This window comes from Flagellimonas baculiformis (genome assembly GCF_033441575.1).
Lineage (GTDB): Bacteria > Bacteroidota > Bacteroidia > Flavobacteriales > Flavobacteriaceae > Flagellimonas > Flagellimonas baculiformis.
Window position 1 is genome coordinate 57,672 of record NZ_JAUZVW010000007.1, and the last position, 57,671, is coordinate 115,342.

The 57,671-nt window shown below is 45.9% G+C and carries 58 protein-coding genes and 2 pseudogenes (2 of these 60 cut by a window edge); 36 read left to right on the forward strand and 24 right to left on the reverse strand.

Annotated elements, in window-relative coordinates; genetic code table 11:
• Positions 1-338 carry the start of a 30S ribosomal protein S1 gene (gene rpsA, locus SD450_RS11245; protein WP_318344547.1) on the reverse strand. It extends 1,495 nt beyond the left edge of the window, so the window shows 338 of its 1,833 coding nt (coding positions 1-338); it begins with the start codon at positions 336-338; the stop codon falls past the left edge of the window.
• A gap of 259 nt (positions 339-597) precedes the next feature.
• On the opposite strand from rpsA, the gene SD450_RS11250 reads away from it, so the two are divergent.
• Both SD450_RS11250 and SD450_RS11255 read left to right on the forward strand, forming a co-directional pair.
• Positions 598-978: a LysM peptidoglycan-binding domain-containing protein gene (locus SD450_RS11250; protein WP_318344548.1), complete on the forward strand. Its 381-nt coding sequence runs from the start codon at positions 598-600 to the stop codon at positions 976-978.
• Positions 979-1,192: 214 nt separating this feature from the next.
• Positions 1,193-1,465: a hypothetical protein gene (locus SD450_RS11255; protein ID WP_318344705.1), complete on the forward strand. Its 273-nt coding sequence runs from the start codon at positions 1,193-1,195 to the stop codon at positions 1,463-1,465.
• Positions 1,466-1,478: 13 nt separating this feature from the next.
• Here SD450_RS11255 and cmk (SD450_RS11260) read toward each other — a convergent pair.
• Positions 1,479-1,911 (reverse strand): annotated as a pseudogene (cmk, locus tag SD450_RS11260) ((d)CMP kinase); the annotation flags it as partial.
• Positions 1,912-2,040: 129 nt separating this feature from the next.
• Between cmk (SD450_RS11260) and SD450_RS11265 the strand changes: the two are divergent.
• The 12 genes from SD450_RS11265 to SD450_RS11320 all read left to right on the forward strand — a co-directional run bounded on the left by SD450_RS11265 (position 2,041) and on the right by SD450_RS11320 (position 10,723).
• Positions 2,041-2,169, forward strand: coding sequence for a hypothetical protein (locus SD450_RS11265; protein ID WP_318344549.1), 129 nt, complete (start codon positions 2,041-2,043; stop codon positions 2,167-2,169).
• Positions 2,170-2,338: 169 nt separating this feature from the next.
• Positions 2,339-2,797 (forward strand): SRPBCC domain-containing protein, encoded by a 459-nt coding sequence (locus tag SD450_RS11270; protein ID WP_318344550.1) that lies wholly within the window; start codon positions 2,339-2,341, stop codon positions 2,795-2,797.
• 47 nt (positions 2,798-2,844) lie between these two features.
• Positions 2,845-3,417: a sugar O-acetyltransferase gene (locus SD450_RS11275; RefSeq protein WP_318344551.1), complete on the forward strand. Its 573-nt coding sequence runs from the start codon at positions 2,845-2,847 to the stop codon at positions 3,415-3,417.
• 345 nt (positions 3,418-3,762) lie between these two features.
• On the forward strand, positions 3,763-4,101 hold the full coding sequence (locus SD450_RS11280) for an MmcQ/YjbR family DNA-binding protein (RefSeq protein ID WP_318344552.1): 339 nt from the start codon (positions 3,763-3,765) through the stop codon (positions 4,099-4,101).
• Between the two features lie 78 nt (positions 4,102-4,179).
• Positions 4,180-5,616, forward strand: a complete 1,437-nt coding sequence (locus SD450_RS11285) for a serine hydrolase domain-containing protein (RefSeq protein ID WP_318344553.1) — start codon at positions 4,180-4,182, stop codon at positions 5,614-5,616.
• 224 nt (positions 5,617-5,840) lie between these two features.
• A complete protein-coding gene (locus SD450_RS11290; protein ID WP_318344554.1) occupies positions 5,841-6,272 on the forward strand; it encodes an EthD family reductase in 432 nt (143 codons plus the stop codon).
• A 214-nt stretch (positions 6,273-6,486) separates the two neighbouring features.
• On the forward strand, positions 6,487-8,205 hold the full coding sequence (locus SD450_RS11295) for a tetratricopeptide repeat protein (RefSeq protein WP_318344555.1): 1,719 nt from the start codon (positions 6,487-6,489) through the stop codon (positions 8,203-8,205).
• A 79-nt stretch (positions 8,206-8,284) separates the two neighbouring features.
• Positions 8,285-8,611 (forward strand): DMT family transporter, encoded by a 327-nt coding sequence (locus SD450_RS11300; protein ID WP_318344556.1) that lies wholly within the window; start codon positions 8,285-8,287, stop codon positions 8,609-8,611.
• 18 nt (positions 8,612-8,629) lie between these two features.
• Positions 8,630-9,025: a DUF1801 domain-containing protein gene (locus tag SD450_RS11305; RefSeq protein ID WP_318344557.1), complete on the forward strand. Its 396-nt coding sequence runs from the start codon at positions 8,630-8,632 to the stop codon at positions 9,023-9,025.
• 24 nt (positions 9,026-9,049) lie between these two features.
• Positions 9,050-9,415 (forward strand): DUF2200 domain-containing protein, encoded by a 366-nt coding sequence (locus SD450_RS11310; RefSeq protein ID WP_318344558.1) that lies wholly within the window; start codon positions 9,050-9,052, stop codon positions 9,413-9,415.
• 105 nt (positions 9,416-9,520) lie between these two features.
• Complete coding sequence (locus SD450_RS11315) at positions 9,521-10,102, forward strand: PepSY domain-containing protein (protein ID WP_318344559.1); 582 nt, start codon at positions 9,521-9,523, stop codon at positions 10,100-10,102.
• A 42-nt stretch (positions 10,103-10,144) separates the two neighbouring features.
• Positions 10,145-10,723 carry a TMEM175 family protein gene (locus SD450_RS11320; RefSeq protein WP_318344560.1) on the forward strand — a complete coding sequence of 193 codons (579 nt, stop codon included), beginning with the start codon at positions 10,145-10,147 and terminating at the stop codon, positions 10,721-10,723.
• Positions 10,724-10,734: 11 nt separating this feature from the next.
• On the opposite strand, the gene SD450_RS11325 is transcribed toward SD450_RS11320, so the two are convergent.
• Together SD450_RS11325 and SD450_RS11330 are read right to left on the reverse strand one after the other, a co-directional pair.
• The gene (locus SD450_RS11325) at positions 10,735-12,132 is read right to left on the reverse strand and encodes a M20/M25/M40 family metallo-hydrolase (RefSeq protein WP_318344561.1); all 1,398 of its coding nucleotides are present in this window, start codon (positions 12,130-12,132) and stop codon (positions 10,735-10,737) included.
• Positions 12,129-13,013, reverse strand: a complete 885-nt coding sequence (locus SD450_RS11330; protein ID WP_318344562.1) for a PPK2 family polyphosphate kinase — start codon at positions 13,011-13,013, stop codon at positions 12,129-12,131. Before SD450_RS11330 ends, SD450_RS11325 begins: the two co-directional genes overlap by 4 nt.
• 176 nt (positions 13,014-13,189) lie before the next feature.
• Between SD450_RS11330 and SD450_RS11335 the strand changes: the two genes are divergently transcribed.
• Positions 13,190-13,897, forward strand: coding sequence for a hypothetical protein (locus tag SD450_RS11335; RefSeq protein ID WP_318344563.1), 708 nt, complete (start codon positions 13,190-13,192; stop codon positions 13,895-13,897).
• A gap of 4 nt (positions 13,898-13,901) precedes the next feature.
• On the opposite strand, the gene SD450_RS11340 is transcribed toward SD450_RS11335, so the two are convergent.
• From SD450_RS11340 to SD450_RS11385, 10 genes are all read right to left on the reverse strand, one after another.
• Complete coding sequence (locus tag SD450_RS11340; RefSeq protein ID WP_318344564.1) at positions 13,902-15,065, reverse strand: sigma-54-dependent transcriptional regulator; 1,164 nt, start codon at positions 15,063-15,065, stop codon at positions 13,902-13,904.
• A gap of 12 nt (positions 15,066-15,077) precedes the next feature.
• Entirely contained in the window at positions 15,078-15,950 is an 873-nt protein-coding gene (locus SD450_RS11345) for a DUF6268 family outer membrane beta-barrel protein (protein WP_318344565.1), read from the reverse strand.
• 20 nt (positions 15,951-15,970) lie between these two features.
• Positions 15,971-16,867 (reverse strand): mechanosensitive ion channel family protein, encoded by an 897-nt coding sequence (locus tag SD450_RS11350; RefSeq protein WP_318344566.1) that lies wholly within the window; start codon positions 16,865-16,867, stop codon positions 15,971-15,973.
• 6 nt (positions 16,868-16,873) lie between these two features.
• Positions 16,874-18,214: an ABC transporter permease gene (locus SD450_RS11355; protein ID WP_318344567.1), complete on the reverse strand. Its 1,341-nt coding sequence runs from the start codon at positions 18,212-18,214 to the stop codon at positions 16,874-16,876.
• A complete protein-coding gene (locus tag SD450_RS11360) occupies positions 18,204-19,142 on the reverse strand; it encodes an ABC transporter ATP-binding protein (RefSeq protein WP_318344568.1) in 939 nt (312 codons plus the stop codon). The genes SD450_RS11355 and SD450_RS11360 overlap by 11 nt, the downstream gene beginning before the upstream one ends.
• Before the next feature lie 182 nt (positions 19,143-19,324).
• Positions 19,325-20,443, reverse strand: coding sequence for a molecular chaperone DnaJ (gene dnaJ / locus SD450_RS11365; RefSeq protein ID WP_318344569.1), 1,119 nt, complete (start codon positions 20,441-20,443; stop codon positions 19,325-19,327).
• Positions 20,444-20,449: 6 nt separating this feature from the next.
• Positions 20,450-21,025, reverse strand: coding sequence for a nucleotide exchange factor GrpE (locus tag SD450_RS11370; protein ID WP_318344570.1), 576 nt, complete (start codon positions 21,023-21,025; stop codon positions 20,450-20,452).
• A 133-nt stretch (positions 21,026-21,158) separates the two neighbouring features.
• Entirely contained in the window at positions 21,159-22,121 is a 963-nt protein-coding gene (locus tag SD450_RS11375; RefSeq protein WP_318344571.1) for a TIGR01777 family oxidoreductase, read from the reverse strand.
• A 136-nt stretch (positions 22,122-22,257) separates the two neighbouring features.
• Positions 22,258-22,920, reverse strand: coding sequence for a tRNA (5-methylaminomethyl-2-thiouridine)(34)-methyltransferase MnmD (gene mnmD, locus SD450_RS11380; protein ID WP_318344572.1), 663 nt, complete (start codon positions 22,918-22,920; stop codon positions 22,258-22,260).
• Positions 22,921-22,925: 5 nt separating this feature from the next.
• Complete coding sequence (locus tag SD450_RS11385; RefSeq protein WP_318344573.1) at positions 22,926-23,396, reverse strand: DUF4920 domain-containing protein; 471 nt, start codon at positions 23,394-23,396, stop codon at positions 22,926-22,928.
• Between the two features lie 106 nt (positions 23,397-23,502).
• On the opposite strand from SD450_RS11385, the gene SD450_RS11390 reads away from it, so the two are divergent.
• Positions 23,503-24,570: a branched-chain amino acid aminotransferase gene (locus tag SD450_RS11390; protein ID WP_318344574.1), complete on the forward strand. Its 1,068-nt coding sequence runs from the start codon at positions 23,503-23,505 to the stop codon at positions 24,568-24,570.
• 166 nt (positions 24,571-24,736) lie between these two features.
• On the opposite strand, the gene SD450_RS11395 is transcribed toward SD450_RS11390, so the two are convergent.
• Positions 24,737-25,123 (reverse strand): nucleoside triphosphate pyrophosphohydrolase family protein, encoded by a 387-nt coding sequence (locus SD450_RS11395; protein ID WP_318344575.1) that lies wholly within the window; start codon positions 25,121-25,123, stop codon positions 24,737-24,739.
• Positions 25,124-25,662: 539 nt separating this feature from the next.
• On the opposite strand from SD450_RS11395, the gene crcB reads away from it, so the two are divergent.
• The 4 genes from crcB (at position 25,663) to SD450_RS11420 (ending at position 29,154) form a co-directional block, all read left to right on the forward strand.
• Positions 25,663-26,037, forward strand: a complete 375-nt coding sequence (gene crcB / locus SD450_RS11405; RefSeq protein ID WP_318344577.1) for a fluoride efflux transporter CrcB — start codon at positions 25,663-25,665, stop codon at positions 26,035-26,037.
• A 268-nt stretch (positions 26,038-26,305) separates the two neighbouring features.
• A complete protein-coding gene (locus SD450_RS11410) occupies positions 26,306-26,644 on the forward strand; it encodes a P-II family nitrogen regulator (protein ID WP_072877242.1) in 339 nt (112 codons plus the stop codon).
• A gap of 32 nt (positions 26,645-26,676) precedes the next feature.
• A complete protein-coding gene (locus tag SD450_RS11415; protein ID WP_318344578.1) occupies positions 26,677-27,960 on the forward strand; it encodes an ammonium transporter in 1,284 nt (427 codons plus the stop codon).
• Between the two features lie 123 nt (positions 27,961-28,083).
• Positions 28,084-29,154, forward strand: coding sequence for an outer membrane beta-barrel protein (locus SD450_RS11420; protein ID WP_318344579.1), 1,071 nt, complete (start codon positions 28,084-28,086; stop codon positions 29,152-29,154).
• 61 nt (positions 29,155-29,215) lie between these two features.
• Here SD450_RS11420 and SD450_RS11425 read toward each other — a convergent pair whose 3' ends face one another.
• The 3 genes from SD450_RS11425 to SD450_RS11435 form a co-directional block, all read right to left on the reverse strand.
• On the reverse strand, positions 29,216-29,854 hold the full coding sequence (locus SD450_RS11425) for a DUF1684 domain-containing protein (protein WP_318344580.1): 639 nt from the start codon (positions 29,852-29,854) through the stop codon (positions 29,216-29,218).
• A 24-nt stretch (positions 29,855-29,878) separates the two neighbouring features.
• Positions 29,879-31,297 (reverse strand): alpha/beta hydrolase, encoded by a 1,419-nt coding sequence (locus SD450_RS11430; protein WP_318344581.1) that lies wholly within the window; start codon positions 31,295-31,297, stop codon positions 29,879-29,881.
• Positions 31,298-31,358: 61 nt separating this feature from the next.
• The gene (locus SD450_RS11435) at positions 31,359-31,811 is read right to left on the reverse strand and encodes an Lrp/AsnC family transcriptional regulator (protein ID WP_151890597.1); all 453 of its coding nucleotides are present in this window, start codon (positions 31,809-31,811) and stop codon (positions 31,359-31,361) included.
• A gap of 121 nt (positions 31,812-31,932) precedes the next feature.
• On the opposite strand from SD450_RS11435, the gene SD450_RS11440 reads away from it, so the two are divergent.
• Positions 31,933-32,334: a hypothetical protein gene (locus SD450_RS11440; protein WP_108423382.1), complete on the forward strand. Its 402-nt coding sequence runs from the start codon at positions 31,933-31,935 to the stop codon at positions 32,332-32,334.
• Between the two features lie 7 nt (positions 32,335-32,341).
• On the opposite strand, the gene SD450_RS11445 is transcribed toward SD450_RS11440, so the two are convergent.
• Positions 32,342-35,800, reverse strand: coding sequence for a methylmalonyl-CoA mutase family protein (locus SD450_RS11445; RefSeq protein WP_318344702.1), 3,459 nt, complete (start codon positions 35,798-35,800; stop codon positions 32,342-32,344).
• A 142-nt stretch (positions 35,801-35,942) separates the two neighbouring features.
• Between SD450_RS11445 and purU the strand changes: the two genes are divergently transcribed.
• The 6 genes from purU (at position 35,943) to SD450_RS11475 (ending at position 40,803) form a co-directional block, all read left to right on the forward strand.
• The gene (purU, locus tag SD450_RS11450; RefSeq protein WP_318344582.1) at positions 35,943-36,791 is read left to right on the forward strand and encodes a formyltetrahydrofolate deformylase; all 849 of its coding nucleotides are present in this window, start codon (positions 35,943-35,945) and stop codon (positions 36,789-36,791) included.
• Between the two features lie 106 nt (positions 36,792-36,897).
• Positions 36,898-37,596: a response regulator transcription factor gene (locus SD450_RS11455; protein ID WP_318344583.1), complete on the forward strand. Its 699-nt coding sequence runs from the start codon at positions 36,898-36,900 to the stop codon at positions 37,594-37,596.
• Positions 37,593-38,966, forward strand: a complete 1,374-nt coding sequence (locus tag SD450_RS11460) for a sensor histidine kinase (protein WP_318344584.1) — start codon at positions 37,593-37,595, stop codon at positions 38,964-38,966. The genes SD450_RS11455 and SD450_RS11460 overlap by 4 nt, the downstream gene beginning before the upstream one ends.
• A 97-nt stretch (positions 38,967-39,063) precedes the next feature.
• Positions 39,064-39,564: a hypothetical protein gene (locus SD450_RS11465; RefSeq protein ID WP_318344585.1), complete on the forward strand. Its 501-nt coding sequence runs from the start codon at positions 39,064-39,066 to the stop codon at positions 39,562-39,564.
• Positions 39,565-39,572: 8 nt separating this feature from the next.
• Positions 39,573-40,049 carry a lipocalin family protein gene (locus SD450_RS11470; RefSeq protein ID WP_318344586.1) on the forward strand — a complete coding sequence of 159 codons (477 nt, stop codon included), beginning with the start codon at positions 39,573-39,575 and terminating at the stop codon, positions 40,047-40,049.
• Positions 40,033-40,803 (forward strand): YoaK family protein, encoded by a 771-nt coding sequence (locus SD450_RS11475; RefSeq protein ID WP_318344587.1) that lies wholly within the window; start codon positions 40,033-40,035, stop codon positions 40,801-40,803. Before SD450_RS11470 ends, SD450_RS11475 begins: the two co-directional genes overlap by 17 nt.
• A 10-nt stretch (positions 40,804-40,813) precedes the next feature.
• Here the strand turns inward: SD450_RS11475 and SD450_RS11480 are convergent, their stop codons facing one another.
• From SD450_RS11480 to SD450_RS11490, 3 genes are all read right to left on the reverse strand, one after another.
• Positions 40,814-42,877, reverse strand: a complete 2,064-nt coding sequence (locus SD450_RS11480; protein WP_318344588.1) for a TonB-dependent receptor family protein — start codon at positions 42,875-42,877, stop codon at positions 40,814-40,816.
• Between the two features lie 104 nt (positions 42,878-42,981).
• Complete coding sequence (locus SD450_RS11485) at positions 42,982-45,531, reverse strand: ABC transporter permease (protein ID WP_318344589.1); 2,550 nt, start codon at positions 45,529-45,531, stop codon at positions 42,982-42,984.
• A complete protein-coding gene (locus SD450_RS11490; protein ID WP_318344590.1) occupies positions 45,528-46,208 on the reverse strand; it encodes an ABC transporter ATP-binding protein in 681 nt (226 codons plus the stop codon). The genes SD450_RS11485 and SD450_RS11490 overlap by 4 nt, the downstream gene beginning before the upstream one ends.
• A gap of 42 nt (positions 46,209-46,250) precedes the next feature.
• On the opposite strand from SD450_RS11490, the gene SD450_RS11495 reads away from it, so the two are divergent.
• The 6 genes from SD450_RS11495 to SD450_RS11520 all read left to right on the forward strand — a co-directional run bounded on the left by SD450_RS11495 (position 46,251) and on the right by SD450_RS11520 (position 51,990).
• Positions 46,251-46,946, forward strand: a complete 696-nt coding sequence (locus SD450_RS11495) for an arylesterase (RefSeq protein WP_318344591.1) — start codon at positions 46,251-46,253, stop codon at positions 46,944-46,946.
• A gap of 146 nt (positions 46,947-47,092) precedes the next feature.
• Positions 47,093-47,887, forward strand: a complete 795-nt coding sequence (locus SD450_RS11500) for a hypothetical protein (RefSeq protein ID WP_318344592.1) — start codon at positions 47,093-47,095, stop codon at positions 47,885-47,887.
• A 129-nt stretch (positions 47,888-48,016) separates the two neighbouring features.
• Positions 48,017-49,507: an amidohydrolase family protein gene (locus SD450_RS11505; RefSeq protein WP_318344593.1), complete on the forward strand. Its 1,491-nt coding sequence runs from the start codon at positions 48,017-48,019 to the stop codon at positions 49,505-49,507.
• Between the two features lie 465 nt (positions 49,508-49,972).
• Positions 49,973-50,707, forward strand: coding sequence for a helix-turn-helix transcriptional regulator (locus SD450_RS11510; protein ID WP_318344594.1), 735 nt, complete (start codon positions 49,973-49,975; stop codon positions 50,705-50,707).
• A gap of 72 nt (positions 50,708-50,779) precedes the next feature.
• Positions 50,780-51,313 (forward strand): dihydrofolate reductase family protein, encoded by a 534-nt coding sequence (locus SD450_RS11515; protein WP_318344595.1) that lies wholly within the window; start codon positions 50,780-50,782, stop codon positions 51,311-51,313.
• Positions 51,314-51,453: 140 nt separating this feature from the next.
• Positions 51,454-51,990: a DinB family protein gene (locus SD450_RS11520; protein WP_318344596.1), complete on the forward strand. Its 537-nt coding sequence runs from the start codon at positions 51,454-51,456 to the stop codon at positions 51,988-51,990.
• A 138-nt stretch (positions 51,991-52,128) separates the two neighbouring features.
• Here the strand turns inward: SD450_RS11520 and cmk (SD450_RS11525) are convergent.
• Together cmk (SD450_RS11525) and lon are read right to left on the reverse strand one after the other, a co-directional pair.
• A pseudogene (cmk, locus tag SD450_RS11525) lies at positions 52,129-52,828 on the reverse strand ((d)CMP kinase).
• 81 nt (positions 52,829-52,909) lie between these two features.
• Positions 52,910-55,360 (reverse strand): endopeptidase La, encoded by a 2,451-nt coding sequence (gene lon, locus SD450_RS11530; RefSeq protein WP_318344597.1) that lies wholly within the window; start codon positions 55,358-55,360, stop codon positions 52,910-52,912.
• Between the two features lie 217 nt (positions 55,361-55,577).
• Between lon and SD450_RS11535 the strand changes: the two genes are divergently transcribed.
• The 3 genes in view from SD450_RS11535 to SD450_RS11545 are tightly spaced (at most 3 nt apart) and all read left to right on the forward strand, a layout consistent with a single transcriptional unit that may run on beyond the window.
• On the forward strand, positions 55,578-56,135 hold the full coding sequence (locus SD450_RS11535; RefSeq protein ID WP_318344598.1) for an RNA polymerase sigma factor: 558 nt from the start codon (positions 55,578-55,580) through the stop codon (positions 56,133-56,135).
• Positions 56,136-56,138: 3 nt separating this feature from the next.
• Positions 56,139-56,699, forward strand: coding sequence for a hypothetical protein (locus SD450_RS11540; RefSeq protein ID WP_318344599.1), 561 nt, complete (start codon positions 56,139-56,141; stop codon positions 56,697-56,699).
• Positions 56,680-57,671, forward strand: the 5' portion of a protein-coding gene (locus tag SD450_RS11545) for a DUF4097 family beta strand repeat-containing protein (protein WP_404828244.1). It continues 106 nt past the right edge of the window; only the first 992 of its 1,098 coding nucleotides appear in the window; its start codon is at positions 56,680-56,682; its stop codon lies off the right edge, out of view. The genes SD450_RS11540 and SD450_RS11545 overlap by 20 nt, the downstream gene beginning before the upstream one ends.

The window sequence follows — 57,671 nt, forward strand, 5'->3', positions numbered from 1 at the left end:
ACCTTGTCACCAACCTTTAGGTTGGGGTTGTAACGGAACTCGTTCAAGGAGATCACCCCTTCGGATTTGGCATTGATGTCGATGATGGCCTCACGGTCGGTCATGTGCACCACTGTTCCTTCGACTACTTCCTCATCGGCGGTGTCCACGAAGTTTTCCTCCACAAGGTTCTCGAATTCCTTGAGCTTCTTGTCATCCACGCGCTCAATTCCTTCTTCATACTTGTCCCAATCAAAATTGGCCAGGAATTCCTGTGGATCTTGTTGGGGCTTTGTTTCTTTTACTTCTGGGGTTGCGGCAGTTTCTGTTGCCTCAACGGTTGCTTTTTCTTCAGCCATGTGCTGATTCAAATTTGTATTCCGCGCTTTACAAGAGTTGGACAATCACCGCGAAAGTGGTTTTTAAAAATGTTCCAGTTCCCTTTTCCTCTTGCTTCCTTGCCAAAAAGGTGTGCAAAAATACAATTAATTTATTGATTCACAAAGCCTATGGCGCCAAAGGTTGATGTAAAGAAAGTATTACCATAATATAATGGTAAAATAAGGGCATAATGGCTATATTGAGGGTTCTAATTGTTAACTATAAAACAAGAAAAACATGAGCGCAAAAGCAAAGTATCAGCCCGTTCTGGACCTAGGTCTCAAACTGAACATAAAGGATGGTGATGTTACCGAGGACAATGGTGTCCTAAAGATCAAGGGAGTGGCGGCCACCCCCTATGAAAAGAACATGCTGTGGGACAAGATAAAGGAGATCGGGGGCGAGAAACCTTCGGACATCAAGGCCAACATCACGGTGGCGGACGAGTCCGTCTATCACAGGCATACCGTGAAAAGCGGGGAATCGTTGAGCAAAATCGCGAAGCACTATTATGGGGATGCCATGAAATACAACAAGATCTTTGAGGCGAACACGAACATCCTTAAAAACCCGGATGTGATCCATCCCGATCAGGTGTTAGTGATTCCAAATATATAGGGATTGTCGCATCATAAAAAAGAAAGACGCCCTTGGGCGTCTTTTGTTTTTAGTCCTACCGATGTTCTTTGCCTAAAATCAAGTATTTTCAACTCCCTGTAGTCCATTTTTAAAATGAATCGACCGGGAAACCTTGACATCAAGATAACACCAAACTTTTCGATGGGGCTCTTGACCAAAGGCAATTTGCGGCAAAAAACTATCTTTGAACCGGATGAAGCATGATATGGACCTAAAATCTGTAAAATATGAATTACAAACTATCATTTCAGGAAAGAGCGGCAATAGCCATGATGCACTTATCCAAACAATTGCCCACTACCTTAGAACAAGCCAAAGAACAGGCCCAATGGCTGAGGAAAAACACCAAAACAAAGCAGAAGAAACAGAGAGGCTCCTAACCTTTGCTGCGGAAAACAACTTGTTCTATACCGATGTAGTGGAGGACAATTACATTTCCGAAGGTGCGGAACAGAAAATAAACTGACCCCCCGCCTCGCAATCACGCGTTGGGAAAAGTCGTAAATGCGTTCAAACTGCTCTTCCAAACCCATGTCGCCATTGTCAAACTCAATGGCATCCTTGGCCTTCTTTAAGGGAGAAATGGTGCGGGTAGAGTCAATCCGGTCACGCTCCTGCACATTTTTGAGCACTTCTTCATAGGTGACCTCCTCCCCTTTGTCCAAACAGTTCCTTATAACGCCGTGTTGCCCGGGTCTCGGGGGATGCCGTCATGAACAATTTGAGCTCCGCATCTGGGAAAACAACGGTACCAATGTCCCTTCCGTCCATCACAATGCCTTTGTCCTTGCCCATCTCTTGTTGGATCCCGACGAGCATTTCCCTCACTTCCTTGATGGCGGCCACCTTACTGACATATCCGGAGACTTTCATAGGTCGGATTTCCCTTTCCACATTTCCGCCGTTCAGGTGTTCTAACTGACATTTGGAGAAAAGAAAGACATCTTGGGACTTCTTTCCTATGTCATGGGACTTTATATCATTTGCCCAGAATCGTACAACTTTGTTCGTCGATGATTTTTATTGACAAAACGAAGTGTTGTGAAGGAAGTTCATGCAAAAAATCCAAATTCAAGATCGGATACACACAGATTTTTTGAAGACCCTGCTGGTTTCTTTGAAGACAGAAAAGAAAATATGATGGAGTATAACAATTATGGCAAGTGCTAAATTCAGTACCAAACTGAAAAACATTAACTTTAATCCCATGACCAGAATTAAACAACATCATTGAGAAAATGCTCCGACCATTCTGCATGTACCACAAACGATACCATCCTAAGCAGATCGTGCCAAAAGCGGTGGCAACTTATTTATCATATAGTTTAATGGACTTAAGATGGAGAACATAATCAAAAAGCTGAAGATCGGAATCCCTTCGGACATGGCTTTTCAAAAGTTCGTGAACGAATTGAATGAATGGTGGCCCAAAGCGTACACATGGTCGCAGGACAAGCTGCAAAAAATAGAAATTGACGGCAGGAAGAACGGACTGTGCACCGAGATTGGCCCCAACGGCTTCCGCTGTGATTGGGGGACGGTCACTGAATTTACAAAGAATGAAAAAATATCTTTGAAATGGCAAATAGGTCCCAATCGTGAGCCCATCCCAAACCTCGACAAAGCAAGCGACCTAAGCGTTAGTTTTGGTGAAAATGGTGATTCCACGACCATGGATTTTGAACATTTCAACTTTGAAAACCACGGAGAGGATTCAGCTGATTATAGAAAAATGATGGACTCTGAACAAGGGTGGGATTATATCTTGGACGCCTTTCAAACATATTGTGAAAAATAAAAAAGAACAACAAGGGTTACCCCTTCAAAAACACCAATAGAAATCCTGTGACCGAAAAAGAGAAAATGTTGGATGGCGACTTTTATGATTCCAGAGACCCGGAATTGATAAAAATGTACCACAAAGCAAGAAGATTATTAAAGGAATACAACAACCTCGATTCCGAGTTGACCCATGAACGGGAGCGCATTTTAAACGAACTCTTTGAACATAAAGGTACAGGCGTTTGGATAGAGGCCCCATTCTTTTGCGACTATGGGGAAAATATTTCCATTGGGGAAAACACATTTGTCAACACAAATTGTATGTTTTTGGACAACAACAAAATAAGCATCGGGAAGAATGGATTGATTGCGCCATATGTCCAAATATACACGGCCAGCCATCCGTTGGAGGCATCTGAACGAATTGTTACCAAAGGAACTGAATCCAGGTACCTGACCTCTACCCAACCAGTCAAAATCGGGGACAACGTTTGGATTGGCGGAAATTCCGTGATCTTCCCGGGCGTTATCATCGGGAACAATGTCACTATCGGGGCCGGAAGCGTTGTCACAAAAAACATTCCCGATAATAGTTTGGCCTTTGGAAATCCTTGCCAAATAAGAAGAATGCTCTAAAAAACCAATCTCCATCACAGTTCGGTACGGCAGACTTGCAAGCGCCAGTATCAACTTCAATGCGTAGCTGAAGGCTTGCCTTCGTCCATCAGAAAAACGACGAATAGCAGCTATTTCCCTCAACCACAGTGCAACACGACCACTTATTCACTATATTTAATACGGGCTTACCAAAATAAACCACTTCACCACTGATGAAAAAACAGGTGTGAAATGTTTTTGGCAATCCTGGGATTCCTCGGAAGATGTGTGTTGGTCATGAAAGTTGGATTTCCTTCAATCTGCTGAACATATGGCAGAAACACGAAAAGATATGAGCAGTATCAAAACCCTTACAGATAACTGATGGCCACTTTTGGAACATTGGAAAAAATAGTCTTGACGTTCCCAGAAGTCACTGTAGAACCCCATTTTGAAAAAATATCATTTCGGGTAAAGAAGAAAATTTTTGCAACTTATGATGAAAAAAACAATAGGATCACCATCAAATTATCTGAAACCGAGCAAGATACTTTTTCTTCATTAAGCCCCAGTATTTACCCAGTGGACAACAAATGGGGAAAACAGGGCTGGACATTTGTGGAATTGGGCCAAGTAAACGAAGATTTGCTCAACAAAACCTTAACTGCGGCATACTGTGAAGTTGCTCCAAAAAAACTTTCACAACATATCACAAAAAAGTAATTCCCTTGCTTTTTTGGACAAGCTCGCGTGTCGATACCATGGCCGAGTGGCCATTGGATCATTTAAGAACAGGATATGATGAAAAAAAACATATTGACCTTCCTCTTCATTCTTCTTCAAGCTGCCTTGGTCAATTCCCAGAACCAGGCACATCGGATCATACAGGAACGAATGGAGTCCAAGAACATTCCCGGACTGGCATTTTTGATGGCCAAGGACGGAAAAATAATTGACGAAGGCTATTTTGGAAAGGCGGATCTGGAAATGGATGTGGACGTAAGCAAGAACTCTGCCTTTGCCATAGCCTCCATGAGCAAAACCTATACCGCTGCAGCAATTTTATTGATGGCGGAAAAGGGACAATTACGTTTGGACGACCCCGTTAAAAAATATATCCCGGAAGCTCCGGACACTTGGAACCCGATCACCATCAAACATCTTCTCACACATTCATCCGGTTTGGTTGAAGATTGGAGCCTTTACGACTGGAACACATCCAACGAATTGTTTTTGAAGACGCAGACGGACAATGACTTTTTGAAGGTTCATTTTGAAAGTGAACTGAAATTTGAACCTGGAACCGATGTATCCTACGCAAGTGGACACTTTATTTTAGGCATTGTGATCGAAAGGATAACCGGTCAACCTTATAGGAACTATCTTGAAAAGCACATTTTTCGGCCCTTGTCCCTGAATGAAACATTCGTGGACCATCCCTACAAGATCATACCGCACAGGGTTTCCGGCTACTTTGACTATGACCCCGATAAGATAAACAGTCCGGTAACTGGGCTGGGAAATGGAATCTTGATCGCCCCTGTTGCCTATGGCAGAGGTGATGTAGGCATCCGGACAACGGCAAATGACCTGCTGAAATTTTATGATGCCCTTTTTACCGGTGCACTTTTGAATGAGTCTTCAAAACAGTTGATGTTCGACCCTGCCACGCTGGATAACGGGGATTTTATTTCCACTGGTGCCGGATGGATGAATTGGCCTCTTGGGGGCATTGCCATTTCCGAACACAGTGGAGGTTTTAGGACCGGGTTCAGTAGTCAGGCCTTGGTTGTCCCAAAAGATAGGTTTGCGGTGATCATTCTGACCAACTTATTCAGTGGTGCCAGTTTTCCCTTGGCCCAGGAACTGGCTTCTTTATACTATCCCGAATTGGAACAACTGTCAAAAAAATCCTCGGTCAAGGACACCAATACAGCCATGACCCATAATCATCTCGATTTCTTTCAACATATAGGTGCCGATGTCAAAAATGAGGGTGTTCACGGGAATTTTCCATTTTCCTATTATTCCAAAAGTTTAAAAGAATCCATATCACGGACAGCATCCATCACATACTTGGGCGAAAGAAATGTAAAAAACGAAAACGTAAATTTCTTCAATGTGGACATACACACCTTGAGGTATTATCGCTTGAACAGCGAGAAAATACTCTATACAACCGTTTATTTGGACAGGACGGACAAGCTGGTATTCATGGACTATCCCGAAACCAAATGATAGGGTGAATCCAACCAGCCTATGTAGAATTTAGATTTAAATATTGCAATACATGGCAGCGGTATATTGATTTATATTTTTTCCAATCAAGCTAGTAACCCATAACAACATATAAAAACAAGAAACCTGGTATTCAAAGGGGGTGAAAATCATCGTACCTTTCCATAAGTAACTACATTTGAACACAGAAGAATAACTGAAACAACACCTAAAATCAATTCAAAATGACGAACAAGATCAAATTTTTCCTGCCCATTTTTGCCCTTATGGCCCTAATCGGTTGCAAAACGGCCCAACTTGAAAGTCCACACCTCCATAACGGGATGTTCAAAGTGACCATCCTGTACCCAAACGGGGAAGGTTCCACTTTTGACATGGACTATTATGAAACCAAACACATGCCCATGGTGGCCGGTTTTTTGGGAGACAACTTAAAATTCTATGAAATCGATAGGGGCATTTCCGGTAGAACACCCAATGACAAGCCTCCCTATGCGGCCGTGGGCTACTTTTATATCGACAACATTGCGGAATATGGCAAGGCCATCGCCGAAAACCGGGATGCCGTGGTCAATGACTTTAAGAATTACACCAACATCCAGCCCATAGTGCAGATAAGCGAGATCAAGCAAGTGGTGCACACTACGAAAAAGTGATTTTTGGACAGGTCAGACGGTCATCCAAACCGTCCCAAAGTCCCATGGCAATCAGGGTAGTTATGCTCCAAAAAGTACCTTATATTCTGTGAACGTGCGTCATACAGGATCACTATTTTCCTATCTTTAGGGTAAGCTCCCCAAAGAAAAGTCCCCCAATAGCAACCGTAACCGACCAAGGTCCATTCACCTTGTTCCCATAAAAGCAGACTGTATGAAAAAGTACATCATTTTGGCAGTGCTCCTTGTTTTTGCATATAGTTGCAAAGATTCGGACAAGAAGGAGGAAAAAGAACTTGTTTCCTCCAGCATCATGTGCGCTCCCATCACCACGGACAAGGAGTGGTACAAAAGTGAAAAGAAAGCTCCCTTATTTGACGGCCTTGGCGATTGGCGATTCCCCATATCCACCAAAGACACCTTGGTCCAAAGGTATTTTGATCAAGGGCTTGTCTTGGCCTACGGCTTCAACCATGCCGAAGCTGCTCGATCGTTCTACTATGCCACAAAATTGGATACCACCTGTGCCATGGCATTCTGGGGCTATGCCTATGTGTTGGGGCCCAATTACAATGCCGGGATGGAGAGTGACAATTACGAACGTGCCTACGATGCCATCCAAAAAGCCATCGAACTATCCAAAAACAATACCACCGAAAAGGAGATTGCGCTCATTGAAGCCCTTGCCCAAAGGTATGTCAAAGACCCCGTGGACGACAGGTTGCCGTTGGACGTCGCCTATGCCACAGCAATGAAGACAGTACACGACAACTACCCCGAAGATGCCGATGTGGGTACCCTTTATGCAGAATCGATGATGAATCTGCACCCATGGGACCTACAGGACAAGGAGGGAAAAGACAAGGAGTGGACCCCAGAGATCATCTCCCTTTTGGAAAATATCATTGAGGACCACCCTGACCATCCAGGCGCACACCATTTCTACATTCACGCAGTGGAAGCCTCCAGCACACCTGGACGTGCATTGGCCAGTGCACAACTATTCGACCAAGGACTCGTCCCCAACGCAGGGCATCTGGTCCATATGCCATCCCATGTGTATATCAGAACAGGGGACTATCACAAGGGCACATTGGCCAACCTTCAATCCATAAAGGTGGACAGTGCCTATGTGACCGCTTGTAACGCCCAAGGGGCATATCCCCTGGCCTATTACCCTCACAACCAACATTTCATGGCTGCCACGGCCACTTTGGAAGGCAACAGCAAATGGGCCCTGTATGCCGCCGATGCACTCCAAAAAAATGTGAACAGACAATTGATGAGGGAACCTGGCTGGGGCACTGTTCAACATTACTACACCATTCCCTATTATGTGTATGTGAAATTTGGCAAATGGGACCATCTCCTGACCCTAGAAAACGAACTCCCTGACTTGGATTACCCCACCGCTATTCTACATTATGCGAAGGGAATGTCCCACTTGGGCAAGGGTAATACAAAAGCTGCCAAAAATGAACTCCAAGCTTTGGAAAAAATCGCTATGAAGGAAGAACTGAAGGACATCACCATATGGGATATCAACAACGTGTACGAGCTCGTACAGATTGCCCACAAAGTCCTCAAAGCTGAAGTGCTTGCCCAAGAAAACGAACATTCGGAAAGCATTGCCCTTTTGAAGGAAGCCGTTGCCCTTGAAGACGGACTGAACTATAACGAGCCTCCAGACTGGTTTTTCTCCGTGCGGCATAATTTAGGGGCAGTACAATTGGAAGTGGGCCATTATCAAGATGCCATTGAAACCTATAAGCAAGATCTGGACCGTTTGCCCAAGAATGGTTGGGCGCTGAAAGGACTGGGCTTGGCCTATTCAAAACTGGGTGACCTTACCCATCAAAAAGAAACAGAAAACCATTTTAAAGAGGCATGGATGACCGCGGACATCGAGTTGACCTCTTCCGTCATAAGATAAATCGTAGCCGACAAAATCGTATCTTCATGCTCCGATCCTCGGCCCAATCTTGCCCAGGACTGTGGAAAAATTCTTAAAAATGAACTGGATACTATTGACCATTGCCGGATTGTTTGAAGTTGCCTTTGCCTTCTGTTTGGGCAAAGCAAAAGAAACCTCAGGGAATGAAATGTACTTGTGGTATGTCGGGTTCCTGGTGACCCTCTGCCTGAGTATGGCACTATTGATCAAAGCGACCCAGACCCTTCCCATTGGCACCGCCTATGCCGTATGGACAGGAATCGGGGCTGTGGGTACGGTACTCGTGGGAATTTTGGTGTTCAAGGAACCGACCACTTTTTTAAGACTCTTTTTTTTGACTACCTTGATTGCATCAATAGTGGGCCTAAAAGTAGTGTCCCATTAAATCGATAACTTTTGCCCTATGACAAATCCGGAAATCCAAGCCTACAATGATGGACAAGAAACCATGGACAAGGAAATCTGCAATGTCCTTGCCATCACCATCGACAGCGGATTGCCCGAATCCGAGAGCAAAATATGGCACGGACACCCCGTCTGGTTCTTGGATGAAAATCCTATAGTGGGCTACAGCAAACAGAAAAAAGGCCTCCGGCTCATGTTTTGGAGCGGCGCCAGTTTTGAAGAGAAAAATCTGGATGTGAGAGGTGAAAAATTCAAGGATGCTTCCATTTTTTATACCTCGGTGGAAGAGGTCAATAGAGAAGACATTGCCCGTTGGCTGGAAAAATCAAAAGAGACCCAATGGGACTACAAGAACATCGTGAAAAGAAAGGGACAACTGGAAAGATTGAAATAAGGTGCCAAATATCTTAATGAGAAAATGAAGACAACACCCGAGCACGACGACCGTATGGCAAAAATGACATTTTCCTCGGTCTATCCCCACTATGTCACCAAAGTGGAGAACAAAAACCGAACAAAAGAAGAACTGCACCAAGTAATCGATTGGTTGACCGGTTTTGATGACCATAAGCTCCAAGAACTCATCGACCGTAAAGCAACTTTTGAAACATTCTTCCAAGAAGCAACACTGAACCCGAATGCCCACCTCATCACTGGAACCATCTGCGGCTATAGGGTAGAGGAAATCGAAAACCCATTGACCCAACAAGTGAGGTATTTGGACAAGCTGGTGGACGAACTGGCCAAGGGCCGCAAAATGGAAAAAATCCTTCGAAGTGCGTAGATCACTTTCACGTCAACCATCTTAACAGGGCTTGCCCAACAGCTTCATCCTTTCGTAAATTTTGTCGATCTTTAGCGGATTGTTTGCAAAAACCCCATATGACGAATGGATAGAAGGAAAGCACAGGCCAAAATATTGCGGGCCTTTCGAAAAGTGCACAGAACCACGGGCGCACTGTTGTTTGTTTTTTTCTTTTTCATTTCCGTATCGGGCCTCATTTTGGGGTGGAAGAAAAATTCCAATGGAAAACTGCTCCCCAAAACGCAACAGGGCACTTCGTCCAACCTAAAGAAATGGCTTCCCGTGGACAGCCTCCATACCATTGCCATAGGTGCCCTGCACAAGAACGTATCCCCTGACCTATCTACGGAACTGGACCGAATCGACATCCGGAAAGATAAAGGTTCCGTCAAATTTGTTTTTGTGGACCATTATGCGGAAATCCAATTGGATGGTGCCACAGGAAAGGTGCTTTCCATTGGGCAAAGACGATCGGATTTTTTGGAAAAAGTGCACGATGGCTCCATCCTTGACAGATATCTCGGAACGGACGGAATCATAAAACTTGTCTACACCAGCGTGATGGGCATTTCGTTGCTGCTTTTCACCGTCACAGGTTTTTGGCTGTGGTATGGGCCAAAACGAATGAGAAAAACGGCAAAAAGAAACGTACAGGCCCTAAGCTGACCTGTATGGAACCATAAAAAACACGAACCAAAATTTACTGTTATGACCAAAGGAAGAATGGAAGCGTTCAGCGATGGTGTCCTTGCCATCATCATTACCATCATGGTATTGGAAATCAAAGTGCCCCATGAGGGGGAAGGTTTTGAGGCACTGGTCCCTTTGTTGCCCGTTTTTTTGAGCTATGTGCTCAGTTTCATATATCTGGGCATCTATTGGAACAACCACCATCATATGATGCATACGGTAAAAAAGATTTCTGGAAAGATGCTCTGGGCCAACCTTCACCTGCTCTTTTGGCTTTCCTTGATCCCCTTTGTGACCGGCTGGATGGGAGAAAACCATTTTGCCCAAGAACCGATGGCGCTGTACGGGCTGATCTTGCTGATGGCGGCCGTCTCCTATTTCATCCTCCAGAACATCATCATAAAATCACAGGGGCATGATTCCATTTTGAAACATGCCGTAGGGAAGGACATCAAGGGAAAAATCTCCCCTGTACTGTACATCATTGGAATAGCACTGGCTTGGGTAAGTCCTTGGGCCTCTGGGCTGATGTATGTGCTAGTGGCCCTGATGTGGCTCATTCCCGACAAAAGAATTGAGCAAACCTTGGAGCATTGATGATCTTCCGTCTATCCCTTCACCTTCTTTGAGGGAATGGTTCCATACTTGTCAATGAGATAGACCAGACTGGCCATGGTAGCGGCACCAAGCTCCAATTCGCGCTTGTTCACGTGCTCAAACGTATCGTTTTCGGCATGGTGATGGTCAAAATAACGCTGCGTGTCCGGTCTAAGGCCCACCAAGACCATGTTATCGTCTTTCAGGGGGCCAATATCCGCTCCCCCACCTCCTTTATCGAATATGTGGATCAAATAAGGTTCAAAAAGTTCTTTCCATCCTTGGATCTGTTTTAGATTTTCCTCGGATGCATCTATGGTGAAGCCCCTTGGCGTGAAACCTCCCGAGTCGCTTTCCAGGGCAAATACATGGTTTTCTCCCTTGCCACGGGCCACTTCCGCATATTTGTTGCCACCCCGCAACCCATTTTCCTCATTCATGAACAGCACCACCCTCAAGGTTCTTTTGGGCCTATACCCTGTTTCTTTCAACAGCCTGAGCACATCCATGCTCTGCACGCAGCCGGCCCCATCATCATGCGAACCATCGCCCAGGTCCCAAGAGTCCAAATGGCCTCCCACGACCATGATCTCATTGGGATGGGTGCTTCCCTTGATCTCCCCGATCACATTATAGGATTGCACATCATCAAACTGCTTGCAGTTCTGTCTGAAATAAAATTTGATGTTCGGGTTGAGCTTGAGCGTGCCACTCAACAGTTCCGCCCCTTTGGTACTGATGGCCGCAGCCGGTATCCTTTGGTTCACTGGGGTGTCCCCGTAAGACATGGAACCTGTATGCGGGTAATCGTCCAACCGAAGGTTCATGGACCGGACAATGACACCCACCGCTCCAAATTTTGCTGCTTCGGCAGCACCTGAATAACGCTGGTCCACACAACCGGAATAGGATGCGAACGTATTGATCAAAGTAGGGTCCATCGGGCGGTTATAAAAAACAATCTTGCCGGCTATTTTTTCTTTTCCCAATTTTTCCAAATCCTCTATGCCATCGACCTCTACGACACTCGCTTTCAATCCACCGTCTGGGGTGGCCACGGACCCGCCCAACGCACATATGGGTACATTGGTGGTCAGTCCAGGTTTGGTCTCAAAATAGGCAAATTCCGGGGTCCCCCTCATCCATTTGGGTACCATTACAGGCTGGAGCCATACGCGGTCCAAACCGAGCAAGTCCAGTTGCGCCTTGGTATATTCCACAGCTTGTTGTGCCTGTACCGATCCGGAGATCCTTCCCCCTATCTGATTGGACAAATGGTCGAGCCAGTCATAGGCCTTTCCGTCGGTCAATGCCTTGTCATAGATTGCCTTGATCTGTTTTTCGTCTTCAGTCTGTGAAAAAAAAGGGGTACTTGCCAACAAAAGGGCCAAAAGTAGAATGGTTCTCATTTGGTTTCTTTTTCCAATTCTTGCTTAAAGGTTTCTAAATTAGCCTTTATTTCGTCGTCGAGCTCGGGTTCCTCTATATCTTTGTACTTTTTTAACGCTTCCAGCATGATGGATGCCACGATTACCCGCGCGGCTTCTTTGTTGTCCGCCGGGATGATGAACCAAGGGGCATGTTCCTTAGAGGTTTTGGAAAGTGCTTCCTCATAGCATTTTTGATAGACATCCCACAGCTTGCGTTCCTTAAGGTCACCGGGGGAAAATTTCCAGTTCTTTTGTTTCAATTCGATTCTACGCAGCAATCGCTGGCGTTGCTCTTCTTTGGAAAGGTGCAGGAAAAACTTGAAAATGATGGTCCCATTTTTGGCCACGTGTTCTTCAAAGGCATTGATTTCTTGATACCTTTTTTCCCAAAAGGCCTCATCAATGTCCGAAACAGAGTCAATATTCGGTAGGTTTTCGTTCAAAACATATTCTGGGTGTACTTTGGTGACCAATACATTCTCATAATGGGTCCTATTGAATACGGCGAATTTTCCCCGCTCGGGAAGGGCAATATAATGCCGCCAGAGATAATCGTGTTTCAGTTCAAGGGAAGTGGGTACTTTAAAACTATGCACCACCACGCCCCGCACATTGAAGTCTTTGAAAACCTCCCTGATCAGGCTGTCCTTGCCGGCCGTATCCATACCCTGCAGGCAGACCAGCACCCCATATTTGCCATGGGCATAGAGAGTGTCCTGGAAATCGCCCAGGTCTTTTCGGATATCTTCCAATTCCTTTTTGAGCTTCTTTTCCGATGCCCCAAAGTCTTCATAAGTGTCCTCTTTGGCGAGTTGGATATCTGATTTGACAAGGTATTTTTCTGTTCTGATTTTTTCCATAGGAATGAATATAGTCTTTTTTCCCCACTCCCTCAATTTCCTAAAAAGCGTCTTTCACCGATAGTTTTTGCCATTGGTAGTTTTTGGTCTCTTTTTATCGATTTTATTCTTCGTCCAAACACCCTTATCTTAACTTAGTGAACATCAAAAGCGCAACGTCCCAAATCCATCGCGTTATGAAAACCAAACAGACTATCTTGTTGATTACCTTTGCATTGGTCCTTACGGTCCTGTTGCTAACGTCTTCCTTCTCTGCCCCAAATGCCTGTGCCTATGCCAATTCCAATCTGGAATATATCAAGAGCAAAATACAGGCGGCCGTTACTGCAAATGACCTTAAAATGGCCAAGTACCATGCCTATAAAGCACTGAACGGCATAGAAAAAACCAAAGGAAACTTTGTGGACTGTGGCTGTGAGGGCACCATTGAAAGTTTGGAAAAAACCCTGTCCCTGCTCAAGACGGCAACGAAATCCGAATTTTTGGAAGACTCCAAACAGGCCTTGCATAGGGCATTGGAGAACACCATGATTGGCCTGAAGGTCCTAAAGGCCTTTGAACATGAATCGTCCAGTCCGTATGGCAATGATTTTTTGACCATGAACACCAAAGAGTTCCTTGATGGACCAAAATGGTTGTCACCTCCCCACAGCGGCACCATAAAGGAACAGGTCCACGAGTGTCTTCTGGAGTTTGAAATGTCTCTGGGGAAAGTGGTGAGCGATGTGGATTGTGCTGAAGCGAGGAGGTTTGTGACGAATATCCATGAGGAAGCTCGGCTGATATTGCTCAACACCAAGCTTTCCGAATATAAAAAACAGTACCACCAACGGGTGAAAGTACTCTCTCAGGCCGCTCTTCAAAAACTGGGTGATTGTAAATAAGGGATTATTTACTGGCGAACAGCTTCACGTCCTCTTCGGACACTTCCTTTCCACCGAGGATGATCAACCGTTCCACCACATTGCGCAACTCGCGAACATTCCCTGTCCAATCATAGCTTTTGAGCAGTTCCAAGGCTTTTTTGGAAAAATTCTTTTGGGCTGTTCCCTGTTCTGAGGCTATTTTCTCTGCAAAATAGTCGATCAATAGTGGAATATCTTCCCTTCTATCGTTCAAGGACGGCACTTTGATCAATATCACCGCCAATCGGTGGTAGAGGTCTTCCCTGAACCTGCCTTCCTCGATTTCCTTTTTCAGATCTTTGTTGGTGGCCGCAAGCACACGCACATCCACCTTGATGTCCTTGTCCGACCCGACCCGGGAAATTTTGTTCTCTTGCAGGGCGCGCAATACTTTGGCCTGTGCGGAAAGGCTCATGTCCCCTATCTCATCCAAGAAAATAGTGCCTTTATTGGCAGTTTCAAACTTACCTGCCCTGTCCTTTACCGCAGAGGTAAACGCTCCTTTGACGTGACCAAAAAGCTCACTTTCAATCAATTCCGAAGGGATGGCCGCACAATTTACTTCAATGAACGGTGCGGACGACCGTTGGCTCTTTTGGTGCAGCCAATGGGCCACCAACTCTTTGCCGGTTCCATTGGATCCTGTGATCAATACCCTGGCATCGGTCGGGGCCACTTTTTCTATCATGTCTTTGATAATGCCAATTTCCTTGCTCTCGCCCACCATTTCATAGTTCTTGGAGACCTTCTTTTTCAGGATGGTGTTCTCCACGACCAATTCCTTTCGGTCCAAGGCATTGCGAACAGTGGTGAGCAATCGGTTCAAATCTGGGGGTTTGGAAATATAGTCAAAGGCGCCCATCCGCATGGTGTTGACCGCCGTATCAAGGTCGCCGTGCCCCGAGATCATGATGAAGGGAACTTCTGGCTTTATCTTTTTGGCGGCCTCCAAAACTTCCACCCCATCCATTTTTGGCATTTTGATGTCGCAGAGGACCAAATCGAAGTCTTCCTTTTTGATGATCTCTATCCCGGACAGCCCATCTTCGGCCTCATGGACTTCATAGTCATCATTTTCTTCGGCCAATATCTTGACCAATACCCTTCTGATTGCCGACTCGTCTTCTATCACCAAAATCCTTGACATACTTTTCCTTTTTTAAAAAATTCCAATCTTGAACCCTGTCCGAATATAAAAATTTGAATCGTCATTGAACACAAATACCTCGCCACGTTCCCTGTTTCTCAACTTTCCTTCTTGAAACAGGGTACTCCCTGCAAGGGCAAAAAAAGAAATGTTCTCCGTAAGATTGTACTGATAGCCAATGGTTCCCACCAAAGAGTTGAAAGAAATCCTTGATGCCACCAGTCCATTGTCCAAAACGATGTTTCGCTGTAGGTTCATAAAATAGCCATCCAAGAACAGTGCCAATTCCAAACTGTGCTTTTCATTGATATGGTATTTTACATTGGATTTGGGAACGCCCATCACATAGGACCAGTCTGGATGGAACCGCCTGTAGTAGTGGATCAGGGGCAAGGGAACGGGTATTCCCGTTGTGCTGTTATAGGTAAGCCCCAATACAATTCGAAAAGGTTTATCGGCCTTGGGTTTCTCCTTCCAAAATGCTGCGGAAGCATTCATGAAAAGATCGTCCCTGACCACTCCATCCAATAAATTGGAGGCCACTCTTGGGGTCAAGATACCGACCAGGTTCCAATTCTCGTTCCATTTTTTGACAAGGCCCACATTAAAATCAATGATATGGAACCGGATCATTTCTTTTTTATCAAAAGGAAGGTCGGCCGAGTAGCCCATATCAAAACGGTTATACTCGCCCCCAATGACCAGATACTCCTTCTTCTCGTTCAGCTTGATGGGAAAATTGATCAAGGCTTTGTAACGCTGTGTCTTTACCCCTGTATCGTTTACGGGAATATTGAGGTATTCCAATCTGAAGATATCCGTATTCTGTGCCCTGGCCTGATGTCCAAGAACTATTGCAAGGAAGACCACCAGCCCCCCGGTCACAATCTGGTGCTTTGTATGTTTTATGTCTCTGACGTTTTTTGCTGTATGATATGTACGTCCCTTTGTGGGAATGGGATGCTGATGTTGTTCTCTTTAAACTTGGTATTGATCTTGTAGCGCATCTCACTTTTTATCCGCGGGTCCCTGAAACTATCGTTGGTGAAAAAATGGATGGAAAACAGGAGGGCAGAATCCCCAAAGTCGTCAAACAGGACGAATGGTTTTGGGTTTTTGAGTATCTGTTTCTGTTCCGTGGCCACCTGTTCCAAAAGTTTGGTCACGAGGGCCACGTCACTTCCATAGGCCACGCCAACACTCACCTTTTCCCGTGTGGTCCTGTGGTTCTGCGTATAGTTATAGACAATGTCACTGATGAACTTGTGGTTGGGCAAAATGAGGACTTTATCGTCCCGTGTGATGGCCCTGGTGGTCCGTAACTTGATCTCGAACACCTTTCCTACCTTGCCATCCACCTCCACAATGTCCCCTACCTGCAACGATTTGTCTATGATGATGAAAATGCCCCCGAGAATATCCTTGAACAATTCCTGCAGTGCCAGTCCCAACCCCACAAAGAGTGCTGCGGATGCCGTAATCACCAAGGTAATGTCCACCCCCGCCACGCCAAGGGTCACAAAAACTGCCACCAGATAGACCACATAGTTGATGAACTTGAAGATGCTGGTGAACTTCTGTTTGTCCTCCTGCTCCATTTTTCGGGTGATCAAGTGCCGGAGCCATTTCATCAAAAATTTGGCCACTATGATGGCCAACGTCAAGAGTAGCAGCAATCCTATCGTCAGGTTGATGGATTTTTCGCCCTCACCCAGATGGATACCATAGTTGAGGAACTCCTTGATGGTCCCCCAAATATCCTCTTCGAGGATTTCCTTTATTTCTTCTGCTCCGTCTTGCATGTTACATTAATATCTCAACCACTTGATCAATTCTTTGTATGTGGGCTTTTTGCCATACATCAAAATACCGACCCGATAAATCTTGGCCGCCAGCGATACGATACCCAAAAAGGTAACGATCAACAGGGAAATGGACAACAACAATTGCCACAAAGGTACACCACCTTGCCCAATCCCTCCCGGTAGCCGCATGAGCATCACGATGGGCGATGTGAGCGGAAACAGGGAAAAAGCCACTGCTATAGGGCCGTTCGGGTTACTGAACACCGAAAAGAAGCCCACATAAATACCCAACATCAAGGGCATAATGATCGGGAATATGAACTGTTGCGTATCCGTTTCATTGTCCACAGCAGCCCCGATCGCTGCATAAATGGAACTGTAGATCAGGTAGCCCAATACAAAATAAATAAAAAAGGACACGATCAATAATCCCCATGGAATGTCGAACACTTCCTTGGCATACATCATCATTTCACTGTCCACCGAGGCAAATTGGGACATTCCTCCCATGGTCTGCTGTGGCAGCGGGGCATCGCCTGTCATGGCCCCGAGGTCCAATCCCAACAAGAGCACGGCTAGCATCAGCAGAATGGAGGCCGAAATGATCCAAATGGTAAACTGGGTGATTCCTGCCAAGGAGGTTCCGATGATCTTGCCCAACATCAATTGGAACGGTTTCACGGAAGATATGATCACTTCGATGATCCTGCTTGTTTTTTCCTCTATTACGCTCCGCATGACAAACCCTCCGTATATGATAATGAACATCATGATGGCATAACCAAAACCGCCCCCTATGAACGCCTTGATCTCATTGATGCCCTTCAAGCTCCTTTCCCCTTCAAAAGTGGATAGGTTCAGCCCGAAGGGTTTTTCCACCTCAGAGAACTGTTCCGATGAAACCCCCAATTTCCCCAAACGGTCCTGTCGCAACTGTTTCTGAAAAATACCTTCCAGTTGCTGGGTCACGGTGGTGTTGGGATTGTCCTTGGTGTACAGGTGTGCTTGGCGGGCCACATTCTCGATGCTGCTCCCGCTGGGAATATGGAGCAGTCCATAATAGCCCATGGACGCCGTGGAATCTTTTGCCGCCTCCACAGAAATTTGATCCAGATACACATAGGAAATGTTCCTGGTCGAGGTGAACCCTTCATCAAAATAGTTGCTCTCGTTCAAAACGGAGACCACTCTTACCTCGTCATCATTGATTTTGGCCAGATAGGCGATCAGCACGATCATCCCCACGATCAGCAGGGGACTCAGAATGGTCATTACAATAAAGGAACGATTCCTCACCTTTGCCAGATACTCCCGTTTGATGATCAGCCCCAGTTTACTTCCCATTGTCCTTGCTGTTTACGGTTTGGATAAATATGTCGCTGGCCGATGGAATGGTCTCTTCAAACCGGTTCACGTTCGCCACTTTTGAAAGTTCCGCCAATATTTCAGAGGTATGTGAAGAAGGTAACTGCACCTTGAAATCCAATTGCTTTTCAAGCGGGTCGATGTTGGACGAGACAATATTGAACTTTTCGCCCAATGTCCGGATCAGAGCCTCACCGTCTTGCTGTATCTGCAAGCCAACATTGAAGATATTGTTCTTATAGGCTTTTTTGATATCGGATAGTTTGCCGTCCAGGATCTTTTCCGACTTATGGATCAGGGCAATGTACTCACAGAGTTCCTCCACAGATTCCATGCGGTGTGTGGAGAAGATGATGGATGCCCCTTTTTTCTTCAGTTCGATGATCTCATCTTTGATGATGTTCGCATTGATGGGGTCAAAACCACTGAAGGGCTCATCAAAAATGAGCAACTTGGGTTCGTGCAGCACGGTCACGATGAACTGAACTTTTTGGGCCATTCCCTTGGATAGTTCCTGTATTTTTTTGTTCCACCAATCCCCGATGTCCAAGCGATCGAACCAATACTTGAGCCGTTTCTTGGCCTCGCTTTTGGACAGTCCCTTGAGTTGTGCCAGATACAGGGCCTGCTCCCCTACCTTCATACTCTTGTACAGCCCTCGTTCTTCGGGCAAGTAACCGATCAAGGCGATGTGGTCGGGTGCCAAGGGAGTTCCATTGAAGAAAATCTCACCGGCATCCTGATGGGTGATCTGGTTGATGATGCGTATAAAAGAGGTTTTTCCTGCCCCATTTGGCCCTAAAAGTCCATAGATGCAGTTCTCTGGGATTTCAAGTGAAATGTTGCTCAACGCTTTGTGATTTCCGTAGGATTTGGAAACGTTTTTGGCAACAAGGATGTGATCCATGCAAACAATTTTTTCAAAGATATGTATTTGCCCAATAACGGCATACCCCTTAAAAACAAAACCCACCCTCAAATGAATTCAAGGATGGGAAAAAAATTGCTATGAAAAAGAAAATTAGATATTGGTCACCCAACATCAGTTCCAAATATACGTTTTTTATTTAAACAGCAATATTTTTCTTCTTAAGAGAACATATCTTTTACCTTTTCAAAGAAAGATTTATCGCTTTTTTCGGGTTTTGGTGCAAAATTCTCATCGTTTTGCATCCGTTCAAAAAATTCTTTCTGTTCCTTGTTCAGCTCCTTGGGGGTCCACACGTTCACATGAACCAACAGATCCCCGCTTCCATATCCATTGATACTGGAAATTCCTTTGCCCCTGAGCCTCAATATCTTTCCGGATTGTATGCCCGGCTCCAATTTGATACGGACCTTTCCTCCCACGGAGTCAATTTCCTTGGAGCTTCCCAATACGGCCTCTGGAATACTGATGTAGAGATCATAGTGCAGGTTGTCGCCCTCTCTTTTGAGGGTATCGTGCTCAACGGTCTCGATGGCGACTAACAGGTCACCGGCAATTCCGTTTCCGGGCGCATCATTGCCCTTACCGGACACTTTCAACTGCATGCCATCTTCCACTCCTGGCGGTATTTTGATGGAAACGGTCTCCTCCTCCACTTTGAGCCCTTGGACATCTGCCCCGGCAGGTCGTTTATCAATGGTTTGCCCCGAGCCTCCACAGGTGCTACACGTGGTGGCCGTCTGCATCCTTCCCAAAATGGTATTGGTGATCTTGGTGATCTGCCCGGTTCCGTTACAGGTGGGACAGGTCTTGTAGGTCACGCCATCGGCCTGTACCTTTCTTCTTACCTTGATTTTCTTCTCCACACCATTGGCCACTTCTTCCAAGGTCAGCTTTACCCGGATGCGCAGGTTGCTTCCCTTCATCCGTCGCTGGCCACCGCCACCGAAACCTCCAAAACCGCTAAAACCTCCTCCGAAAGCACTGCCAAAAATGTCCCCAAACTGGCTGAAGATATCCTCCATGTTCATACCTCCGCCACCAAAACCGGAGCTTCCGTCGAATGCGGCATGGCCATATTGATCATATCTGGCGCGCTTGTCCGGGTCGCTCAGCACCTCGTAAGCCTCGGCCGCTTTCTTGAACATTTCCTCGGCCTTGGCATCTCCTGGATTCTTGTCCGGGTGGAACTCAATTGCCTTTTTGCGATACGCCTTTTTGATTTCCGCTGCGGATGCTCCTTTGGAGACCCCTAATATTTCGTAAAAATCCTGCTTCATACCGCTCTAGTTTCCAACCACTACTTTTGGGTGCCTGATGATGCGGTCGCCCAGTTTGAACCCTTTCTCTACCACATCCAGAATCTTACCCTTCAATTTCTTGTCGGGTGCAGGGATTTGGGTGATGGCATCGTGCACTTCGGCATCAAAGGCATCGCCTTGTTTGACCTCTATTTGTTCCAATCCCTTGTTTTTCAAGGTTTCATTGAATTTATTGTTGATGAGCTCCACACCCTTGAACATTTCCTTGTCCTCAGATTTCGAAAGTTCTTTCAGGGCACGGTCAAAATCATCCAAAATGGGCAATAGGGACACCATGACTTCTTGTCCGGCCGTCTTGAACAGGTCCATGCGTTCCTTGGAGGTCCTTTTCTTAAAGTTTTCAAACTCGGCAAACAGCCTCAGGAATTTGTCCTTCTCCTTGGCCAGTTCTTCCCGCAATTGGTCCTCTAGGGAAATTTCCCCATCCGGATTTTCCTCTTGTTCCACATCTCTATTTTCACCGTTCAGCTCAGTACTTTCAGAGGTTTGACCGTTTTTTGGTTCATCCTCCATTTCCTCAACCTTGCTCTTATTGCTCATATGTGCTTGTTTTATTTCTTTTTCTGAAACGGCAAAAGTACTGCCATTTGTCCAAAAATGTCAAAATGTCATTACAAAACACAAAAAAATCCGCCTCTGCGGATTCCTTTTTCTGTCTATTGGGTGATCCATGCTAGACCACTTCCTTTTCTGTAGTCTGCACCGGAAGGGCATCGGTTTCCTTTTCAGCGGAATAAAGGGCTTCGAAAGCTGTACAGATATTGCAATACTGGAAGGCGAAACCCGCCTTCTCTATTTTTTTGCTGCTCACCCGCTGACTGTTCAAAAGTAGCTGTGACATCTTGCCCAAAACTGCCCGAAGCAGGAATTTTGGGACATGCGGAAGCCATAACGGTCTATCCAATACCCTTGCCAACTCTTTGGTCATTTTGGTATTGGTGACAGGATTTGGCGCAACCGCGTTGAACGTTCCCTTGAGGTTGTTCTCCACGATGAAAACAAACAATTGTGCCAAGTCATCGATATGGATCCATGATTGCCATTGCTCGCCACTGCCCAATGGCGCACCTACAAAATTCTTGACAGGAATCGCCATTTTAGGCAATGCCCCGCCTTCAGTGGAAAGAACCACTCCTATCCTCACTTTCGATACAACTAGGCCCAATGTCTTGAAAGTATCCGCCTCCGCCTCCCATTTTTGGACAACCTCGCCCAAGAAACCATTGGCCAACTCTGTTTCATGCTCATCATAGAACTTGGAAAGCGAATCTGGGTAGATGCCAATGGCTGAAGCGGACACAAGGCATTCCACCTCTGACGCGCCTGCTTTCTCCATTCCTCTTCTCAAGGTCCTCAGACTGTTTATCCTACTGGAAAGTACTCTTTTCTTATGCTTCGGGGTCCATCGCTTGGCAATGCTTGTCCCTGCCAGATTGATAATGGCCTGGACCTGGTCAAAGCACGCAAGGTCTATTTCTCCTTTGGAGGGATTCCAATAAAAACCCTTAAAATCTTCGGTGGAAGAGATTTTGTCCTTGCTTGTGGTCAAGTAATTTACCGGGATTCCTTTTGAGTGCAGCACCTTGACAATGGCGTGCCCCACCAATCCCGTAGCACCTGTTATCAACACCTTCATACCATCATTTTGATACAAATTTAATGGTTTAAGTGGCTGTTTCTGAGACGTTAATTTAGGTTTAACACAAATGTTTAAACTTTAAAACATTTTATGATGGTCCATACTTTCAACATTAACAGAAGATTGGCAAAGGTCAGTTTTTGGTGGCCCGGAGCATTTCCCTTTTCCCAGGGGGTCCTGGCAATCGTTCCACGGTAAATCCGACAGCCTGCATGGCCCGCCTGACACTGCCCTTGGCCGCATAGGTGACCAAAACACCCTGCTGTTGCAATGCATCGTACATCTTGGAAAAAATTTGCTCGGTCCAAAGTTCTGGCTGTACCCGGGCACCAAATGCATCAAAATAAATGAGGTTGAACAGATTTTTGTCATCCACTTGGAAAAAATCCTTTTTCTGCTTGGTCAAAACAAACCCATCTGTAATAGAAAATGGTTCTTCCCAAGAGGTTTCGTGCATTCTTTGAAACTCCGCTTGTTTTTCCGCACAGCCCAATTGTGTACAATAGCCCAATTCCGTCACCTCTTCCATGGATACGGGGAATGCCTCAACACCCACATAATCGATTTCCAAATTCAGCTTGGGCGCCTCCAATAAGGTAATCAAGGCATTGAGCCCTGTGCCGAAGCCTATTTCCAAAAGGTTGATTTTCCGATCGGCAAACAACCGAAGTCCGTGGGTTATAAATACGTGATAGGCTTCCTGCACCGCACCGTGCTTGGAATGGTACTGTTCGTCCCAATCCTCTATCTGAATCGTCTTGGAACCATCTGCGGTTCTGATGATCTTGCGCTTCAAGATGATCAGTTGCCTATGAGCACGCCATCCGCCTCAAAACGAAGGGTCCTTTTGGGCGCGGTGATCTGGGCCAACTCATCTTCGGAGGCACCTTCATCCTCTGCGTAGTGTTTCTGGTCCTCCACAGACATTTCTTCCAAAAAGGCCGCCCCGTTCATCACCACTTTTTTTCCGGCTGCATCTTTGGGTACAAAGAATCCGTAGTCCTTAAAACGTACGAACACTTCGTCCTCGGAGTCCAATTTCACTTTCATCCAGCACCCCTTGGCCTGACATACTTCCGTGACCTCACCCATTACTTGGGTCCGCAGGGTATCTGTGGCCACCAATCCTTCATAAGGGGCCGATGTTTTGTTCACTTTATTGGAAATTTTGAATTCCTCTCCAAAATAATCCCCTTTTATGGTTTCCTGCTTGCATGAGACTTGGCACAAAACCACTAACAATACGGCAGCAAAAGTGTTAAAAAGCTTCATTTTCAATAACGTTTAAAAATTTATAGATCAAGTATAAAAAATCGATTTGTAAAAGATTCAAAACTAACAATAAATAGCTAATTTTAACATTGAAAATGTAAGTGACATGGAAACAATGGTTAACAATATAGCTATCGAAAAGGCCAAGACCTCCAAAATAAAGGATGTCGATTTTGATCATCTTTCGTTTGGAAGCGTATATACCGACCACATGCTGGTCTGTGATTATAAAAATGGGGAATGGAGTGCTCCCAAAATAGTACCCTATCAACCCATTACATTGGATCCTTCTGCAAAGATTTTCCATTATGGACAATCCATCTTTGAAGGCATGAAGGCTTACAAGGATGAAGACGAAAAAGTATGGCTTTTCCGTCCGTTGGAAAACTTCAAAAGGTTGAACAAATCCGCAAAGCGGTTGGCCATTCCCGAACTACCCGAAGCCCATTTCATGGAAGGGTTGACGGCCCTTGTCCATTTGGAAAGTGACTGGATTCCCAAAAATCCGGGCAGTTCCTTATATATAAGACCTTTTGTTTTTGCCTCGGGCAAAGGTTTTCATGCCTCCCCGGCCACCGAATATAAGTTCATCATTGCCTGCGCTCCATCCGGGTCCTATTTTTCCGGAAAGGTGAAGGTATTGATCGAACAGACCTATTCGCGTGCTGCCAACGGCGGTGTAGGCTATGCCAAGGCCGGTGGAAACTACGCAGGGCAGTTCTATCCGACCCAACTGGCCGCCGAAAAGGGATACCAGCAGGTCATCTGGACGGACGACAACACCCACGAATTCATTGAGGAGGCTGGTGCCATGAACGTATTTGTGCGGATCAATGATACGTTGCTCACGGCACCGACCAACGATCGTATACTGGACGGCATCACCCGAAAGAGCATTTTGGACATTGCCAAGGACGAAGGTATCAAAACCGAGGTCCGGAAGGTATCTGTCCATGAATTGGTAGAAGCGGCCAAAAACGGTTCGCTCAAGGAAATGTTCGGTGCAGGTACCGCAGCTGTGGTGTCCCCCATATCAGCTTTTGGCTATGAGGGCGTGGACTATGAGCTTCCAGAACTGACCGATAGCTACGCCTCTCGACTCAAAAAACGAATCACGGATATCCAATACAACCGCGCCGAAGATAAATTTGGATGGCGCCATGAGGTCATCTAATAAAGAAAAGGAGCTGTCTTAAAAGTAATCAAATTGTCATTTTGGGCTGTCACCCTGAGCGTAGTCGAAGGGACGGTCAAAAAATCTTTATTCGTTATTACCAAATAATTGGATTCAAAAAGATTCTTCATTTCATTCAGAATGACACTTTTAAGACAACCCTTTTTTATTTGTCCATTATCGTCTTGATATCCGGTTTAAAGTAGTTGGGACCCTTGAGCACTTTCCCATCTTCCCTATAAATGGGCCTGCCATCAACCCCCAGTTTGCTCATGTTGCTTTTCTGGATTTCCTCAAAAACTTCCTCAATTTTGTACTGCATCCCATGCTCCAAAATGGTGCCGCAAAGAATGTACAGCATATCCCCCAATGCATCTGCAACTTCCACAAGGTCACCATTGTTCGCCGCTTCCAGATATTCCTTGTTCTCCTCGTCCATTAGGTTGAACCTAAGTAGGTTTTTTTCTTTCCCCAAGTTTGCCTTGGGCTCTTGGGAAACCCCCAACCCAAATGAATTGTGGAAAAGTTCCACTGCCTTGATTTTACTTTCCATTACCCTTGATTTGGTTTAGATTTGCACAAAAATAAAAATATGTTCAGCACGGGACAGCTCATTTTTGCCGCATTTTTCTTCATTGCCTTTGTCATTATCATCACGCTCTCCTATAAAAAAGACAAAAAATTGCACAAAAAGAACTACAGGGGCGTCATTCAAATCCTGGTTTCATTTATAACATTCATAATAATCCTCTTCTTGATCAAACACTTTCTCAAAAATTAACACTGATCTTGCCTTCACTACAAAAATGATCCCTTTCACAACTTAAAGTGGAGTTTGGAACGTATTTCATAGGAAAACACGTACTTTTGTTTAACATTAATTTAGCATCGACAAATGACCACATTCCTCAGCATCCTATTCGTTTTGCTTGCTATTAATGCAATTCTGTTGATTTTTAGTGTCAACGGACCTGGCAAAAGGCTCAACAAACCGAACCTCAAACTTTCAGATAGTTCCATCACCAAACTCTTCCCCCGCGAGACTTCTGAAACCGAGTACAAAGAAGCTGTTTAATTTATACCTTTAGGGGTATGAAACAGGCTTTTCTTGTTTTTTTGGGAGGTGGATTGGGAAGCGTTCTTCGCTATCTCATCTCCAAACCGCTCAACCCTCTTTTTCAAAATTTTTTCCTCGGTACCTTTTTGGTCAATATGATCGGTTGTTTACTGATCGGGTTTGTTCTTGGCCTGACATCCAAAGGCAATCTTCTTTCCTCCAACGGTGCCCTTTTTTTGGCCACCGGTTTCTGCGGAGGCTTCACCACTTTTTCCGCTTTTGCATTTGAAAAACACCATCTTTTAAGAAGCAATGAACTCCTCAGTTTTGCCCTGTATCTGTTTTCCAGTGTAGGTGTAGGCATCCTGGCCGTCGTTCTGGGACTTTGGTTGGCCAAACTTATCTCCTAGTTATAAATTTTATTTTTCCATTTAAAAACGTTAAAAATTGAACAATTGTCATCATAAAATAACATTATGATGTATAAAATTCATTTGATTAAGTGAATTGTTAAGAAAAAATAAACAAATAAATAATTTTATGTAATCTATAATTGGATACCCCTAAATTTTTAGGGGTATTTTTTTTATAACGATAAAAATCCTTAGTTATACCCATATATTTATATGGTCTTACCATGATTAACATATATTTGGCAAATCAATTAACTACTTCATTATGAAAAAAGTCGAGGCAATTATTAGAAAATCCAAGTTTGATGAGGTGAAAAAAGCGCTTCATCAAATCGAGGTCAACTTCTTTAGTTACTGGGATGTAACGGGGGTTGGGAATGAAAAACAAGGACATGTGTATCGTGGTATTTCGTACAGCACGAGCGATATACAGAGAAGGTATTTGGTTATCGTTGTGTCCGATGATTTCCTGGAGCGGACCATAAATGTTCTTTTGGACACGGCCAGCACAGGAAACGTCGGTGATGGGAAAATCTTCGTCTCAGATATGATCGAGGCCTACAGGATCAGGACCAAGGAAAGTGGCAGCGCCGGAATCAATTAAAACACAACCAAATTAACACAAAAACTTAGATTATGATTGTACAAGAACAAGAAGCGATAGATAAAGCCGTGGAGGCCATCACTGGCGACATGGGCGCACTGTGGATCACCATTGCGGCCATTCTGGTATTTTTTATGCAAGCAGGGTTCACCTTGTTGGAGATAGGGTTCACGCGAAGCAAGAACTCCGGTAACATCATCATGAAAAACATCATGGACCTTGCCATAGGTTCCATCATGTTCTGGGCCTTAGGGTACGGCATCATGTACGGTAGCGACCTAGTGGGCGGTGGCTTTTTTAGAAGCAGCCCTTCCGATCAAGGTTATTTCTTTTTTAGCGCATCGGATTGGTACAACCTGTTCTTCCAGACGGTATTCTGCGCCACTGCGGCAACCATTGTTTCCGGGGCCATTGCAGAAAGGACCAAATTTTCCACTTATCTTATTTTTTCGGCCGTACTTACCACATTGATCTACCCTATTTCCGGTAGCTGGTACTGGCCTTTTGATGACGATGCCTGGTTGAACACCGCTGGCTTCATAGATTTTGCAGGTTCTTCCGTGGTACATGCCGTTGGTGGTGCCGCTGCTTTGGTGGCCGCTATTCTGGTAGGTCCAAGGATCGGCAAATATGTGGATGGGAAGGCACAGGCCATACCTGGCCACAACATGGCCTTTGGGGCACTTGGCGTCCTTATCCTTTGGTTGGGATGGTTCGGGTTCAACGGAGGTTCACAATTGGCATGGGGCGGTGATGATACCATCGCGGCCGGCAGTGTGATCATCAACACCAACATTGCTGCGGCCATTGGTGCCATTGCAGCCTTGTTCTTCACTTGGGCCAGATATGGAAAAGCGGATATTTCCATGACCTTGAACGGCGCATTGGCCGGATTGGTAGGGATCACTGCCGGCTGTGGAGCAGTGAACGCATGGGGAGCTCTGGCCATTGGCCTTATTTGTGGTATCGTGGTGGTACTGTCCATTGAGTTCATCGACAAGAAACTGAAGATAGACGACCCTGTAGGCGCCATTTCCGTACACGGAGTGTGTGGCTTCTTGGGAACTGTCCTTATCGGTCTCTTTGCTTTGGATGGTGGACTTTTGTACGGCGGAGGCGCGAAATTGCTATGGGTACAGACCTATGGCTCTTTGGCCTATATCCTATGGGCTGCCTTGGCATCCTTCATCGTTCTTTTCATCTTGAAGAAAACCATTGGATTGCGTGTATCCGAAGAGGAAGAAGTTGACGGATTGGACCTTCACGAACATGGTGTGGAGGCATATCCCGAGCACATTTCATCCCAAAACAATTAAACTCACAAACAAGAAAAGAAACGGAGCGTTTGGCAGAACGCTCCGTTGATAACCTTTTCAATCAAACTCACAATTTAACAACTAACTGTCCTTCGCTAAAAGGACAACTTAAATGATTATGATATGAAAACGATTATAAATACAAATTTCGGAAAAATTTTCGTTCTTGCCCTATTGACCTTGACCGTGACCACTGCTGTGGCGCAGGAAGAGGAAACCAAGCCCAAGTTCAGTTTCAGTGGAACTGTAGATGCTTATTATAGGAGCAATCTTACCGCCCCCAACGGTGAGGAGGCCATAGCACCTGGATCTTCATTCGCCAATCTAGATGGTTTTGCCTTAGGCATGGCTAACGTCATTGCTGCCTATGAAGGTGAAAAAGTGGGTTTTGTCGCCGATTTGGTGTTCGGTCCCAGAGGTTCTGATGCAACATTCAATTCCCCACAATACCTTAACTCAGCTGGAGGGGGCACAGGAGAAATTCTTAACCAGTTGTATGTGTACTGGAACGTGAGCGATGCCGTGACCCTTACCTTTGGTAATTTCAATACCTTTTTAGGATATGAGGTTATTTCACCAGCTGCGAACTTCAACTACAGTACTTCCTACCTGTTTTCCTATGGCCCGTTTAGCCATACTGGTCTGAAGGCTGATTTTGATCTGGGCAGTGATTGGTCCGCCATGGTTGCCGTGATGAACCCTACAGATTTGACCGAATTGAATGGCACCGGGGATTATGCCGTTGGTGCACAATTGGGCTATTCCGGTCAGTTCTTGAACTTCTTGTACAGCCAAGGTGGTTTTGAAATTGACTATACCGGTGGTTTTGACGTGTCCGAAGAATTCTATTTGGGTCTCAATGCGGCCCACTTCAGTATGGAAGATGATGGAGGGTCCTTTACAGGTGTAGCATTATACCCCCAATATGCCTTTTCTGAAACTTTTAGTTTAGGTCTGCGTGGTGAGTATTTTATGGAAAGTGATCAATTTGGTGCCATTGGAGATGTATTTGATGCTGATGGGGATGCAAATGTTCTTGCCATTACCCTTACAGGAAGTGCCACTATTGGAGACTTGACACTAAAACCAGAAATTAGATTGGATAGTGCCTCCGAGGATGTTTTCATTGACAATGACAGGGCAGCCACGGGAAGCTTGGCCTCTGTGCTTTTTGCGGCCATCTATTCATTCTAAAAAGCAACAACCCAACCAAATACCAATAGAAAAGCCTTTTTCCTCTTGGATGAAGGCTTTTTTAGTCCTTTTTAAAATTTTTCACTCCTGCTCTCACTTTAGTTCTCAAATAATTTTGCCTTGGCACTAGAGGGCAGGAGTACTTTTTATTGTAAGCACAATAGGGATTGTAAGCCTTGTTGAAATCGATGACCAACGTGTCCCCTTCCGGGATGGAAAGATCTATATAACGGCCGCCGCCATAGGTCTCCTCTCCATTCGTCCCGTCCATAAAGGGCAAAAAGAGATAATCTTTGTACTCTTCCTGATCCAGTAGTTCCAAACTTTGATAGATCTCCAATTGGTGCTCGGCCCCATTCAAGGTGAAGTGGGCAATGCCATACAAAACTTCCTGTGTCTTCCGATCGGTAGTGGTCGGCATAAAAAAGGGAATGGCGTCCGGGGTACGTTCAAATCGGGCCTTTACAATATAGGAAGTATCGGGTTCAAAAAAATCGAGCCCTTCAAAGTCCTTTCGATGTTTATCGGCCAAAGGAGAGGTTTCCGGATCTTTGAAACTTTCGTCCAACTCTTCTTGGAATTCCAGAATCTCCGCCACCAAAGGTGACTCCGGCACTTCCTTCTTCCCGTCGTGGTATTTTTTTTTCTGACCACAGGCTGTCATCAATACAAAAAGAACTAAAAGGGTCAAATATCTCATGAACAAACTTTATGTGAAGTGAAATCAGTTTTCATCCATCTCGTACCGGGCATCTTTCAGGTATTTGGCCACCATCTCATTAAATTCCGGCGTGATTCGGAACAAGGCGGTATTTTCTATACTATATAGTTTTTCCCTGTCCTTGAAACCTTTTTTCAGCACTTCTTCCAAATAGAACAATGCCGTACCAAAATCCTCATTCTTTGCACTGAGCGATATGGTTTTCAGGTAATATTCAAAGTTTTCGGGATCTAAAATGGTCTTTAGCATGTACAGAAAGGCCAAAGCATCCTCATCCACTACACTATCCGATTGGATAACCCCAATATTGTCCAATGCCAGCGCATTCACAAATCCCAACAATCGATGGCCCATCTGCTTTTCATAGGGATTGGACCCTGAAATGAACTTTTTGATCTCGCCCATTTGATGGTTCCACCAGCCCAAATTATTGAAATTGTGGGTATATACATCCTCCTCCATATAATAAACGTAGTCTTCCTTCAATAGGGATTCCTTTAGGAACGCTGAATTTTCGTTGCGTTTCATGGCCTTGAACTGCTTGTCGCGGCGCAGGTCCCTTTGCACCGTACGCAAGGAATCCAGGTTTTTGTGCGCTCCGTAAATGGACATCATCTCAGTCATGAAGTGTTCCGCCCAAAGCAGGTCCCCGGTTCTCTGCAACTGATTGACTTTGTCAAGATCTTCCCGATATGCCCTTTCCACATACAGGGAGTCCTTGGGAATGAGCCTTCGTCCCATGGCCGCCAGCGTAAAGAGTTGCATCCCTTTTTCGAGCTCATCTATGCTGGGCCAATCACCGTTCCCCTCATACAGCAACACTTGATTGGGAAACTTGAGCCTGTCCAGCAGTTCCGAATCGTTGAGCATGGGCGTATAGTTGTAATTCTCCCGGCTCACGATCCCCACAAAATGAAATGGCTGTTTCAGGTTCAACAATTCCCTGTTGGCAATGGAGGCACCCACAGAGATGACCCCTTTGATCCCATTGAGCAGAATGGGCGTCAAACTGGCAAATCGCCCTCCTGATGCAGCTCCTCCGGCATAGATTCGGTCATTGTCTATGGGCAGCATTCCCATGACCCGTTCCAATGACTTGCTTACGGCGATCATGCTATTGGTCAAGCTAACGGTGTCCCTCATTTTGGGGGCCGCCAGCACATAGCCTTGTCTTTCGGCCGCCTGCACGAACATGGACATGGCCTGTCGCTCCTTGCCCTCCATTTCAAAGATCATGAGCAGTGGCCATTTTTTATCCGTGTTGAAGCCAGTGGGCAAATAGAGTGAAAAGGTATTCTGGACGGAATCCTGGACGGGAATGGCCTCAATGATCTCCCCTTTTCTCAGCACCATCTGTTCCTGTGAGAGGACGGATGAGGCAGCAAACGTGGAAAGAAAGGCCAGAAGCAGTGTTTTTTTCATATGCATATATTAACAAAAACCTAGCCAAATGAATGGGAGGGCTCCTTAAAATTAATGGATTTTATTTGATGCTTTTCGCATTTTTTATCGGAGCGTCGGAAACCACATTGGACAGTACAATGTGCGTCCTGCACTCCCCATACACAATGAGCTCGTCTATGAACTTTTCCAAATGGGACTGATCGCGCAGCACCACTTCCATGATGATGTTCTCATTTCCCGTGATCCGATAGCAGTTGATCACCTCTTGAAAGGATTTTACCTTTTCCAGAAAGGGTTTCAACTTGCCCATAAAGGCCCGAAGCATGATGATTGCCGTCAACTGGTGACCTGCCAGGACATAGGAAATATTGGTCTTGTACCCCTCTATGATTCCCAAGTCCTCCATCTTTTTCACCCGCTCGGCCACCGCCGGGGGCGTGAGGCCCACCTTGCGCCCGATATTGGCAAAGGACTCCCTTGCGTTCCGCTGCAAATGGCCCAAGATTTGCCAATTAAGATCATCCATCTTCATACGAAAGAAATTTACCCAATAAATTTTACAATCAAAAGCAAAATAACATTTATACTTTAGTAACAAAAGTAAGAATATTTATTCCGTACGTAATTTTATAGGTGAAAATTGCTTTTGAAAAATGGAGAGAAACTCCCTTGATTCTTTGTCCGTATATCGCAGATCTTTGGCCCTTCGTGAGATGAGCGAAGCCGTTGCATCCTATTTTTCCTATAACAGGGAAATCTTGTCGTTGCGAAAAATAGATTGCTTCCGCGATGACATTACCCAATCATTGATGACAGATGCCCTCCAGATCACCAAGGAAGTGGAGCAGGCCGCTTTGAGCAACTCCCACTCGGTCCGAATGAGGAGCCTCACCTTTGTCAATATCATGACCCGCAACATCTTGGCCTACTGCAATGGCCTTGAAAGGGACGGTGTGAAGGAAAAAGAATACCTCAACTTGCTCCGAAGGGAAATCAAGACGTTTAGGATTTCCTTCAAAAAATGGAGAAAGTCCCTGATCAACAGGAACGACTGACCCCTTACTACATATTTCTTCTATACTGCCCTCCGACTTGGAACAATGCTTTTGTGATTTGGCCCAAGGAACAATGCTTGGCCACTTCCATCAGTTTTTCAAAAATGTTCCCATTGTTGATGGCCACTTGCTGAAGCTCCCTCAATTGGTTATCCGCTTCCTCTTGCTTGCGGCTGTGTAGATTTTTCAAGGTCTTGATCTGATTTTCCTTTTCGGCCTCAGTGGCCCGGATCACCTCGGCCGGTAAAATGGTTGGCGACCCCTTGGAACTCAAAAAGGTGTTCACCCCAATGATCGGATATTCTCCTGAATGCTTCAAGGTTTCATAATGAAGGCTCTCTTCTTGGATCTTGGAACGCTGGTACATCGTTTCCATGGCTCCTAGTACGCCACCTCGTTCCGTGATGCGGTCAAACTCCATCAAAACCGCCTCTTCCACCAAATCCGTCAGTTCTTCGATAATGAAAGATCCTTGGATCGGATTTTCGTTTTTGGCCAGCCCCAGTTCTTTGTTGATGATCAATTGGATGGCCATGGCCCTTCGGACAGATTCCTCGGTCGGCGTGGTGATGGCTTCATCGTATGCATTGGTATGCAACGAGTTACAATTATCATAAATGGCATACAAGGCCTGAAGTGTGGTGCGAATATCGTTAAAATCGATTTCCTGTGCATGCAGGCTTCGTCCCGAGGTCTGGATGTGGTATTTGAGCATCTGCGCCCTTGGGTCGGCCCCATATTTCTCCTTCAGTGCCTTTGACCAGATTCTTCGCGCCACACGACCGATCACGGCATATTCGGGATCCACCCCATTGGAAAAGAAGAACGAAAGATTGGGGCCAAATTTATTGATGTCCATCCCCCGGCTCAAATAATACTCCACGTAGGTGAACCCATTGGACAAGGTAAACGCCAATTGGGAAATCGGGTTGGCCCCTGCCTCGGCTATGTGGTAGCCCGAAATGGAAACCGAATAAAAATTGCGGACCTGTTGTTCAATAAAATACTGTTGCACATCGCCCATCAACCGGAGAGCGAACTCTGTGGAAAAAATACAGGTGTTCTGCGCTTGGTCCTCCTTCAAGATATCGGCCTGCACGGTCCCCCGGACTTGGTTCAAGGTCTTTGCCTTGATTTCCTCGTAAATTTCTTTTGGAAGCACTTGGTCGCCCGTCACCCCTAAGAGCATGAGTCCCAAACCATCGTTCCCTTTGGGAAGTTCCCCATAATATTCGGGCTGCTGTGTGCCCTTTTCCTTGAAAATGGCCTTGATTTGGTCTTGGACCTCCTTCTCCAAACCATTTTCTTTGATGTATTTCTCACAGTTTTGGTCGATGGCCGCATTCATGAAAAAGGCCAAGAGCATGGGAGCTGGACCATTGATGGTCATGCTCACCGAAGTCATGGGACTACTCAGGTCAAATCCGGAATATAATTTCTTGGCATCGTCCAAACAGCAGATGGATACGCCTGCATTCCCTATTTTTCCATAAATATCAGGGCGATGGTCGGGGTCGTTCCCATATAAAGTAACCGAGTCGAAGGCTGTGGACAATCGCTTGGCGGGCATGTCCATACTCACATAATGAAAGCGACGGTTGGTACGCTCCGGTCCACCCTCTCCTGCGAACATCCGGGTGGGGTCCTCCCCTTCCCTTTTGAACGGGTAGAGCCCTGCTGTGTATGGAAACTCTCCGGGCACGTTTTCCTGCAGAAGCCATTGCAGTATGTCGCCCCAGGCTTTGTATTTGGGTAGGGCCACTTTGGGAATCTGGCTGTGCGAAAGGGATTCCGTGTGGGTCTTTATCTTGATTTCCTTGTCCCGGACCTTGAAAGAATAGAATTCAGATCGGTACCGTTCCACCTTCTCCCTCCATTTTAGGATCGCTTCCCAATGGTGGGGGTTCAGGTGCATTTTCACCCTATCGAACTCCTTCACCAATAGCTCCACCAAGGCCTTGGACACCTCATTGTTGATATGGGACTTGATTTTCGCTTCGTTCAAGCCCGATTTGTCCAAAAACAGTTCCTCTGCTTTTTCCTGTTCCATTTCCAAAGTAGCCGCCAACGTCAGGAAAATGCCATAGAGTTTTTGGGCCACCTTGGCCTCTTCTTTGGCCTTGGCATCATAGTTTCTATTGTTTTCGGCAATTTCTGATAGATATCGGGTGCGCGATGGTGGGATCACGTAGATCTTTTCTGCCATTTCTTGGGTCACTTCCAAATTTGAAACCAGCGTGGAATTTGCTTTTTCCACTAAAATGTCCATCACCTTTTTGTAGAGGTTGTTCATCCCGGGGTCATTGAACTGGGAGGCAATGGTCCCGAAAACAGGGAGCTCATCTTCTTTGGCATGCCACAATCCATGATTGCGGGCATATTGTTTCTTCACATCCCGAAGGGCATCGAGAGCGCCCCTTTTATCAAACTTGTTGATGGCCACAATATCCGCAAAATCCAACATATCAATCTTTTCCAATTGCGTGGCCGCCCCAAATTCAGGCGTCATCACATAGAGCGACACATCGCTGTGTTCCAAAATTTCGGTATCGGATTGGCCTATACCCGAAGTTTCGAGGATGATCAGGTCATAGTTGGCTGCCTTTAGCACCTGAACTGCCTCCGAAACGTGTTTGGACAAAGCCAGATTGGATTGGCGCGTGGCCAGGGAACGCATATAGACCCTATCGCTGTTGATCGCGTTCATGCGGATGCGATCCCCCAAAAGGGCACCTCCCGTTTTTCGTTTGGACGGGTCCACGGAAATGATCCCAATGTGTTTTTCGGGAAAATCCATCAAAAATCGGCGGACCAATTCATCCACCAAACTGGATTTTCCGGCCCCTCCCGTTCCTGTGATTCCCAAAACGGGCACATTGCCCTGTTGCTTTTCCACAATGGGCTGGAACTTTTCGAATTCCTCGTGTCGATTTTCGGCCAAGGAAATCAATCGAGCTAAGGTATTTGGGTGCTTGTATTCCAATTCATTCTCAAGGGATTTCCCTTTGGGAAGATCCAAATCGGGAACGGCATGGTCACATCGCTCCACCAAATCGTTGATCATGCCTTGAAGCCCCATTTCCCTACCGTCATCGGGGGAATAGATGCGCTCAATCCCATAATCCATCAGCTCCTTGATCTCTTCCGGAAGGATCACTCCTCCGCCACCTCCAAAAATCTTGATATGGACCGCACCTCTTTCCTGCAACAGGTCGAACATATACCTGAAATATTCATTGTGCCCCCCTTGGTAGGAGGTCATGGCGATGGCATTTGCATCCTCTTGGATGGCGCAGTCCACTACTTCGGCCACACTCCTGTCGTGCCCCAAATGAATCACCTCAACCCCAGTGGCTTGGATAATGCGCCTCATGATATTGATGGCCGCATCGTGTCCATCAAAAAGGGAAGCTGCGGTCACGATCCTGATTTTGTTCTTGGGGCTATAGGGCTTGTTTTGTTCCATCTGCAATAACAGGTCTGAATTTGCCATGCAATTTACAGAAAATGCAAGTAAAAATTGATTTCGATTGGAATTTTACAAAAAAGACAAAGGGTTTGGGCATCCTTTTTTGAATGCCATAATTTTAAGCCTTCAAAAGCGACCCATGAAGCTCACCATCTTGATTCATTGTCCCGATCAATCGGGAATCATTCGTTCCGTTACTACCTTCGTTCATCAGCAAGGAGGAAACGTTGTCTATCTGGACCAACATGTGGACAAACAGGCCGGGGTGTTTTTTATGCGGTTGCAGAGCGAGTTTGAACGGGAAATAGCATTGGATGCTTTCAAGTCAACGTTTGAGGCCGAACTGGCCGATGCCTTTCAAATGGAATGGGACATCTATACCGATGACTATAAGCCCAAGATGGCCATTTTTGTCTCCAAGTACAACCACTGCCTCTATGATTTGCTGAGCCGATACAATTCCGGTGAGCTGAAGGTGGATATTCCTTTCATCTTGAGCAACCACAAGGACCTGGAATATGTGGCCGGGCAGTTCCAGATTCCATTTTTCCATATCTCCGTGGGCAAGGACAACAAGGCGGAGGCGGAAGACAGACAGTTGGCCCTGTTGCAGGAACATGGGGTGGATTTTATCGTCTTGGCGCGTTACATGCAGATCGTATCACCAAAGGTGATCGATGTATACCCGCAAAAGATCATCAACATCCATCACTCTTTCCTACCTGCTTTTGTGGGGGCCAAACCTTACCATGCCGCTTTTGAGCGCGGGGTAAAGATCATTGGTGCCACAAGCCACTATGTGACGGCCGACTTGGATGCGGGACCCATCATCGAACAGGATGTCACGGCGGTCTCCCACTCGCATTCCATACAGGATTTCATTGCCAAGGGCAGGGATTTGGAACGCATTGTGCTTTCCCGTGCCGTACAGCTCCATGTGGGCCGAAAGACGATGGTGTACAACAACAAGACCGTTATTTTTTCCTAAAAGGTCTTGGGTCTTGGCCCATGCTATCCCACCCTTCGATTTTAATACCATTTTAACCTCGCGCATATGGCAGGAGGCTATCTTTGTGGGTTTTACAAATTGACCCATGAACACCATTTTATTGATTGAAGATGAACAAAGTGTGGCCGATATCATCAAGAAAGGTCTGGAAGAGGATGGTTATACCCTGATCCATACAAAAGATGGTGACAGTGGCATTCAGGTCTTGGAAAAGATGCCCATCAGTCTGGTTATTTTGGATATTCTTTTGCCGGGTATAAACGGATTGGTCGTCTGTAAAAAAATAAGGGAACTGGGGTATGACGAGCTTCCCATTTTGATGCTGACCGCACTCGGGAGCGTGGAAAACGTGGTTTTGGGTCTGGACAATGGTGCGGACGATTACCTCACAAAACCCTTCAAACTGATAGAGCTCAAGGCCCGCCTGCGTACCTTGCTCCGAAGGGCCGATGTAATGGACAGCGCCAGGTTCAAGAACGGGAACCACTACTCCTTTGGGGACATCCATTTGGACGATTACACAAAAATGGTCACGCGCAATGGCGAGGTGATCAATTTCACTTCAACTGAATACCGCCTGCTGTTGATGTTCATGAAAAATCCCCAGAAGGTGCTTTCACGGACCGACCTTTTGGACGAAGTATGGGGCATCAATTTTGACATCGGGACCAACGTAGTGGATGTCTATGTCAACTACATCCGGAAGAAACTCGAACGTAACGGTCAAGAACGTGTCATCCAAACCGTGGTGGGAATGGGATATGCCCTAAAAGAAAACAAATGAAGATACACTACCGCATCATATACCTGCTCATATCCGTATTCTTTATATACACCTTGCTCTTCTGTGGCTTCATCTACTATTCCATTTCCAATTTCTCCTTTGCAGATTTCTACAAGCGGCTGGAAATCAGGGCTGCAACCACGGCCAAAATCCAATTGGACAACCCGAACAGCGCCATGATCATCAAGGAAATGAGGCAGGAATATTTGGAGAAACTTCCCAACCAGACAGAATACATATTCCCGATACAAGGAAAGGAAATTGTGGTGGAAGAGGGCCAAAAAAGATTGCCGGACTCCTTTGTACAGACCCTTTTGACCGAAGGCACCGGAAGCTATCGGGAAAGGAACATTTTTTATTCGGGCATACGTTACATGACTCGAAAAGGAGGGGAATACATTGTCGTGGTCTCGGCCGACAACTATTTCTATTCGCACCACATGGTCTATCTGCGGAATTTATTGGTCACTTCCCTGCTCTACGCCCTATTGCTGATCGTGCTGGTCTCCATGTTGATCACCAGGACCCTGATCCGCCCCGTGCAACAGATCATCAAGGAAGTGGACAAGATCAGTTCGGAAAATCTCCATCTTCGCTTAGCCATCCCCAAGACGAAGGACTCCATCCGAAAATTGGCCTTGACCTTCAACGATATGCTGAACCGACTGGAAACCACCTTTGAGACCCAGAAGAATTTTGTAAGCAATGCTTCGCACGAACTCAACACCCCTTTGACGAATATTATCGGGGAGGCGGATTATGCCCTTTCCAAGGACAGGGACCATGAGCAGTACAAAAAATCCCTTGCCGACATCCTTACGGAAGCTGAAAAGCTGGAACTCAAGACCAAGGCACTTTTGTTATTGGCACAGACAGGTTTCGATGGAAAATCCCAGAAATTGGTGCGGCTACGAACCGACCAGTTGATCCTGGATGTCAAGGAAACTGTCCAAAAACTGAACTCCAAGTTCAAAATAAGTCTGGATTTCAGTTTGCTCCCTGAAGATCATGAAAAACTCAAGGTCAAGGGCAATTTTTACCTACTCCATTTGGCATTGACCAATATTGTGGTGAACGGGTGTAAATATTCAGATGGGGAAACCGTCTATATTGCCCTTGGAGCCTCGGACACCCATGTGGTCATCATCATCCGGGACTCCGGTATCGGCATCCCCCAAAAGGAAATGCCCTATATCTACGATCCATATTTCAGGGCCTCCAACACCTCGAACTATGCCGGTTATGGCATTGGCCTTCCCCTCAGCAAAAATATCATCAAGATACACAATGGGGACATCCATGTCTCTTCCGTGGAGAACAAAGGGACCTCTGTAAAAATCAACATTCCCATTTGGAGCGGCCCTCTTTAATCTTATTTTAATTTCTCCCGATAATTCTAAGGTTTTTCTAATCTGGTTCTAAAAAGGGTCTAATGACACTGCCGGTACCTTTGGAAAAACTTTTATCATGGAGACAAAAAAGATTCTCATCCCTACCGATTTTTCAGTAAAATCATTGGAACTGGTCCGAAAGGCCATTGTAGAAACAGGTGACCAACCTTTGGAGATAGTACTCCTGCATGGTACCATCCTGTCCAATTCCATTACTGACCTACTGTTCTTTTCCAAAACAAGATTGGTAAGGGAATTACAATCCAAGGAATTTGTGGAAGCCTGTACGGTTCTCAAGAACAAGTACCCGGCAAAAATCCATTCCCTGTACGTGGAGGTCATAACATCCAACAGTTCTGCCTACTTCAGGAACTTTGTGGATGCCACACAGATTTCCGAAATCTTTGTGCCGCCACACGGCCTATTAAACTTCAAAGGAGCCAAAGGTTTTGACACCTTGCCGTTGTTTTCCAAATGTGATGTGCCGTGTTGCTATCTGGATCCCGAAAAACAAATGGAAAGCGAGGCTCTGGGCAAGAAACAATTGGCCAATGTATTCCTTTCAGGATTAAAATAACAAGACACATGAGGTTAGGTCCCATATATCTTTTCTTTGCCCTGCTGCTCGCTTTGAGCATCTGGTCCCTGTTGGATCAAGAAAGTCCAGAAACACTGATACTGGGCGAATGGGAGGAAATTGCATGGAAATATGAGAAACTGGACCATGGCAATGTAATGGATTTTGACATTGATAGGCTCCAGAAACAAGAAATCATCAAGAACATCATCATCCATGAGGCAGAAACATGGCGGTTCAATCCAGATGGGACCCTCTCCTTTTTGGACGAGAATGAAATCAAGGAAAATCTGAAATGGAACATCAAGGGACGGGGCCACATTTTGGAACTGTACCATAAGGACAATATCGTCGAGGACTATCAAGTAGTGGAGGTCACAGCGGATGAACTTGTGGTCCAGTTCAATTCCGATCTGCAGGTCCGTGGCATCGTCAAAATGACCTTCAAAAGAATACCAAAAAAACAATATGCTCAGAAAATATAGCAATTATAGAAGTTTTTCAGATAACCTAAAGCTTGGTGCACTGACCGCATTTTCGGCAGGTATGGTGAACGTCATCTCCGTGATCGTTTTCTTTGCATTTACCAGTAATGTAACGGGACACTATGCCATATTGGCCCAAGAAATTGCCAAAGGCAACTGGTACCAAGGGGCCATTGTACTTATTTGGATATTTCTGTTCTTTGCGGGCAACTTCACTTCCAACTGCCTCATCATACATAACAACACGCCCACAGGACGGTACATCGCCCATGCCATTCCCGTGTTCCTCGAAATGGCCTGTTTGATGTTCGTTGGCATTTATCTACAATATTTCTATACCGAGAGCCTCACAGAGACTGAATTTTTGGTAGCCGCCCTGTTGTTTGCCATGGGGCTTCAAAATGGGTTGACAGCGAGCATATCCAATTCCAAGGTGAAGACCACCCACCTTACCGGACTGACCACCGACCTTGGGGTGGTGTTCTCCATGTTCACCAAAAAAGAATTCAGGAACGACAAGAAACTGATTGAAAAGGCGCAACTGCTTCTGGGCATCATGTTTTCTTATATGGGCGGAGGAATCATTTCCGGACTGCTCTACTACAGGATCGGAAACGCCACTTTCATCATCATAGGTCTGGTTCTGGGAGTCGTCTTGCTGTATGATTATTCGAAATTACAGGTCACCAGGTTTGTGCAAAGGAGAAGGTCTTCTTTTCAACGAAGGTATTCCCTATACGATAAAAAGGCCTAGACAGCTCCTTTCAGAACAAATAGGTAAGTCCAAGCCCTCCATAGTAATTTCTTCCATTGGCCGGGTAGAAATAACGGGGCTGATTGCCACCAAAGCCCACGGCATTGATCAATACCGATCCCGCATAGTTGGTGTCAAAAACATTGTTGATCCCTGCGTTCAACCTGAGTTTGAAACGGTCGGTCACCTGAATGGCATATTTGGCAGACATATGGATCACCGTGTAGGCATCACTACTCTGGGTGTTGGCATCCGTCAACGGGATATCGTCCACAAATTGATGGGAAATCCCCAGCACCGCATCCTTGCCATAGGCAACATCCAAACCTGAACTTATCCGCTGCTTGGGCACACCGGTCAATGGATTGCCGCTGTAATCGTTGTCCCCATCCACAAAATCCACAAAACTATGATCGTTCAAGGTGTAGGCCATAAATGGTGATAGGGTGAACATGGCAGAAAGCGGAACGGAGTATTTGGCTTCCAGTTCTAAACCTTGATGTCTCGTTTTTCCTGCATTCCGACCAATATATTGGTCCTCTCCCACCCGTTGGGCCACCAATAGGTCCTTGATGTGCATCAGATAGATGGTGGCGTTCACCTGCAAGGACTGGTCCAGCAACCAAAATTCCCCTCCCAGTTCGTAGCTTACCCCCTTCTCCTGGGAAATATCAGGATTGACGACCCCTTCGGGCGTCAAAGTCTCCTCCAAACCAGGATTGGAGAACCCTCTGGCCACACTGGCAAACAATTGTCCTTGTTGTAATTGGTAACGAAGCTTCAGGCTCGGGGAAAGTATGGGGGTAAAACTGCGGCTTGCCGACCTGTTCCCTTCCCCAGCATTGAACAAATCCCTGAAATCGTAAGTGGTCTTGTTGAGGTTCATCCCGACTTGAGCCGAAAATTCCTCGGTCAAACCCAGTTCAAAGGTGCCAAAAAGGTTGAACTGGCTCCTAAACTCCTTGTTATCGCTCAATCTATTGCCCAAAAGGCTTCCGTTCCCATCATTTTCTTCATACAGATTTTCAAAAGTGCCCCAACTATACTCGTCCTTGTACAGTTCTCCGCCCAAGGTAAAATTTCCGCCAAGGAGATTTCCCCTGAACACGGAGCGCAGCCCAAACCCGTTCGTGATTTCGTCCAGAATGTTGAAAGGGCGTGGTTCGTAGTGGTCCAGATAGGTATGGAACACACTTGTGCTGTTCCGCAACGAGCCTTTGAACCGGTGGGAATAGGTAATCCCGGCCAATGTATAGGTGTTGGCCTCATATCCCTTTGCCGCCAACCAATTGGCATCTGCCATGGTAGGGTTTTGCTCAAAATTGGTCTGGTTCAGGGAACTGGGAATCCCTGCCGTATAATCGATCATGTTGAACATCAGGTCCAGTTTGCCCCTATCTCCCATTTTGACGGAAGAAGTAAGCAGGAGACCATCTCTTTCAAAGGCATTGTTCTGTCGATAGCCTTCGGTCTCAAGATGGTTGTACACCAAACTGATGTTGAAATCGTTTTCCGAATGCCGAAAGGCCAAATTGTTCTTGAGCATTTCGTAGGAACCGAAGGAGGCAGAATTTGCCAAAAAGGTACTGCCCGCTTCGGGAGCCTTGGTATTCAGGATGATTGCTCCGCCAAGATTGGTACCCAAAGCGGTCTCCTTCGGCCCTTTGACCACTTCAATGGCCCCCATGTTCTCCAGGTCATAGGCCTCGATCACCGAAAACCCGGCCCCATTGGTCACTGGAATATTGTTAAAGTACAGGCGCAACTTATCCGTACCATAAGGTGTTCGGGCACCGACCCCACGAATGGTGATGCGGTTGGTGTTCAATGCGCCGGACAGTAGGTACACCCCTGATATCTGGTTGATGGTGGCCGCAATGTCCAATGGCCCGTTTCGTTCCATCTGCGCCGTTACCAAAGTACTGGACGGGGTAATGCCCGTGGTTCTCTTCTCGATGCCGTTCTCAATAAGGACCACTTCGGACAAGGGGGTTACCGAGTCCTTTTTTTGGTCCTGGGCGAAAAAAATCCATGGAACCGCAAGAAAAAAGTATAAAAGAGGGGATATTTTCATGTAGTCAATCTATTGTTTTTGGTGTGATGGCCTTACATGGGCAAAGGTACACGACAAGGGTCCAACAACCTATCACATTACCTGTTCCATTCGTTACAAATGCGTTATCCATTATCACCCTTGCGCAAAACTTCGAGCGGTGTGCTGCGGATGACCCCAAAACTATTGCTAACGCCCAACACCAATACCAAGAGCACAATACTGGGAAAAATGACCACGAAGGGCACCCAGGACGGTACAAAAGAGGTGTTGAACAATAGCCAGGACAGCGCAAGGCTACCCAACAGGGACAAAAGCACCCCGGAAGCCGCTCCCAAAATCCCCAAAAAGGCATATTCGAAGGCAAACATCCTCAAGATCTGTACACTTTTTGCACCCAAGGTCTTTAACAGGGCACTCTGCCTAACCCGTAAGTGCTTGCTGTTATAAATGGCTCCCAAAAGCACGATGATTCCCACAAAAATGCTGAAGAACGACATGAAATTGATGACCCATCCCATTTTGTTCAGGATGTCCTCAATAAGGGTCAGGATGCGCTTGAGGTCCAATATGGACACATTTGGAAATTCTTGTACCAATTGCTGTTGAAGGGTGGCCGATACCATTTCATTGGGAACCCTCGTGGTGATGACACCAAACTGTGGCGCATTTTCCAATATTCCCTTTGGGAATACGACGGAAAAATTAGGTTGCAACCGGGTCCAATCCACTTCTCGGATGCTCTTCACCTGGGTGTCCATTATCCGTCCCTGTACGTTGAAGGTGACGCCGTCGCCAATGCCCACTCCTGCCATTTGCGAAAAATCCGCACTCACGGAAATGGGTACGGCCCCGGTTTCGGGAACGGTTGGAACCCATTCGCCTTCCACCAGACTTTCCGAACCGATGATGGAATCGCGATAGGTGACCCTGAACTCATGGCTCAGTATCCACCCGCTCACTTGGGAAGTGGAATCTTTTCTGATTTCGTCCACACTAATCCCTTTTAAGGATTCGACCCGCATGGTGACGATGGGAATCCGGTCAATCACGGGCAACTCCTGTTCTTCAATGGTGCCCGATACGGCATCCATCTGTTCGCGTTGCACATCCATCAGGATCATGTTCGCACTATTGGCCTTGTCCTCAATGGACGCTTTGGCCAAGAGCATATCTTTTGTAAAATAGAGGGTGCTCATCAAAAATGTGCCTATCCCAATGGTCAATACCAAAGTGAGGGTCTGGTTTTGTGGCCCCAAAAGGTTACGCAGGCTCTGACGGGCCATAAATCCCCATCCCACCGGAAAAAACCTTCGGATAAGCTTCATCATCCCATAGGTCATTCCCGTGAGGACCAAGAAAACGAGGGCCAAGCCACCCACAAAGGAAAGGGAATGGAAAATGTCCCCCAGCAGCCACCAGGAAAAACAGAACACAAAAAGAACAATGCCCAAACCGACACCCCAAGATGCCCTTTTGGACCTTGCCCCGCTTTCGTCCACCACACGAAGGGTCTGCAAGGGAGAAACGTAGAGTGTGCGCATCAATGGGTAAAGCGCGAAGAGAATGGACATGGTAAGCCCCAAGGAAAGTCCCAAAAGCACACTTTGGGGCGACATGCCCACTTCAATGTCCAAAGGCAGCATGCCATCGGCCACGATAGGGAAAAGTTGCTGTATGAAATAGGCCAACACCGTTCCGATGGCCCCTCCGATCAACCCCATGATCCCTACTTGAATAAAAAAGATGAAAAAGGTCTGCCGTTTGGTGGCCCCAAGGCATTTCAAAATGGCAATGGACTTCAGCTTTTCCTTGATATAGATGTTCATACCGCTTGCAATCCCGACACAGCCCAGTAACAGGGCTATGAACCCGACCAGGTTCAAGAATTTCCCAAAATTGTCGTACCGTCGTCCCATTCGTCGCCCTTCCGAGGCATGGGTGTCCAAGTCGGCATCCTCCGACTCCAAAACGGGTTCGACGGTTTCTTCAAGCTGGGCCATGTCCTGATTCTGGGCGGCCACGAAGTAGTATTTGTAGTCTATCCTGCTTCCTGTTTGGACAAGTCCGGTCGCATCAATGTATTCCAAAGCAATGATCACGGGCGGCGCTATGGCCCCAAAGACGGAGGTGTTGCCCGGAACCGAGTTCAAAATGCCGCCAATGGGCAGGGTCACGCCTCCCAATTTTATGCTGTCCCCTTGTTTGAGGTCCAGTTGCAGCATGGTGGTGGCATCGACAAGTGCCTGCCCCTCCTTGTATTTTTTTGCAGCGGATGCAGGTTCGGTCTCCAGTTCGCCATAGAACGGAAAATCTCCCTCCAGTCCCCTGACCTCCACCAATTTTGTGCCGATATTTCCCGGAAAGGCGGCCATGGAGAGAAAACTGATTTCCCTGGCCCCGGCACCGCCCAGCGAATCGATGATGCTCTGCACCTTTTCATTGGCCGGCTTATCACTTTCGATGACATAATCTGCCCCGACCAGGGATTTGGATTGTTGTGCGATGCTGTCCCGAAGGGTATCGCTAAAAGCATAGATGCTCACCACGGCGGTCACCCCCAAAGCAATCGAAAAAATGAAGAGTATCAATTTGCCGTAGCTCGATTTCCCATCGCGCCAGGCCATCCGTACAAGCCATGAGAGGCCTGCTTTTTTCATTTCCATCTTCTTCATAGGGCCATCTGCTCCATGCTGCCCGACCTTAGGCGTAAACTTCGGTTGGTCTTTTGGGCCAGTTCCAGATCGTGGGTCACGATCACCAATGCGGTTCCCAATTCCTGGTTGAGTTCAAACAACAACTGTTCTATCTTGGCCCCGGTCTCCCCGTCAAGATTGCCCGTGGGTTCATCGGCAAAAAGAATGGACGGTCTGTTGGAAAAGGCACGGGCCAAGGCCACACGCTGTTGCTCCCCTCCCGATAATTGCGAAGGATAGTGGTGGAGCCTATCGCCCAGCCCCACTTTTTCCAGAAGTTCCTTTCCCCGTTCCAGCGACGCCCTGCCGACTCCTTGCAGTTCCAACGGCACCACCACGTTTTCCAATGCGGTGAGTGTGGGCAACAATTGAAAATCCTGGAACACAAAACCTACGTGCCTGTTTCGGAGCAGGGCGCGCTCGTCCTCGCTCATGGAGGTGAGGTTCTGGCCACACAGCCAAATGTTCCCTGCCTGCGACACATCCAGACCCGCGCAAAGTCCCAGCAAAGTGGTCTTCCCGCTTCCCGATGGGCCCACAATGGCAAAGGTCTCCCCTTCTTCAATTTCAAAGGAGACTTCCTTCAGCACGGTAAGGTCGTGGTTGCCGCTCCGATAGGTCTTATTTAGGTTTTCAACTTTTAATATCTTTGACATAACCCGTTTTTGGTAAAAACCTTCAAAATACGAAAATTGCCCATGTCCGTACAAAGCCAGCACTCCGCCATGCCGTTAATCTTTTGTTATTTTTTGTGCCTATTGCTCATGGGCTGTGGAGAGAAGACGAAGGAAAAGGAACAGAATGCCGATGCTGTTGAAACCGAGGAGGCCACTGCGGAATCCAGCGGAAAGAAGATCCTCTTTTTTGGGGACAGCCTCACCGCAGGATATGGTCTGGAGGTGGCCGATGCCTTCCCAGCCATCATCCAAGAAAAGTTGGATTCGCTGGGACTGGACTACCAAGTGGTAAACGCCGGACTGAGCGGTGAGACGACCGCAAGCGGCAGAAACCGTATGGAGTGGGTGCTGGAGGATGATATTTCTGTGGTGGTCCTTGAACTGGGGGCCAACGATGGGCTTCGAGGCATTCCTTTGGAAGAGACCCGAAAAAATCTTCAGGCGATGGTGGACATGATACAGGAGAAACTGCCCCAGGCGACCATTGTACTGGCCGGCATGCAGATTCCGCCCAACATGGGTCCTGAATACACTTCCGGGTTCAGGGACATTTTCCCCGAACTGGCCGAAAAGGAGGACCTTGCCTTGATCCCCTTCCTGCTCGAAGGGGTTGCAGGCATCCCCGAACTGAACCAAGGGGATGGCATCCACCCCACCCAAAAGGGGCAACAACTGGTGGCGGAAAACGTGTGGGAGGTCTTGGCCGAAGTACTCTGAACCGCTTTCCTATTTTTTTGTTGATAGTGTGCGGCTGTATGCACTTATAGCTGTTTTTATCGCTTTAATTCCCTGTGCTGTTGGTATTTGGGTTTTTTTTCTGATTTTTATAGTAGTTCCGTTTATCCAAATAGTTGCCCACAATTATGACTAAAATCGATAAAAAAGAAATATTAGTTAGTTCTGTTAAATCAGTGTTTGGAGCAATTCCATTTGGAGGCACTGCTCTAAATGAGTTGTTCTTTGAATATAATGGACAAATAAAACAAAAACGGCTTAATAAGTTTGTAGAGATTTTGGCAGAAAACTTTACCGAAGATTCTGAGATAAACATAGAGAATATTAAAACTGAGGATTTCAATGACTTATTCGAGGCAGTTTTAAAAAGAGTAGTCTTAACGAAATCAGAATTAAAGCTTAAACGTTTCAAAGACATTCTTATTAAAGAATTAAACAGTCCGTCAAAAGAAACGGAATTGATTGATGTGTATTTGGATTTAATTACAACGCTCTCAGAAGAAGAATTAGTAATACTTTTTCATCATAAGAATTTCAATAAAAATTATGACAAAGAAAGAGATGAACTTGACAAATTGAATGAACAAATGTCGAGAATTAAAGAGAATATGAAAAAGGAAACTATAATTGTAGAAAAGTCAAAATATCAAGATGAATTTGATAAGGTTTCTTTAAATATTGACCTAATTCAAGGCAAGCATAAAATATTAGAAAAATATAGGGGTTCAGAATTTTATGGAATATCTGAACAAAAGTTCATTTTCTTCAAACAAAGACTATTTTCTAAAGGACTTATTTTGGATTGGGGAATTGGAAGAATTGGAGTAAGTTCTTTTCAAATGATGAGTATTACTGAATTTGGAAATGAATTTTTGGAGTTTATCAAAGGAAAAGAAAATAACTGCGGGCAACAGCGTATATAGCTTATGGCGGGGACAGGCTGACAGCAAGGTTTTCGCTCGGTAGCAAGCCTTGGTTTCGGTGGACAGGAAAGTGCTCCGAAACCGCCACAAGCCATATGCAAACCGTTGGCATTCATTAAAACCTTAAAAATGAAAAAAATAATTTTACTGATAGTCATCTTACCATTATTTTCTTGTAAAGACACACAGGGCCGATTGAACCTTACTCAAGGTGTATATATATCGAACATCACCATCATATCTTCTGAAGACGGAAACTACAACCCATATATCGGTCATCTGGTCATCGAAAAAGATAAAATCGTTTACCTTGATCAAAATGAGCCAAGAGTTAGCGGGAAATTTCAAAAAATAGACGGAACAGGAAAATTTGTAATTCCGGGATTGATCGATAGCCATGTCCATCTCACAGAAGTACAGGGAATGCTTCCCCAACATATGGAAAAATATCCTGAATTGGCAGAAGAATTCAACAAACAGATGCCGCGAAGCTATCTGTACCATGGCTTCACAACTTTGATCAACCTAGGAGGCATATCGGAGGAACAGCTCACTTCTTTTAATGCACAACCCATAAAACCTGATTTATTTCATACTGGTAGGTCGGGAGCTTCGGTTGCAAACGGTTACCCCATGAATTTTGCCCCTGAACAATTCCGGTTCGAAGGAACTCCAAATTTTGTATATCTGGAAAGTGAGGCCGACAATATCCCAGATAAATTTGAACCCGGGGACCATACTCCAAAAGCTGTTGTAAGTCGTATAAAGAACTCAGGTGCCATTGCCGTCAAGTCCTATTATGAATCTGGCTTTAGAAATATGCCAAAATTGCCCGTTCCCACAAAAAACATAATGAACGATTTGTTAAGCGAAGCCCATTCAAATGGACTTGTTCTTACTGTTCATGGTAATTCGCTGGAGGCCCACTCATTCTTGGCCGATGTTGGGGTAGATGTCATCGCCCATGGTTTATGGAACTGGGGGAAATATAAAGATGTACCTAAAGATTCATTGCCCACGGAGATAAGGAACGTCCTGGACTTGCAAATTCAAAAACAGATTGGTTATACACCCACTCTGACTGTCATAGCCGGTGAAGAAGCTTTGGCAGATGATATGTTTCTCAGCAACCCTGAACTAAACAAAATTGTGCCAAAAAAATTGCTGGAGTGGTATAGGACAGCGGAAGGGCAATGGTTTGCCAATGAACTTTTCGGGGACTATTCTGCTGAGGAAATCCATGCCATTTACGGCAACATTCAAGCTCATGCAAAACTCGCTTTAAAATACCTATCGGACAATGGAGGGTTAATTCTATTTGGCACGGACACTCCATCAGCACCAACCTATGGAAACCAGCCCGGTCATAATGGATTTTGGGAATTACGATTGATGGAGGAAGCAGGAGTTCCGTTAGACCAAATTCTTGCCTCAGCGACAATCAACAACGCAAAGGCATTTAAATTGGACTCCGATGTGGGCTCCATAAAGGTTGGAAAAAAAGCGAACCTGGTATTGATGACAAAGAATCCCCTCAAAGAAATAGAGGCCTACAACGCTATTGAAAACATACTGCTTGGGGGTGAAGTGTTGATCAGGGAAGATTTATCCGTAAAATAAAAACGGCATGCCAACAATGTATGACCGCAATTTTATTACATCCGTTCCCTACGCCTGGATAGGCAGATTTAACTATCCTCCAACTACGCTTTGGACAAATTGAATCCACTCAGAATTGCCAACGTCAATTCTTGACCGAAAAACAGTAAGTTAAAACTCGTAACTGACAGTTATACGAGACCGTTGCCTCACCTAAAATCCAACATATGATAGGATCCTTGATCATCAGCATTCTTATTTTCTACGGTATTTTGATCGTAGTGAATATTCCGGCTCCCTTTATCGGACATAACTTGGGAAGTTGATCTAGAGACATGACAAAAGGCGAAGGTGCCACGTGGACCATGATCCATTGCTGGATTCTGGTTATCTTTAAACCCATTGACCTTTCATACGACCGGATTTTCTGTGGACCATTCCCCCTGCAGAAATGCCTGGGACTTTTGACGGTCATTAAACAAAATAATGGAGTACGTAGAGGTAAAACCACACAAAGAACTGGAGCCCTTTATCCATTCCTACTGGGAACTCAAAGGGGAGGAACCGGACGGACAATGGGAACGAAATTTTCCCGATGGTTGTGCAGGCCTGGTCATGAACTTGGGAGAAACCTGTTTGACCGACCATGGTGCCGTATCCATGGAATTCGGAAAAACCTATGTTGTTGGCGCAATGACTTCTTTTAAGGATAGTTTTATCGGAAGCAACACACATTTATGGGGTGTTTGTTTCAAACCCGCGGCATTTACCAGTTTCTATGAATATGCGGCGCAAGTTGAACTGACTGATCAGACTATTGAATTTGAAAAATCGTATTCGTTTGCTATTGACAAAGCACTTTCCAACCGTTCCCTTTATCTGAACCGATATTTTACGGACAGGCTCAAAAACAAACAGAACCCACTACAATCCATCATCAGCGATATACATTCTTCCCACGGAAAATTGAGTATTTCAGAGCTTTCAAAACGAAATCATATAACCGTGCGGCAGTTGGAACGAAAGTTTAAATCGCACATAGGAATTTCACCAAAAGAATATGCAAACATTATACGTTTTCAAAAAGCGCTGAACATCATTAAAAACCCAAATGAGAATCGCAGTTTGTTGGATATCGCATTTGAGTGTGGGTATTATGACCATTCGCATCTCACCCACGAAATCAAACGAAATACGGGGCTTTCGCCATCGCAACTTTAAAATGTCGCATTTATACAAAGCGCAAAAGAAAGTCCAAAGCTAGTTTTGCCAAAACATTAAATTGTAAAACCGATGCGAAAAATTTCACTTTTTATTGCCACAAGTTTGGATGGATACATTGCAAAACCCAATGACGACCTCAGTTTCTTAAAACTCGTGGAAAAAGAGGGCGAGGATTATGGTTATGCAGCATTTACGGATACCATTGACACTTTGATCATCGGCAGAAAGACCTATGATTATGTCCTGAGGGAAATTGGCCCATCCTTCTACGACAATGGACAAAGGGACGTATATGTGATCACAAGAACCCCAAGACCAAGTGTGGGAAGGACAACTTTTTACACCGGAAACTTGACCGATCTGGTAGGGCAACTCAAATCTGAAAACGGGAAAAACATATATTGCGATGGTGGTGCAGAAGTGATCAATGAGCTCTTGAAAAATAAGTTGGTTGATGGGTTTATTATCTCGGTCGTTCCTGTTCTGTTAGGGATGGGAACAAGATTGTTCAAAGACGGACGGCCTGAGCAACTCCTTGAATTTGTGAAGGTAAAAACATTTGAGACGGGATTGGTACAACTGCATTACAAACGAAAAAAATAAGTTGGGCATAACCCACTCGATAGTTTATCGGGACTTTCCCATGAAGAAAAGAATTTCCCAGAACAGTTTAATTTCAGTAAGTGTACTTATGTTGCCATTTCCAAAACACCTAATTTAGATCGGAACAATTGCAATCAGTTATGGAAAACACGTTCAAGGAATGTTTATGGAAAAATTTCGCGGCAACCATCGATATGCTCCATAATGTCATTGAATCATGTCCCGATGCCTTATGGAGGAAGAAGGACAAATTCTTTTATATGTCGTATCACACGGTCATATTTCTTGACTACTACCTATCCTATCCCGTAAAGGCATTTGAACCCAAATTACCCTACACCCTCCTACCTGAGCATGAACTTCCTTCGGAGGCCATAGATGATGTATTTCCAAATAGACATTACAGCAAAGAAGAGGTCCTATCCCATATCAGCCTCGCACGAAAAAAATGTGAGGGTTTGATCGGTCCACATGCGGATAAAGATTTAATGGCACAATGGATAAAAAAGTCAGAAATTGGGTTGCATGGACTTTGTCCATCGATTGTGGAAGACTATTCCTTACTTGAAATCCTGTTCTACAATTTCAGGCATGTCCAGCATCATGTGGCCCAGTTGAATTATATACTTAGAAGCAAAGCAAATGTGGCCGCTGAATGGATAGCACAAGCTGAATGATTTAGAAAAAGTTCACGAAATTCAAAAATTGAATGGAATGGTATGAGAAGTATAATTGCCGTATTCCGCTTGACGGTGTTTGCTACTATACTGTTGTAATACCTGAAGTTTTTTAAAGCTATGTAAACAATGCCAGTCTTATCCCTGCTTCGCAATCACCCGTTGGGAAAAGTCGTAAATACGTTCAAACTGCTCTTCCAATCCCATGTCGCCATTGTCGAACTCAATGGCATCCTTGGCCTTTTTTAAGGGAGAAATGGTGCGGGTAGAGTCAATCCGGTCACGCTCCTGCACATTTTTGAGCACTTCTTCATAGGTGACCTCCTCCCCTTTGTCCAAACAGTTCCTTATAACGCCGTGTTGCCCGGGTCTCGGGGGATGCCGTCATGAACAATTTGAGCTCCGCATCTGGGAAAACAACGGTACCAATGTCCCTTCCGTCCATCACAATGCCCTTGTCCTTGCCCATCTCCTGTTGAATCCCGACGAGCATTTCGCGCACTTCCTTGATGGCTGCGACTTTGCTGACATATCCTGAGACTTTCATGGATCGGATTTCCCTTTCCACATTTTCGCCGTTCAGGTGCATTTCCGAAATCCCTAAATCAGGATTGGGGACAAACTTGAGCTTTAGTTGTGGTAGTTTTTGTACCAATGCAGGCACATCGATTTCCCCTTCCGCATCAATCAATTCATGGTTCAGCGCATAAAGGGAAACGGCCCTGTACATGGCCCCGGTGTCCACATAAATATAGCCAAGGGTCTTTGCCAAACGTTTGGCAATGGTGCTCTTTCCCGTGGACGAATGTCCGTCAATGGCAATGGTTATTTTTTTCATCGGAACAAAAATAGGGATAACACCCCTAAAGTCCCCTCAAGGGGACAATTCCTTTAAAAAAATCTGATTTCTAGAACTGGATTATAGGGTCTTGGCATTTTTCACCTTTTGTCCGGTAATGGCAATGTCGATGACCTCGCTCATATCCGTCACATAATGGAAGGTGAGCCCTTTCAGATATTCTTCCTTGATTTCCTCTATGTCCTTTCTGTTGTCCTTGCACAGGATGATTTCGTTGATCCTGGCCCGTTTTGCGGCCAAGATTTTTTCCTTGATTCCACCAACGGGCAATACTTTACCACGAAGTGTAATCTCACCCGTCATGGCAATGCTCTTTTTCACCTTGCGTTGGGTAAAGAGCGACACCAAGGAAGTCAACATCGTGATCCCTGCACTGGGTCCGTCCTTGGGTGTGGCGCCCTCGGGCACATGGATGTGCACATTATATTTATCGAACACGTCGGAGTCTATACCAAAGGTATCCGCGTTGGACTTGATGTATTCCATGGCAATGGTAGCGGATTCCTTCATCACTTTACCTAAATTCCCTGTAATGTTCAGCATCCCCTTTCCTTTGGAAAGAATGGACTCAATGAACAAAATATCACCACCCACACTGGTCCAGGCCAAGCCCGTGACCACACCGGCCACTTCATTGTTCTCATACTTGTCGCGCTCCAATCGGGCAGGTCCCAAAACCTTTTCCACATCCGCATCGGATACTTTCACGCTGTACTCCTCCTCTATGGCGATGGATTTTGCGGCATAGCGCACCATTTTGGCCAATTGTTTCTCCAGGTTACGCACCCCGGACTCGCGGGTGTAGCCCTCCACAATCTTCTCCAATTGGTGTTTGCCAATCTTCAGGTCCTTGGCAGAAAGTCCGTGCTCCTTCAACTGCTTGGGCAACAGGTGCCGTTTCGCAATCTCCACCTTTTCCTCTATGGTGTATCCCGTCACATTGATGATCTCCATACGGTCCAGCAATGCAGGCTGTATGGTGGACAGGTTATTAGCCGTGGCAATGAACATCACTTTGGAAAGGTCGTAGCCCATTTCGAGGAAATTGTCATGGAACTCCGCATTCTGTTCTGGGTCCAACACCTCCAACATGGCAGAAGAGGGATCACCTTGATGGCTGTTCGACAGTTTATCGATCTCATCCAAGATGAAGACTGGGTTGGAAGTCCCTGCTTTCTTCAAACTTTGGATAATACGCCCCGGCATAGCCCCGATATAGGTCTTTCGGTGCCCACGAATCTCGGCCTCATCGCGAAGCCCTCCCAAGGACATCCGCACATATTCCCTGCCCAAAGCTTCGGCCACGGACTTGCCCAAAGAGGTCTTACCTACTCCGGGAGGTCCATACAGACAAAGAATGGGCGATTTCATATCGTTTCGCAGTTTCAACACGGCGAGATATTCTATGATACGTCGTTTCACATCTTCCAGACCATAATGATCCCTGTCCAAGATCTGCTGTGCCCGTTTCAGGTCGAACTTGTCCTTGGAAAATTCGTTCCAGGGCAGGTCGAGTATCAGGTCCAGATAGTTCCGCTGAATGGAATATTCCGCCACTTGGGGGTTCATGCGCTGCATTTTGGCCAGTTCCTTTTCAAAATGCTCCTCGACGTTCTTGTTCCATTTTTTCTTTTTGGCCTTTGCACGCATTTCCTCCACCTCTTCCTCATAGGACAGGCCACCCAGTTCCTCTTGGATGGTCTTCATCTGCTGGTGCAGGAAGTACTCTCGTTGCTGCTGATCCATATCGCTACGCACCTTGCTCTGGATATCGTTGCGCAGTTCCAGTTTTTGAAGCTCCATGTTCATGTACTTCAAGGTGGCCAGGGCCCTATCCTGAAGGTTCGGGATTTCCAACAACTGCTGCTTCTCCGCAACGCTCAGGTTCAGGTTGGAGGACACAAAGTTGATCAGGAACGAATTGCTCTGGATGTTCTTGATGGCAAAGGTGGCCTCACTGGGAATGTTCGGGTTGTCCTTGATGATCCTAAAGGCCAGTTCCTTGATGGAATCGATGATGGCCTCGAATTCCTTGCTCTTCTCATCGGGACGTATTTCTTCGGCCTCCTTCACCTTGGCGGTCAAATAAGGTTTTTCGCTTACAATACTCTCTATCTGGAACCTCTTTTTTCCTTGGATGATGACGGTGGTGTTGCCATCCGGCATTTGGAGCACCCTTAGGATGCGGGCCACAGTACCCAAGGTGTTGATATCGTTTACCCCGGGATTCTCGGTCTGTTCGTCCTTTTGGGACACCACACCTATCGTTTTGGTGCCATTGTTGGCATCCTTGATCAGGTTGATGGATTTGTCCCTTCCCGCAGTGATCGGAATCACCACTCCTGGGAACAATACGGTATTTCGCAGGGGAAGCACGGGCAAAATGTCCGGCAGTTCCTCCTTATTCATTTGTTCTTCATCCTCAGGGGTGAGCAGTGGAATCAACTCCGCATCCTCATCCAGTCCCTGAAGGTCAATATTGTCAAATCTTGATATTTTCATCTCTCCCATTTCCTCTTTTCGGTCATTTTGTCATAATCGACAAAAAAAATACTTTTTTATTCTTTCGGCAAGCACTTGTAACCAATTCATAATCAATGTCTATCAAAAACACAAGGCTTGTCGTCCACTCCTTAAGGGCAATTCCTGTGCCATTGAAAAATAAATTTTAAGAAAAAAGTGTAACAATTGGTAAATTCCCTAATCTATAAGACAAACCATTCATTTTTTGAGCCACCTAAATGAACATATTGATGCACTGCTCCAATCGTGCATGCAGGGAAAGCAAAGTGCACAAATGGAGATCTACAATCGCTACTATAAGGCCATGTACAACACAGCCTATAGGATTGTAAAAGATCCCGCCGAGGCAGAGGATGTGATGCAGGAATCGTTCCTGAGCGCATTCACAAAGATGCATACTTTCAAAGGAGACGTCACCTTTGGGGCATGGCTGAAGCGGATCGTGATCAACAACAGCATCTATCATTACAAAAAGCAGCAAAAGAACAGGACTGCGGATTTGGATGATATAATGTACAAGGTCGAAGATAATGATGGAGTTGCTTCAGACCAGAATGGTTATACTGAACTGAAGGCTCAAAAAGTGATGGAAACCATGAAAAGTTTGAAAGACAATTACAGAGTTTCTTTGACCTTACATTTAATTGAGGGGTACGATTATGAAGAAATCAGTGAAATAATGAACATTAGCTATGCTAATTGTAGGACCACGATCTCAAGGGCCAAAGAAAGTTTGAGAAAGAAGTTGACCGTAAATATGTAGAAGATGAGCAAGGATAGTTTAGATAATTTGTTTGAGCGGCTCCAAGGAGAGTTTGACATGGAGGAACCGCAAAGTGGGCACCAAGAACGGTTTTTGGAAAAACTGAACCAGACCCAGGGCACGGTTTCCATCCGCAGGAAGAAAACCTCATGGTGGAAGCCCCTGTCCATCGCCGCCTCCGTGGCAGTGGTGGCCGTATTGGGATATCAGGCCTTCGGACCAACGCCCAGCATCAAACAACAGGTGGTAGAGATCGCTCCCGAGGTAGGACAGACGGAGTTTTACTTTGCCAACCTTATAGAACAACAGGTGCAGCAGTTGAAGGACGAGAAATCGCCCGAGACGGCACAGTTGGTCGATGATACTTTGTCCCAGTTGCAACGGTTGCAAAAAGATTACCGAGTGCTGGAACAAGATTTGGTCAACGGTGGGGACAGCAAGATCATCATGAATGCCATGATCATCAATTTCCAGACCCGCATTGACCTTTTAAGAGAAGTTTTGAGCCAAATAGAAAATATCAAGAATTTAAAATCACAAAATGATGAAAGCTTTACCATTTAAAAAGATTCTTTTCACCTTGGCTTTGATTCCCCTGGCCATAAGCGCCCATGTGGACAATGACAACTTGAACGGCAGGTACACCAAGGAAAAGACCATTAAAAAAGAATTCAACGTCAATGCCGATGCACTTTTCAAGGTCGATAACAGCTATGGCAACCTCAACATTACCTCTTGGAACGAAAACCGGGTGGTGATAGAGGTCCAGATCAAGACCAACGGAAACAATGAAGAACGGGTACAGGAAAGATTGGACGAAATCAACGTGGATTTCGAGAACAGTTCCAGTATGGTTTCTGCCAGGACCCTCTTTGGCGATAGGAACAACAACTGGGGATGGAGCTGGGGCAAGCGCAACAGCGTGAGCGTACAGGTGAACTACACCATAAAGCTGCCCGTGAAGAACAATGTGAGCCTGAGCAACGACTATGGCAGCATTTTTCTGGACCGCATTGATGGGCACGCCAAGATCAAGTGCGACTATGGCAAAATAGATGTGGGCGAACTCCGCGGCCGTAACAATGAACTCCGGTTCGATTATACATCACGGTCCACCTTCGACTACATCAACAGTGCAGAGATCGTGGCGGATTATTCCGGGTTCACCATCGGAAAAGCGGGCAACCTGATCATCAAGGCCGATTATACCAATGCCGTCATCGAAGAAATGGACAATCTGGAGTATTCCTGCGACTATGGATCCCTTGAGGCAAAAAACATCAAGAACGTGAACGGCAACGGGGACTATATCGGGATAAAACTGGGCACCGTTCATGGCAATGTGGGCATCTCCGGCGACTACGGTTCCTTAAAAATTGACCAAATGGCACCGGATGCGGGCGATATCCAGATACGGACAGATTATACCGGCATCAAAATAGGATACCATCCGGAGTATTACTTTGACTTTGAGATCACCACTGAATATGCCGGCGTGAGCGGAAAGGATGATTTCGAGATCCATATCAGCAAGGA

Coding starts and splice junctions, on each gene's coding strand:
- SD450_RS11510 (WP_318344594.1), top strand. CDS start 49,973: ATGGAGTACGTAGAGGTAAAACCACACAAAGAACTGGAGCCCTTTATC.
- SD450_RS11340 (WP_318344564.1), bottom strand. CDS start 15,065: ATGTCAAGGATTTTGGTGATAGAAGACGAGTCGGCAATCAGAAGGGTA.
- SD450_RS11515 (WP_318344595.1), top strand. CDS start 50,780: ATGCGAAAAATTTCACTTTTTATTGCCACAAGTTTGGATGGATACATT.
- crcB (WP_318344577.1), top strand. CDS start 25,663: ATGAAACAGGCTTTTCTTGTTTTTTTGGGAGGTGGATTGGGAAGCGTT.
- SD450_RS11250 (WP_318344548.1), top strand. CDS start 598: ATGAGCGCAAAAGCAAAGTATCAGCCCGTTCTGGACCTAGGTCTCAAA.
- SD450_RS11455 (WP_318344583.1), top strand. CDS start 36,898: ATGAACACCATTTTATTGATTGAAGATGAACAAAGTGTGGCCGATATC.
- SD450_RS11375 (WP_318344571.1), bottom strand. CDS start 22,121: ATGAAGGTGTTGATAACAGGTGCTACGGGATTGGTGGGGCACGCCATT.
- SD450_RS11280 (WP_318344552.1), top strand. CDS start 3,763: ATGGCCACTTTTGGAACATTGGAAAAAATAGTCTTGACGTTCCCAGAA.
- SD450_RS11480 (WP_318344588.1), bottom strand. CDS start 42,877: ATGAAAATATCCCCTCTTTTATACTTTTTTCTTGCGGTTCCATGGATT.
- SD450_RS11410 (WP_072877242.1), top strand. CDS start 26,306: ATGAAAAAAGTCGAGGCAATTATTAGAAAATCCAAGTTTGATGAGGTG.
- SD450_RS11540 (WP_318344599.1), top strand. CDS start 56,139: ATGAGCAAGGATAGTTTAGATAATTTGTTTGAGCGGCTCCAAGGAGAG.
- SD450_RS11390 (WP_318344574.1), top strand. CDS start 23,503: ATGGAAACAATGGTTAACAATATAGCTATCGAAAAGGCCAAGACCTCC.
- SD450_RS11360 (WP_318344568.1), bottom strand. CDS start 19,142: ATGGATCACATCCTTGTTGCCAAAAACGTTTCCAAATCCTACGGAAAT.
- SD450_RS11320 (WP_318344560.1), top strand. CDS start 10,145: ATGACCAAAGGAAGAATGGAAGCGTTCAGCGATGGTGTCCTTGCCATC.
- SD450_RS11520 (WP_318344596.1), top strand. CDS start 51,454: ATGGAAAACACGTTCAAGGAATGTTTATGGAAAAATTTCGCGGCAACC.
- SD450_RS11300 (WP_318344556.1), top strand. CDS start 8,285: ATGAACTGGATACTATTGACCATTGCCGGATTGTTTGAAGTTGCCTTT.
- SD450_RS11500 (WP_318344592.1), top strand. CDS start 47,093: ATGACTAAAATCGATAAAAAAGAAATATTAGTTAGTTCTGTTAAATCA.
- SD450_RS11470 (WP_318344586.1), top strand. CDS start 39,573: ATGAGGTTAGGTCCCATATATCTTTTCTTTGCCCTGCTGCTCGCTTTG.
- SD450_RS11370 (WP_318344570.1), bottom strand. CDS start 21,025: ATGAGCAATAAGAGCAAGGTTGAGGAAATGGAGGATGAACCAAAAAAC.
- SD450_RS11395 (WP_318344575.1), bottom strand. CDS start 25,123: ATGGAAAGTAAAATCAAGGCAGTGGAACTTTTCCACAATTCATTTGGG.
- SD450_RS11420 (WP_318344579.1), top strand. CDS start 28,084: ATGAAAACGATTATAAATACAAATTTCGGAAAAATTTTCGTTCTTGCC.
- SD450_RS11330 (WP_318344562.1), bottom strand. CDS start 13,013: ATGGAAAAAATCAGAACAGAAAAATACCTTGTCAAATCAGATATCCAA.
- SD450_RS11325 (WP_318344561.1), bottom strand. CDS start 12,132: ATGAGAACCATTCTACTTTTGGCCCTTTTGTTGGCAAGTACCCCTTTT.
- dnaJ (WP_318344569.1), bottom strand. CDS start 20,443: ATGAAGCAGGATTTTTACGAAATATTAGGGGTCTCCAAAGGAGCATCC.
- SD450_RS11310 (WP_318344558.1), top strand. CDS start 9,050: ATGAAGACAACACCCGAGCACGACGACCGTATGGCAAAAATGACATTT.
- SD450_RS11425 (WP_318344580.1), bottom strand. CDS start 29,854: ATGAGATATTTGACCCTTTTAGTTCTTTTTGTATTGATGACAGCCTGT.
- SD450_RS11315 (WP_318344559.1), top strand. CDS start 9,521: ATGGATAGAAGGAAAGCACAGGCCAAAATATTGCGGGCCTTTCGAAAA.
- lon (WP_318344597.1), bottom strand. CDS start 55,360: ATGGGAGAGATGAAAATATCAAGATTTGACAATATTGACCTTCAGGGA.
- SD450_RS11460 (WP_318344584.1), top strand. CDS start 37,593: ATGAAGATACACTACCGCATCATATACCTGCTCATATCCGTATTCTTT.
- SD450_RS11505 (WP_318344593.1), top strand. CDS start 48,017: ATGAAAAAAATAATTTTACTGATAGTCATCTTACCATTATTTTCTTGT.
- SD450_RS11465 (WP_318344585.1), top strand. CDS start 39,064: ATGGAGACAAAAAAGATTCTCATCCCTACCGATTTTTCAGTAAAATCA.
- SD450_RS11295 (WP_318344555.1), top strand. CDS start 6,487: ATGAAAAAGTACATCATTTTGGCAGTGCTCCTTGTTTTTGCATATAGT.
- SD450_RS11490 (WP_318344590.1), bottom strand. CDS start 46,208: ATGTCAAAGATATTAAAAGTTGAAAACCTAAATAAGACCTATCGGAGC.
- SD450_RS11285 (WP_318344553.1), top strand. CDS start 4,180: ATGAAAAAAAACATATTGACCTTCCTCTTCATTCTTCTTCAAGCTGCC.
- SD450_RS11435 (WP_151890597.1), bottom strand. CDS start 31,811: ATGAAGATGGATGATCTTAATTGGCAAATCTTGGGCCATTTGCAGCGG.
- SD450_RS11485 (WP_318344589.1), bottom strand. CDS start 45,531: ATGAAGAAGATGGAAATGAAAAAAGCAGGCCTCTCATGGCTTGTACGG.
- SD450_RS11290 (WP_318344554.1), top strand. CDS start 5,841: ATGACGAACAAGATCAAATTTTTCCTGCCCATTTTTGCCCTTATGGCC.
- purU (WP_318344582.1), top strand. CDS start 35,943: ATGAAGCTCACCATCTTGATTCATTGTCCCGATCAATCGGGAATCATT.
- SD450_RS11350 (WP_318344566.1), bottom strand. CDS start 16,867: ATGCAAGACGGAGCAGAAGAAATAAAGGAAATCCTCGAAGAGGATATT.
- SD450_RS11270 (WP_318344550.1), top strand. CDS start 2,339: ATGGAGAACATAATCAAAAAGCTGAAGATCGGAATCCCTTCGGACATG.
- SD450_RS11385 (WP_318344573.1), bottom strand. CDS start 23,396: ATGAAGCTTTTTAACACTTTTGCTGCCGTATTGTTAGTGGTTTTGTGC.
- SD450_RS11305 (WP_318344557.1), top strand. CDS start 8,630: ATGACAAATCCGGAAATCCAAGCCTACAATGATGGACAAGAAACCATG.
- SD450_RS11495 (WP_318344591.1), top strand. CDS start 46,251: ATGTCCGTACAAAGCCAGCACTCCGCCATGCCGTTAATCTTTTGTTAT.
- SD450_RS11355 (WP_318344567.1), bottom strand. CDS start 18,214: ATGGGAAGTAAACTGGGGCTGATCATCAAACGGGAGTATCTGGCAAAG.
- SD450_RS11415 (WP_318344578.1), top strand. CDS start 26,677: ATGATTGTACAAGAACAAGAAGCGATAGATAAAGCCGTGGAGGCCATC.
- SD450_RS11445 (WP_318344702.1), bottom strand. CDS start 35,800: ATGGAACAAAACAAGCCCTATAGCCCCAAGAACAAAATCAGGATCGTG.
- SD450_RS11335 (WP_318344563.1), top strand. CDS start 13,190: ATGAAAACCAAACAGACTATCTTGTTGATTACCTTTGCATTGGTCCTT.
- SD450_RS11475 (WP_318344587.1), top strand. CDS start 40,033: ATGCTCAGAAAATATAGCAATTATAGAAGTTTTTCAGATAACCTAAAG.
- SD450_RS11440 (WP_108423382.1), top strand. CDS start 31,933: ATGGAGAGAAACTCCCTTGATTCTTTGTCCGTATATCGCAGATCTTTG.
- SD450_RS11430 (WP_318344581.1), bottom strand. CDS start 31,297: ATGAAAAAAACACTGCTTCTGGCCTTTCTTTCCACGTTTGCTGCCTCA.
- SD450_RS11255 (WP_318344705.1), top strand. CDS start 1,193: ATGAAGCATGATATGGACCTAAAATCTGTAAAATATGAATTACAAACT.